The sequence below is a fragment of the Azorhizobium doebereinerae UFLA1-100 genome (genome assembly GCF_000473085.1).
GTDB lineage: Bacteria > Pseudomonadota > Alphaproteobacteria > Rhizobiales > Xanthobacteraceae > Azorhizobium > Azorhizobium doebereinerae.
In genome coordinates this window covers 55948-110922 of record NZ_AXBA01000013.1, presented here as the reverse complement: position 1 = coordinate 110922, position 54975 = coordinate 55948, and the positions used below count along the sequence as shown (strand labels likewise).

The following is a 54975-nucleotide window of genomic DNA, read 5'->3' as shown; positions in this document are numbered from 1 at the left end:
ATCCGTCCCTCGCGGCCGCCCGCGAGCCGGCGGGAGGGCTTGCGGGCCCTGGCGCGGCGGGGTTCCCGCGCGCGGGCTCGCGGGAAATTGAAAAACCGTCCCCGCCGCATTGCCGCACGCCTTGCGGCGCTACCGGCGCCCCCCTATATCGGCCTCGAACGCTGTAGCTATACGGCGTACCCCAATTACCATGGGGGTCGGCGGAAGGCGCGGGAAGGACTCCGCGCTTTTCCCTTGCGGGCGCTTCCCGGCCCGGCCGACCTGCCGACAAGGAGAAGTACATGTCCAAGATCATCGGCATCGACCTCGGCACCACCAATTCGTGCGTCGCGGTGATGGAGGGCGCCAGCCCGAAAGTCATCGAGAACGCCGAGGGCGCGCGCACCACGCCGTCCATCGTCGCCTTCACGGAAGACGGCGAGCGCCTCGTCGGCCAGCCGGCCAAGCGCCAGGGCGTCACCAATCCCGAGCGCACCTTCTTCGCGGTGAAGCGCCTGATCGGCCGCCGCTACGACGACCCGACCGTCGAGAAGGACAAGAAGCTCGTCCCCTATTCCATCGTGCGCGCCGACAATGGCGATGCCTGGCTTGAGGCGGACGGCAAGAAGTATTCGCCCTCGCAGGTCTCCGCCTTCATCCTGCAGAAGATGAAGGAGACCGCCGAGGCGTTCCTGGGCGAGAAGGTCGAGAAGGCGGTCATCACCGTCCCGGCCTATTTCAACGACGCCCAGCGCCAGGCCACCAAGGACGCCGGCAAGATCGCCGGCCTGGAAGTGCTGCGCATCATCAACGAGCCCACGGCGGCCGCCCTCGCCTATGGCCTCGACAAGAAGAATTCCGGCACCATCGCGGTCTATGACCTCGGCGGCGGCACCTTCGACGTGTCGGTGCTGGAGATCGGCGACGGCGTGTTCGAGGTGAAGTCCACCAACGGCGACACCTTCCTCGGCGGCGAGGACTTCGACATGCGCCTGGTGAACTACCTGGCGGATGAGTTCAAGAAGGAGCAGGGCATCGACCTGCGCAACGACAAGCTCGCCCTCCAGCGGCTGAAGGAATCCGCCGAGAAGGCCAAGATCGAGCTGTCGTCCGCGACCCAGACCGAGATCAACCTGCCCTTCATCACCGCCGATGCGTCGGGCCCCAAGCACCTGACCATGAAGCTGACCCGCGCCAAGTTCGAGGCGCTGGTGGAAGACCTCATCCAGCGCACCATGGAGCCTTGCCGGCTCGCGCTGAAGGATGCGGGCCTCTCCGCCGCGCAGATCGACGAAGTGGTGCTGGTGGGCGGCATGACCCGCATGCCCAAGGTCCAGGAGATGGTGAAGCAGTTCTTCGGCAAGGAGCCCCACAAGGGCGTCAACCCGGATGAAGTGGTGGCCATCGGCGCCGCGGTCCAGGCCGGCGTGCTCCAGGGCGACGTGAAGGACGTGCTGCTGCTCGACGTGACCCCGCTGTCGCTGGGCATCGAGACGCTGGGCGGGGTGTTCACCCGGCTCATCGACCGCAACACCACGATCCCGACCAAGAAGAGCCAGGTGTTCTCCACCGCCGAGGACGGCCAGACGGCGGTGACCATCCGGGTGTTCCAGGGTGAGCGCGAGATGGCGGCGGACAACAAGGTCCTCGGCCAGTTCGACCTCATGGGCATCCCGCCGGCGCCGCGCGGCGTGCCGCAGGTGGAAGTCACCTTCGACATCGACGCCAACGGCATCGTGCAGGTCTCGGCCAAGGACAAGGGCACCGGCAAGGAGCAGCAGATCCGCATCCAGGCCTCCGGTGGCCTCAACGACGCCGACATCGAGAAGATGGTGAAGGACGCCGAGAGCCACGCGGCGGAGGACAAGAAGCGCCGGGCGCTGGCGGAAGCCAAGAACCACGGCGAAGCGCTGGTCCACTCCACCGAGAAGGCCCTCGCCGAGCATGGCGACAAGGTCGGCGCGGCCGAGAAGGGCGCCATCGAGACCGGCCTGACCGAGCTGAAGGCCTCGCTGACCGGCGAGGACGTGGACGCGATCCAGGCCAAGACCCAGGCGCTGGCCCAGGCCTCGCTGAAGCTGGGCGAGGCCATGTACGCGGCCCAGCAGGGCGGCGAGCAGCCGGCCGGCGCGGCCAAGGACGACGTGGTGGACGCCGAGTTCACCGAGGTGGACGACGACAAGAAGAAGTCGGCCTGATCGGGGCTGGCGGCCGCGCGGCCGCCGCCCCCTCAATCCCGCTTCCGGCTTCGGCCGGGAGCGGTTCTGTTTCTGCAACGTGTGCCCGCGCCTCGGGTCCTGCGTCCGGCCGCTTCCGGCGCGGTGTCCGCGAGCCCGACGGCCCCGGCGCCGGCCGGATGGAACCGGATGCGGCGGGATGGATGTGGAATGCTTCCATCCGAACGCATCGCGCTCTATAGGACGGACCGTCCGGCGGCTCAGGCCGGCCGGGCAAAGCGCCCCGCGGGCGCCGCCTTGTGCGGCAGTGGCGTGTGGCGTTCGTGTGCGGGGCCGGGTTTGACGCGGCCCGCATCTTTGAAGGGCGGGGCCGGCTTCCGGCGGCGGTGGGCCGGCCGCGCGGGCTGATGGAGAGCCGCAGGCGCTGAAGCCCGGCTTCGGACGGCAGCCTGACCGGGCGACGGAAAAGCGAGACCATGGCGAAGCGTGATTATTACGAAGTGCTCGACTGTGATCGCGGCGCCGACGAGACGGTGCTGAAGGCTTCGTTCCGCAAGCTGGCGATGAAGTGGCACCCGGACAAGAATCCGGGCGACCCCGAGGCCGAGATCCGCTTCAAGGAGATTTCCGAGGCCTATGAGGTCCTCAAAGACCCGCAGAAGCGCGGCGCCTACGACCGCTTCGGCCATGCCGCCTTCGAGAATGGCGGCGGCGGGGGCGCCGGCTTCAATGCCGATTTCGCCTCCACCTTCGCCGACATCTTCGACGATCTGTTCGGCGGCACCATGGGCCGGGGCGGGCAGCAGCGCGGCGGCGGCGGCGGCGGTGGTGGCCGGGCGCGCGGCGCGGACCTGCGCTACAACATGGACATCACGCTGGAGGAGGCGTTCGCCGGCAAGACCGCGCAGATCAACATCCCCACCTCCATCGCCTGCGAGGTCTGCAACGGCTCCGGCGCCAAGGCCGGCACCCAGCCGAAGACCTGCCGCACCTGCAACGGCGCCGGCAAGATCCGCCACGCCCAGGGCTTCTTCACGCTGGAGCGCACCTGCCCCTCCTGCCAGGGGCGCGGCAGCGTGATCGAGGACCCGTGCCCCAATTGCGGCGGCGCCGGCCGGGTGACGCGCGAGCGCAACCTCCAGGTGCAGATCCCGGCGGGGGTGGAGGACGGCACCCGCATCCGCCTCGGCGGCGAGGGCGAGGCCGGCATGCGCGGCGGGCCGGCGGGCGACCTCTACATCTTCCTGTCCATCGAGCCGCACCCCTTCTTCCAGCGCGAGGGCGCCGACCTCTATTGCCGCGCGCCCATCTCCATGGTGACGGCGGCGCTGGGCGGCACCGTGGAAGTGCCGACCATCGGCGGCGAGAAGACCAAGGTGAAGATCCCGGACGGCACCCAGTCCGGCAAGCGCCTGCGCCTGCCCGGCGCCGGCATGCCGGTGCTACGCTCGCGCTCCATGGGCGACATGTATGTGCAGGTGGTGGTGGAGACGCCGCAGAACCTCACCAAGCGCCAGAAGGAGCTGCTGGCGGAGTTCGAGGGCCTGTCCTCCTCCGAGACCCATCCGGAATCCAACGGCTTCTTCGCCAAGATGAAGGACTTCTTCCAGGGCGCCGGCAGCGACGGCGAATAGCGCCGCGCGGCACGGCCCGAGGTCCTCTCCCGCTTGCGACGGGGGGAAAACCCTCTCCCGCTTGCGGGGGAGGGAGGAGCCGGGGCGGTCAGCCTGCCCGGCCCGCCCGCGGCGAGGCGGCGAGGCTGAAGAGGATCGGCAGGGCACGCGCCGCCGCTCCCGCATCGCACCCGTTCCAGTTGCGATGCACCAAAATTCGCCAGGCCTGCTTTTGCGGCAATTTCATTTCACAATCCTTCCAAACAACGAAATTGCCGGGGACCCCGCCCCGTGTCAGCCTGAGACCCATGCGACCTGCGGCGTAAGACCGCTCGGCCCGCCCTCCGCCCGGGGGCGCCAGACGTGTCGCCAATGGAGGCGCGGATGGCACTCAAATCGGTCTCCCTGAAGGACAAATACGACCTCGCCCAGGAGCAGGTCTTCGTGTCCGGCACCCAGGCCCTGGTGCGCCTCGCCCTGATGCAGAAGGCGCGCGACCGCGCCGCCGGGCTCAACACCGCCGGCTATGTGTCGGGCTATCGCGGCTCCCCGCTCGGCGGGCTCGACCAGCAGTTCGGCCAGGCCGGAAAGCTGCTCAAGGCCAACGACATCGTCTTCCAGCCCGGCCTCAACGAGGACCTCGCCGCCACCGCGCTGTGGGGCTCGCAGCAGGCCGAGCTGCGCGGCGAGGGCCGCTATGACGGCGTGTTCGGCCTCTGGTACGGCAAGGGGCCGGGGGTGGACCGCTCCGGCGACGTGTTCCGTCACGCCAACAATGCCGGCACCTCGAAGCATGGCGGCGTGCTCGCCTTGATGGGCGACGACCACACCTGCGAAAGCTCCACCACCGCCCACCAGAGCGAATTCCACTTCGTGGATGTGATGATCCCGGTGCTGAATCCGGCGGGCGTGCAGGAGATCCTCGACTACGGCCTTTACGGCTGGGCGCTGTCGCGCTTCGCCGGCACCTGGGTCGGCCTGAAGGCGGTGAAGGACACGATCGAATCCACCGGCGTCGTGGACGGGCGCCTCGACCGGGTGCGCATCGCCCCCGTCGCCGACTTCCGCATGCCCGACGGCGGGCTGAACATCCGCCTCATCGACACCCCGGTGGCGCAGGAGGAGCGGCTCCAGGAATACAAGCGCGACGCCGTGCTCGCCTTCCTGCGGGCCAACAAGCTCAACCGCTTCATCACCTCCGGCGGCGCCCGCCCGCGCATCGGCATCGCCACCGTGGGCAAGAGCTATCTGGACGTGCGCCTCGCGCTCGACGAACTGGGCATCGACGAGGTGCGCGCCAACGACCTCGGCCTGCGCATCTGGAAGCTGGCCTGCCCCTGGCCGATCGAGACCGAGGGCCTGCGCGAGTTCGCGCGCGGGCTCGACCTGATCATGGTGGTGGAGGAAAAGCGCTCGCTCATCGAGGTGCAGGTGCGCGAGGAATTGTACGGCTCGCTCAACCAGCCGGTGTGCATCGGCAAGAAGGACGAGGAGGGGCGCTGGCTGTTCCCGGTCAAGGGCGCGCTCGACCCCAACGACATCGCCATCCAGCTCGGCAAGCGCCTGCTCGCCTATGGCGACATGCCGGACATCGCCGCCCGCGTCGCCCAGCTGGAGGAGGCGCAGCGCGTGCTCGCCGCCACCGCGGATGTGGCCACCCGCATCCCCTATTTCTGCTCCGGCTGCCCGCACAACACCTCCACCAAGGTGCCGGAGGGCATGCGGGGCTCGGCCGGCATCGGCTGCCACTACATGGTGCAGTGGATGGACCGCGACACCGTCGGCTTCACCCAGATGGGCGGGGAGGGCGCCAACTGGATCGGCGAGGCGCAATTCTCCAAGCGCCCGCACGTGTTCCAGAATCTCGGCGACGGCACCTACAACCACTCCGGCTACCTGGCGCTGCGCGCCGCCTGCGCCGCCAAGGTGAACGTCACCTACAAGATCCTGTTCAACGACGCCGTGGCCATGACCGGCGGGCAGCACCACGAGGGCGACCTCACCGTGCCGGTGATCGCCCGGCAGGTGGCTGCCGAGGGCGTGGAGCGCCTCGTGCTGGTCACCGACGAGCCGGACAAATACGCCCCCGGCATCGCCTGGCCCGCCGGCATGACCATCCACCACCGCGACGAGCTGGACCACGTCCAGCGCGAGCTGGCCGCCATCCCCGGCGTCACCGTGCTGATCTACGACCAGACCTGCGCCTCCGAGAAGCGCCGCCGCAGGAAGCGCGGCCAGTTTCCCGATCCCGATAAGCGGGTGATCATCAACGAGCGGGTGTGCGAGGGCTGCGGCGACTGCGGGGTGAAGTCCAACTGCGTCTCGGTGCAGCCGCTGGAGACCGAGTGGGGCCGCAAGCGCGAGATCGACCAGTCCTCGTGCAACAAGGACTTCTCCTGCGTCAACGGCTTCTGCCCCTCCTTCGTCACCGTGCACGGGGCCAAGCCCCGCAAGGCGGCGGGCGCGGCCGCCGGCATGGGCGATCTCTCCCCCCTGCCGGAGCCGGCGCACCCGGAGATCCACGGCACCTACGGGGTGATCGTCACCGGCGTCGGCGGCACCGGCATCGTCACCATCGGCGCCATCCTCGGCATGGCGGCGCATCTGGAGGGCAAGGCCTGCGGCATGATCGACATGGCCGGCCTCGCCCAGAAGGGTGGCGCGGTCTACAGCCACATCCGCCTCGCCGAGAAGCCGGAGGACATCGCGGCGATCCGCGTGCCGGCGCGCGGCGCCGACCTCGTGCTGGGCGGCGACCTGGTGGTGGCGGGCACCAAGAAGGTGCTGGCGGCGGTGAAGCCCGGCGCATGCCTGGTGGTGGTGAACACCCACGAGGTGCTGCCGGGCGACTTCACCCGCAACGCCGATTATTCCCTGCCCACCGAGCGGCTGAAGCGCGTCATCGCCCAGACCGCCGGTGCTGAGCAGACGCATTTCATCGAGGCGACGCGCCTGGCCACCGCGCTGTTCGGCTCGTCCTTGCCGCAGAACATCTTCCTGGTGGGCTATGCCTATCAGTTCGGCGGCCTGCCGCTTTCCGCCGAGGCGATCCTGAAGGCCATCGAGCTGAACGGCGAGGCGGTGGAGATGAACAAGGCGGCGTTCGACTGGGGCCGCAGGGCCGCGCACGATCCCGCCGCCATGGCCGCGCTGCTCACCCGCCAAGCGGTGGCGAGCGATGCCCGCCGGCTGTCGCAGTCGCTCGACGAGATCATCGCCCGCCGCGTCGCCGCGCTCACCGCCTATCAGGATGCCGCCTATGCGGCGCGCTATGTGGCGCTGCTGGATCAGGTGAAGGCGGCGGAGGCGCAGCGCGCCCCCGGCCGCTCCGACCTCGCCGAGGCGGTCGCCCGGAACTTCCACAAGCTCCTGGCCTATAAGGACGAATATGAGGTGGCGCGGCTGTTCGCCGACGGCGCCTTCCAGGCCCAGGTGAACGCCGCCTTCGAGGGCGACCTCACTTATGAATTCCACCTCGCCCCGCCTCTGTTCGCCAGGGTGGACCCCAACACCGGCGAGCCGCGCAAGCTGCGCTTCGGCCCGCGCATGATGACCGGCTTCCGCCTGCTGGCGAAGCTGAAGGGCCTGCGCGGCACCGCCTTCGACCTGTTCGGCTACAGCGCCGAGCGGCGCACCGAGCGGGCGCTCATCAGCGATTATGAGGCGACGGTCGCCGGCCTCGTCGGCGCGCTGACGCGGGAGAACCACGCCACGGCGGTGGCCATCGCTTCCATCCCGGAGAAGATCCGCGGCTTCGGCCCGGTGAAGGTCCGCCATCTGGCGGCAGCCAAGGCCGAGGAAGCGGCGTTGCTGGCCCAGTTCCGCACCCCGCCGGTGGCCCCGGCGCAGGCAGCGGAATAGTCAAGCGCGCCGGGGGATGGCGCGAGCCCGCCCCGATATGCGACCGCACTCCCTCTCCCGCGCAGCGGGGGAGGGCGGGGGTGGGGGCGCCGCGCAGCGGCGGGAACGCGCAGTCCCGCCGTCGGACCATCTCCATCGCGACTGAGCGATGGCTCACTTCCCCTTCAGGAACCCCCGCACCAGCGCCACGGTGGCGGCCGGGTTTTCCTCCATGATCCAGTGGCCGCTGGCGGGCACCACGTCGCCGGTCACGTCGGTGGCGGCGAAGGCCATCATGCCGGCCATGCCCATGCCGAAGGACTTCTCGCCCCCCAGCGCCAGCACCGGCATGGTCAGCTTGCCGGCGGCGAGGAAGGCCTGGTTGTCCAGCGCGTCCTGGTCGAAGGCGGCGAACTGCGAGAAGCCCGCGTGCATGGCGCCGGGCAGCGCATAGAGCGCGGCGTAATGCTGGCGCGCGGCTTCCGTGAAGCGGGTGCGGTCGGCGGAGAATTCGTTCCAGAAGCGGTCGAGATAGATGCGCTCGCGGCCTTCCACCAGCCGCTCCATGTCCGGCCCGCCGAAGCGGAAATGCCAGAGCAGCGGGTTCTTCAGGATCTCCTCCCACGGGCCGATGCCGGGCAGCGGCGCGTCGATCAGGGTGAAGCTCCTCACCCGGTCGCGATATTGCGCGGCGAAGGCGTAGCCGACCATGTTGCCGATGTCGTGGGTGACGAGGTCCACGCTGTCCACGCCCAGCGCGTCCAGCAGGCCGGCCACGTCCTGCCCCTGGGTCTTCTTGTCGTAGCCGCCCTCGGGGCGGGCGGAGAGGCCCATGCCGCGCAGGTCGGGCACGATCACCCGATGGTCGGCGGCCAAGTCAGCCGCCAGCGGCACCCACATGTCGCCGGTCTCGCCATAGCCGTGCAGCAGCAGCACGGCGGGGCCGGCGCCGCCCGTGCGCACATGCAGCGTGGTGCCGTTGGTGGCGATGTCCTGGCGGGTGAAGGCCGCCGGGAAGGCGGGGAAAGCGGAAGCGTCGGGCTCTGCGGAAAACATCTTCGTCATCCTTCGAATGGCTGCCGCCGGGGCCAGTGTCCCGCGCCTTGCGCCGGAGCGGAAGGGGCGATGGCGCGGCCGGCGGCGATTGCGGCGGGTTTGCCGGCGGCCGGCGGGGCGGGGCGCCGGGACCGGGCCGTTGGGCTCGACAGGAGAATGGCTAATCTTCATTGTCTGGAGTAGCCGGCAGATGGCGAAACTCGTTTCCGGATAATCCGAACAATGCTGAAGCTCGACGGGGTGGCCGCCTTCGTGGCGGTGGCGGAGGCGGGGTCGATCACGGCGGCGGCGCGGCGCCTGGGCCTCGCCAAGTCGGTGGTCAGCGAGCGCCTCGCCGAGCTGGAGCGCATGGTGGGCGCGCGGCTGATGCAGCGCACCACCCGCCGGCAGGCGCTCACCGAGACCGGCGCCACCTTCCTGGTCCGTGCCCGCCGCCTGCTGGACGAGGCGGAGGCGGCGCTGGCGGAGATCGCCGAGCAGGGCCACGCCCTCGCCGGCCCGCTGCGGGTCTCCGCGCCGGTGAGCTTCGGCACGCTGCATCTCGGCCGGGCGCTCTATCCCTTCCTCGCCGCCCATCCCGGCATCGCGCTCCAACTGGAGCTGGACGACCGCTTCGTGGACGCGGCGGCGGAGGGCTATGACCTGGTGATCCGCCACGGCCGGCTGCAGGACGGGCGCCTCGGCGCGCGCCTGCTGGCGGAGAGCCGCCGCCTGCTGGTGGCCGCCCCCGCCTATCTCGATGCTCATGGCGCGCCGGACAGCCTCGCCGGGCTCGCCGCCCACCGCGCCATCCTCTACGCCAACCGCGAGACCGACTGGCGCTTCGCCGGGCCGGACGGGGCGGTGGCGGTGCGCCCGCGCGCCGGCCTCCGGGTCAACAACGGGGTGATGATGCGCGGCGCCGCCGTGGCCGGGCTCGGCCTCACCCTGCTGCCCACCTTCCTGGTGCATGAGGAACTGGCGGCCGGCACGCTGCGGGCGATCGACGTGGGGCTGGAGGCGGAAGGCGCGGCGCTCCACGCCACTTATCCCCGCGCGCGGGGCGCCTCGGCCAAGCTGCGCGCGCTCATCGCGCATCTGCGCGCGGCGTTCGGCACGCCGCCTTATTGGGAGCGCGGGCTCCCCCCGCCGCCGCGCGCCGGGTGAGCCGCCGCTATGCGCCCGCTCATCGCGGACGGGACAGCCCAGGGTTGGCACCCAAATAAGCCCCAATCGCCACGCCAACTCGCCGCTGGGGGCCTTGGGTCGCGCGGTTGTGGCGCGCCGGCTGAAGGGAAGAGACGATGGCACGACGCACGCTGGGCCGGGCCGTGGGGGTTTTCGGGGTGCCGCTCCTGATGGCGGGATGCGCCAATGCCCCGCTGGAGCAAAGCGGCTCGCTGAGCAGCTATTCCGATTTCGAGCCGGCCGACGGCCTGCTCGCCAAATCCAAGATCCGCATCGACAAGGACAAGGTGCTGACCGCCAAGACGGTGCGCATCGTCCCCACCGTGTTCGCCGCCGGCGCGATGAAGGACGGCATCACCGACGCGCAGAGGAAGCTGGTGGGCAATGCCATCGACCGCTCCCTGTGCCTCGGCCTCGGCGATCGGCTGGAGGTGGTGCCGGCCAGCCAGCCGGCGGATCTCACCGTGCATGCGGTGGTCACCCACATGGAGGCGACCGACGAGAATGCGGTGGCCGCCACCAAGGTGGCCTCGGTGGCGAAATCGGTGCTGCTGCCGGGCATCCCGGTGCCCACGCCGCGCCTGCCCATCGGCCTCGGCAGCCTGTCCATGGAGGCGGAGGCGCGCGGCCCCAACGGCGCCCAGGAGGCGGCCATGGTGTGGGGCCGGGGCGCCAATTTCCTCTCCGGCTCGGCGCGGGTGTCCAAGGCGGGCGATGCCTATGAGCTGGCCGGCGCGTTCGGGGATGATTTCAGCAAATTGCTGGTGACGGGGGAAAATCCCTTCAAGTCGCTGTCCGGGCCGCCGCCGGTGGAGCGCTTCCAGGCGCTGGCGGGCGGGGCGCCGAAATATGCCGCGTGCGACGCCTTCGGCCGTGCCCCCGGCGTCGCCGGCCTCGTCAGCGGCGCGGTGGGCACGCCGCCGGAATGGACCGACAAGGGCTCGGGCGAGGCCGTCCCGGTGGCGACGGCGGCGGCGCAATAGAGCACGCGCCGATCAGCTTGCAACGCAAGCTGATCGGATAACGCGTTCTCTATCATCACGTTAGAGGGCGATTCACCCCAGCTCCAGGCTGGTGATGCCGTAGATGCGGTCGAGCGGCAGCTTGGGGTCGGCGCCCTTATACATGCGGGCGGTGTCGAAGCAGGAGGCGAGGCCCGCCTCCTCCGCCAGCGCGCGCGCCGCCGCGTGCGGCTCCGGCACGTCCATATAGACCGGCCCCGCCTCCCCGCCCGCATGGGCGATCAGGCCGGCGAACAGCGCGCGCCCGGCGGCGGGGGTGTCGGCGAACAAGGGCCCGATGCGCCAGCCCTCCCGCGCCCGGCGGATGACGCCGTAGCCGGTGACGGCCTCGCCCTCTCCCGCCGCCAAAGCGAGGCCGCCGGGCGGGACCAGCCAGCGGGCAAGGAAGTCCGGCCGGGGGGCGGGGACGATGCCGGCGTCATAGGCGATGACGGCGGGCAGGAGGTCCGCCGTCACCGCGCGCACCGGGCCTTCCGCCGCCACGGGCCGGGGCACGCCGCCATAGCGGATGTTGCGGTGGGCGAGGACGAAGCCGGACTTTTTGTAGTTCTCCTGCTGCGCCACCACCCCGTCGAGGCCGACGGTGCGCGCCCCGAGGCGGGCCATGCCCGCCTGCCAGAGCTTCAGGCCCAGCCCCTGGCCGCGCAGGTCCGGCCGGCAGATGTAGAAGCCGAGGAAGCCGTAGCCGGGCCCGTACAGCACCACCGAGATGGTGGCGGCGAGCGCGCCGTCGCGGATGAGGCCGAGGAAGCCCTGCCCGTCCTGCGCCAGGAAGGCGGGCGCATCGGCGAGGCCGGGGTTCCAGCCCTCGCGGGCGGCCCAGTCCATCGCCAGATCCACCTCGGCGGGCGTCAGGGTGCGGATGATGTCGTCGGCCATGGCTCAGCTCTCCCCGGAGCCTTTGTGCCGGAGCCGCGCACCGCCCTCAAGGGAGAAAGTTCAGCCGGGCAGGAGGCGCTCGCTGGCCGCATAGCCGGTGAGCAAAGCGAGGCCGAAGGCGCAGACCAGCAGCGCGGCGGCGAGTTCCACGCCGAGCAGCAGCGCCGTGCCGCGCCCGGAGGCGGCCACCGCGAGGCGCACGGCGAGGCGCTTGCCATAGACCGCCAGCGCGGCGATGGCGGTGACGGTGAGCGCGGTGCCCAGCCCCATGGCGAAGGCGGAGGCCACCCCGCTCAGGAACACGCCCTGCGACAGGGCGAAGGTGAGCACCAATATGGCGCCCGAGCAGGGCCGCGCCCCGGCGGAGATGACCGCCACCGCCGCCCGCTTCCAGCCGCCCCGGCCGTCCAGCAGGTGCGGATCGGGCGCGTGCTTGTCGCCGCAGCCGCAGTCGGGGCCGTGCACATGGGCGGCGGGCTCCCCGCGCAGCACGGCGATCAGCGTGCGCGCCTTGCTGACCGCCAGCACCGCGCCGAACAGCGCGATGCCGCCATAGGCGGCGATCTCCACCCAGGTCATCGCCTGGGCCATGGAGACGGCGGTGGCGCCCAGCGCCAGCGCCAATATGCCGACGAACAGCACCGCTGCCACCGCCTGCACCATGCCGGAGGCGAGCGCCAGGATGGCGCCGCGCTTCAGCGTGCCGCCGTCGGCGAGCAGGTAGGAGGAGATCACCGCCTTGCCGTGGCCGGGGCCGGCGGCGTGGAACACCCCATAGGCGAAGGACAGGCCGGCGAGCAGATAGAGCGCGTTTCCGTCCGCCTTGGCGGCGCGCACCGCCTGCACCAAGGCGCGGTAGAATTCCGACTGCTTGGCGATGATGAAGCCGGTGATGCCGCCGGGCTGCGGCCCGCCAGCGCCGAGGCCGAACGGGCTGGCCTTGGGCGCGCCCTGGCCGAACACCTGCGCCGAGGCGGGGTCGGCGAGAATAAGGGCCACAAGGACAAGCGCCGCAACGGCAAGCACGGCGCCTGCCCCCGCCAGTGCCCATGGAAGCGTGCGGAGGGGACGGGCGGCGCGGGATGTCATCAGGGACACTTCACCAGGATCTTGTCGGCATATTGCGCGCCGTAATTGCTCGACGAGGTCAGGTTGGAGAAGAAGCTCTCGCCCAGCTGCATGGTCTGCGGCTGCTCCGGCGTCTCCACCTTGGAGGTGCAGCCGGCGGGGGCGCCCTTCAGCGTCACCGGGTCGGTGTCGGCGAATTCGAACGAGACGAAATAGGTCGGGTCGTAGACGTCGAAGTTCAGCGCGCCCTTCGCCGGCACGGGCTTGGCCACCGGCAGGGTGAAGTGCAGGGTCAGCGTGTCCTTGTCGAAGGTCAGCGAATAGTCCACCGGGTCCTTGAAGGCGATCTTCGCCTTGGCGGTCTTGCCGCGGACGAAATAGTCATATTCCTTCAGCGAGGTGACGTTCACCTCGGCGAGCGGGGCGAGGACTTCCTTGGCATAATTGCCGGAGGCATCCTTCTCGAAGCCCTGGAGGGCGAAGGCGGTGAACGCCTCGTCGAAGGTCCAGTCCTGCCGGAGGCCGACCATGTTGCCCTCGGCGTCGAACAGCACCTGGGTGCGCATGCTGACCCAGACATGGGGATGGGCGAGCGCCGGCAGCGCCCCGAGGACGCTCAGGGCCGCCGCCAAACCGAACACGAATCTCAGGCGCATCCATCCCCGCCGCATATAGGCCCGCCGCGTCCGTCGCCGCAGGCTGGCGCCACTGGTCGTCCCCGACTTCGGCGGAAGCATGGCGTTGGCGCAAGGCGGCATCATGACGGGACGCGCGCGCCCCTTCAGACCCCCAACTGCTCCAGGAAGCCGGCGAGATCCTCGGTCACGAAGTCGATATAGGCCGCCTCGCGGCCCTCGAACTCCCAGCTCTCGCGGGTGTCGATGCGCTCGGAGGGCGGCACCACCATCACCGTGGTCATGCCCAGGCGGTGCGGCACTTCCAGGTTGCGGGCCAGATCCTCGAACATGGCCGCCTTGGCCGGGTCCACGCCGTGGGCGCGCAGGAAGCGCAGATAGGCCTCCTCGGTCGGCTTGGGGTGGAATTCGGCGGCGACGATGTCGTGGATGGCGGTGAAGTGCGCGTCCAGCCCCAGCTTGCCGAGCACGTTCATGGCATGGCGCTCGGAGCCGTTGGTATAGACCAGCTTGGTGCCGGGCAGCCCCTCCAGCGCCGCGGCGAGGCGGGGCGAGGGCTCCAGGGTGGACAGGTCCACCGCGTGCACATGGTCGAGGAAGGCGTGGGCGTCGATGCCGTGCTCGATCATCAGCCCGCGCAGCGAGGTGCCGTAGCGCCGGTAATAGTCCTTCTGGCGGAGGAAGGCTTCTTCAGGCGTGATGTTGAGCAGGCCGGAGATGTAGTCGCGCATGCGCGCATCGATCTGGCCCCACAGATCGTGCTGGGCGGGATAGAGGGTGTTGTCGAGATCGAACACCCAGGTCTCCACCTGGTCGAAGCCGCGGGCCTCGGGGCCTGCGGGGCGGTGGAGCGGGCTGTCGGGAGCGGTCATCGGCGGGCGGGGCCTTGGGTGCGGGACCTGGGGTACGGGAAAAGGCGCGCCCGTGGGCGCGCCTCGCAAAGGGGGACTTCGGATCAGCGGGTGATGAGGGTGCCGATGCCGTGGTCGGTGAGCAGTTCCAGCAGCACCGAATGGGGCACCTTGCCGTCCATGATGACGACGCCCTCCACGCCCTTCTCCAAAGCGTAGATGCAGGTCTCCACCTTGGGGATCATGCCCCCCGACACGGTGCCGTCGGCGATCAGCGCCCGGCACTGGTCGATGGTGAGCGTCGGGATGAGCTGCTTGTTCTTGTCCAGCACGCCGGGCACGTCGGTGAGCAGCAGCAGGCGCTTGGCGCCGAGCGCGCCGGCGATGGCGCCGGCGAAGGTGTCGGCGTTGACATTGTAGGTGCCGCCGTCCACCGCCGAGGCGACCGGGGCCAGCACCGGGATCAGCTCGCGGCCGAGGATCTGGTCGAGCACCATGGTGTCGACCACGTCCGGCTCGCCGACGAAGCCGAGGTCCACCACCTGCTCCACCATGCTGGAGGGATCGACGATGGTGCGGGTCGCCTTGCGGGCGCGCACCATGTTGCCGTCCTTGCCGCACAGGCCGATGGCCTTGCCGCCGGCCTCGTTGATGAAGCCGACGATCTGCTTGTTGATGGAGCCGGCCAGCACCATCTCGACGATCTCGATGGTGGCCTTGTCGGTGATGCGCAGGCCGGCGGCGAACTCGGACTTGATGCCGAGCTTCTCCAGCATGGCGCCGATCTGCGGCCCGCCGCCGTGCACCACCACCGGGTTCACGCCGGACTGCTCCAGCAGCACGATGTCCTGGGCGAAGTGCCGGGCGACGTCCTCGCTGCCCATGGCGTGGCCGCCATATTTCACCACGACGATGGCGTCGTCGTAGCGCTGCATGTGCGGGAGGGCCTTGGTGAGCACCTCGGCCTGGAGTTGGGCTTCCGCCACCGGGGCGGGGATGGGCGCGCTCATGGCTTGGGCCTGAATTTGCGGCGGCCGGCGGCCCCGCGGCTCCCGGGGGGAAGCGCGGAACGCCTGCCCACCAGGTCAGTGGGGCGACGGCCCGTCGTGCCGCCGCGCGCCCTTCTACCGATTTCCCCGCCCAGGGGGAAGGCCGGGCGCGGCGGGCAGGGGGTTCAACGCGGGCGTTCGCGCAGCACCTTTTGCACGGATGCGTTCGATCTTGCCCAGTCACGGGTGTTCGGACAGATCCAGCCGAGCAGGCGCATGATCTGCGAGAAATCCGCGGAGAGATCGCGCCCGATGAGCGGCTCATGGTGGAAGATGCGGTTGCGCAGGTCTTGAACGGCGTTTGCGGAGGCGCTGACGGTTCGGATCGTCTCGCCGGGTTTGAGCCAAGGGAAAGCCGTGCTGGTTTGCCTGTGCCAGAGGGCGGAATTGTAGGGTCTTTTCAGCAGCGCCGCCCAGAAGCCCAGCATCAGCGAAGCGACGATCTGGTCGGTGTGGGGCGGACTGCCGTATTTTCGCTGTATCCGTTGCGCGGCCTTGTCGATGTCGATGCGCCGCTCGCTTTCCAGCATCTCCCGGCAGGCTGCGTTGTCCCACCAATTCGGGCCGTATTCCGCCGCCAGGGCCGAACTGATGACGTTTCTGAGCGCCACTTCGACGACCTGGAGTGGAAACTGGAAACTCTGGCCGAGGGCCGCGTTCCAGAGGTACAGCGAGAGGGCGAGGTTTTCCCGATAGCCAGCGGCCCTCAGATACGTGTGCCATCGGGGGGCGGACACGGTGCGTTCGAACGCCTGCTGGAGGTCGGCGGGAAGATCGACGGCTATGGCCCCTTGACGCAGTGGCATAGGAGCGTAACCTTCAAAGGTGCGCCGTCGCCGCTTCGCGGCAGCGGACCTGATAGAGCCCTCGGACAGCCCTCATAAGGGTCCTCCGGGGGTTTCGTCTTTTATGTCCTCGTATTCCGGTAGGGCGCAAGGCGGTGTTTTGGCGCCGCTCTCCCGTGGGCATCAAGGTCGGATCGAGCGGCGGTCATCGATCCACCACAAAGAAGGCCCTTTGCGAAGGCGACTTCGGCGGCTATGGCCTCCGCACGCTCCTCGCTTCAAGGACCCCGCGCCGGCCCATGTCGCCCAAAGCCCCGCTTCCGCCCCGCAGAGCGCTGGATTTCTCCCGCCGCACCATCGCGCTGCTGTTCCTCGCCTGCTTCGTGCTGGTGGCGATCCCCATCGTCACCCATCCGATCCCGCCGCTGTCGGACTATGTGAACCACCTGGCGCGGATGAAGGTGATCGCCACGCCGGCGGACCCGGACCTGTCGCGATTCTATTTCCTGGAATGGCGGGTGCTGCCGAACCTGATGATGGACATGGTGGTCCCGCTGCTGGACCGCTTCGCCGACATCTACGTCGCCGGCGAGATCTATACGCTGATGTGCTTCGCGCTCATCGGCTTCGGCACGCTCTATCTGCACCGGGCGCTGTTCGGCTCGTGGTCGGCCATTCCGCTGGTGGCCTTCCCGCTGCTCTACAACAACATCTTCCTCATCGGGGTGATGAACTACATCTTCGGCATCGGCCTGTGCCTCTGCGGCCTCGCCACCTGGGTGCTGCTGCGCGACAAGCCCTGGCCGTGGCGCTATGCGGTGTCGTGCCTGTTCGTGCTGGCGCTGTTCTTCTGCCACCTGTTCGCCACCGGCGTGTATGGCGTCGGCATTCTGTCCTACGAGCTGATGCGCCTTTCCGACCGCAGGGGCGGCCCGCTGCGCAACCGGCTCATCGCCTTCGTCACCGCCGGCCTGCCGTTCGCGCTCACCGTGCCGCTGCTGCTCATGAGCCCCACCTGGGGGCTGAAGGGCGAGAATTACTGGGAGCCGCGCGGCAAGATCGACGGGCTCGAATTCGTCATCAACGTCTATTACGACTATGTGGCCTTCTCGCTCACCGCCGTGGTGGTGCTGGCGGGGGCCTGGGCGGTGCGACACAAGCTGCTGCGCACCCATGCCATGCTGCTGTTCCTGCTGGTGGTCAGCGGCATGGTCTACATGGCCCTGCCGCGCACGGTGTTCGCCACCTACATGGCCGACCAGCGCCTGCCGGTGGCCATCGCCTTCATGGTCATCGCCTGCATCCAGGTGGACCTGCGCCACCGCCTCGCCCAGCGGGGCTTCGCCGCCGTGCTGCTGCTGCTGGTGGCGGTGCGCGTCGCCGAGGTGCAGATCGTCTGGAACGACCTGACCCAATGGACCGTGGCGTTCCACGATTCCATCGCCAAGATCAAGCGCGGCTCCAAGGTGCTGGTGGCCTATGCCGACCCCTGGGGCGGCAGCAAGTCCACCGACCTCGGCCTCGTCCATGCGGCGTGCCTCGCCATCATCGAGCGCTCCTCGCTGGTGACCACCGCCTTCACCGTGCCGGGCAAGCAGATCCTGCGCGTGCACCCGCCCTATACCGACTGGGTGGACACCGAGGACGGCACGCCGCCGAGCCGCGAGCAGCTTCTCGTCACCGAGGAGGAAGGCACCCCGGACGGCCCGCGCTACTGGGATCTGTGGCCGCAGCATTTCGACTATGTCTACATGCTGTTCACCGAGCCGGGCGACCCCAATCCCGATTCGGACCGGCTGGAGCTGGTCTATGCGGGCGACCGCTTCCAGCTCTACCGCGTCATCAAGCCGCCGCCGGCGAGCTGAGCCCGGCGTGCCGGCCCCGCCGGCCCGCAAGTGTCACTCACCCGCCCCCGCCTGTCACCCGCGCGTCATCCAATCGTGGCAGCACGCCTGTCCCGCCCCATCCGCCGAGGCCCGCTTATGGAAACCGTCTTCACCAATGCCCGTCTCGTGCTTGAGGACGTGGTGCGCGACGGCACGCTGGTGGTGCGCGACGGGGTGATCGCGGCGGTGGAGGAGGGGCGCTCGGCGCTGCCCGGCGCCATCGATTGCGAGGGCGACTATCTCTCCCCCGGCCTGATCGACCTGCACACCGACGCGCTGGAGAACCACTTCGTGCCCCGGCCGAAGGTGATCTGGCCCGATGCCCGCGCCGCCGCGCTCGCCCATGACGGCCAGACGGTCGCCGCCGGCATTACCACCGTGTACGACGCCATCTGCGCCGGCGGCTTCGACCAGACCAAGTCGGCCCGGCGCGAATTGTTCACCATCATGCTGGACGCGGTGGAGGCGGGCGCGCCCTATTTCCGCGCCGACCACCGCATCCACCTGCGCTGCGAACTGACCGACCCCGGCCTGCTGGAACTGGCCGAGCCGGAGCTGAACCGCGCCCGCCTCGGCCTCGCCTCGCTGATGGACCATACGCCCGGCGCCCGGCAGTGGCGCAACGTGGATCAGCTGCGCACCTACCTGCTCGGCATCGGCAAGACCGCGCAGGACGTGGAGAACGAACTGGCCGAGCGCACCGCGCGCGGGCAGGCGGCGGTGGCGGCCAATTTCGACCGGCTGGCGGCGCTGCTGCGCGCGGCCGGCGTGGCGCTGGCGAGCCATGACGACACCACGCCCGAGCATGTGGCCGACGCCAAGGCGGCGGGCTGCACCATCTCCGAATTCCCCACCACGGAAGACGCCGCCCGCGCCGCCCATGCCGCCGGCCTCACCACGGTGGGCGGGGCGCCCAATGTGGTGCGCGGCGGCTCGCATTCCGGCGGCGTCGCCATGAAGGACCTGGTGGCGGCCGGCCTGCTGGACGCGCTGGCCTCCGACTATGTGCCGGCCAGCATGCTCCAGGCGGCGGCGAGGCTGTCGCAGGACGGCGTGGGCCTGCCGCAGGCGCTGGCCCTCGTCACCGCCCGCCCGGCGGCGCTCGCCGGGCTCGACGACCGCGGCCGCCTGGCGCCGGGGCTGCGCGCCGACCTGCTGCGCTTCCGCCTGGTGGAGGGCACGCCGGTGGTGCGCGAGGTGCGGGTGGAAGGCGCGCGGGTGTTCTGAGCGCGCTCCGTGCAAAGGGATCAATCGGCGCGGCAAACCGCGCTCTGACGCCACGAAAGAGCATCCCCTGACGGCGCGCGGCGCGCGTCTGCCGCAAGCTGTCGTGGCCACGCAGTGCGGTGATGCTGTTTTTCGTACATACATTTATGCGTTGACGGGTCAATTTTCCGTACATACATCAATTGCTATGAACGTCACCTGCGACCCCGGCAAGCGCCTGACGACCCTGGCAGAGCGGGGCATCGACTTCATGGATGCCGCCGAGGTCTTCGCCGGCAAGACCCTGACGCTGGAAGACGACCGCTTCGACTATGGCGAGATCCGCTTCCAGACGTATGGGTTCCTCGCCGGCCGCATGGTGATGGTTGTTCGGACCCCGCGCAGCGATGCGCGCCACGTGATTTCGATGAGGCACTGCCATGACAAGGAAGCCCGCCAAGTCCGCCCCCACATGGGTTGACCCGGACGACGCTCCGGCGTGGACCGAAGACCAACTGGCACGCGCCCAGCTTGCCGAAGGCGGCAAGGTGCTGCGCGAGGCTCAGGGCACGCTGTCCAAGCCCCGTGGGCGGCCGAAGCTGGATCGCCCGAAGGAGAGCATCACCGTCCGCCTGGATCCCGACGTGGTGGACGCGCTGCGTGCCACCGGCGCCGGCTGGCAGGGGCGCATGAATACGGTGCTGCGCAAGGCGCTGGGGCTGTAGCGGCTGTAGCGCATGCCGCGTGGCCGTATCGCCTCCGCGGCGCGACAGGAGCGCGCCGAGAGCATGAGGCCCGTCGCCGCCGCCCCGGACGCGCTTCACGAAGCGGAGGTCCGAGACGTTGAAGCCGGTCGGCGACTTCCCTCCCGGCGCCCCGCCCGTTAGGGATGGGATCGGCCTTCAGTTCCGGGAGACGCGCGTGTCCGTCCGCTATGCCCTCTACCTTGCCCCGCCGTCCGATGCCGCGCTCTGGCGCTTCGGCTCGGCGGTGGTCGGCTATGACGCGGAGACCGGCGCGGACTGCATCGCCCCCGATCTGTCCGGCTTCGCCCCGGAGGACTGGCGCGCGCTCACCGAGGAGCCGCGCCGCTACGGCTTCCACGGCACGCTGAAGGCGCCGTTCCGCCTCGCCGAGGGGGTGGACGAGACCGATCTGCTCGGCGCGCTCGCCCGCTTCGCCGCCGGGCATCATCCGTTCGAGCTGCCGCCGCTGGAGGTGCGCCAGATCAGTGCCTTCGTCGCCCTCACCCCGCCCGCGCCGGTGCCGGCGCTGGAGGATCTGGCGGCCGAAGCGGTGGAGGCGCTGGACGCCCTGCGCGCGCCGCTGAGCGAGGCCGAGATCGCCCGCCGCCGGCCGGAGCGGCTCACCCCGCGCCAGGTCTCCTACCTGCACCGCTTCGGCTATCCCTATGTGCGCGAGGAGTTCCGCTTCCACATGACCCTCACCGGCCCGCTCAGTGAGCCGGCCATCGGCCATGCGGCCAATGCGCTGGCGGAGGCCTATCTGGCCAGCGGCGCGCATATGCCGGTGCAGGTGGAGGACGTGGTGCTGTTCGTGCAGGAAAGCGCCCGCGCGCGCTTCCGCATCCTGCACCGCGCGCCGCTCGGGGGATAAGCTCCCCGGCCAAGCCCGGCGACCGGGGCCGCCGGCATGGGCCCGCCTGTCGCATCATCGTCATGAAACCGGGAGAAGGGTGCGCCCCTTCCGGAGACAGCAGATGAAGACGCTCGGCCTTTCGCCCGCCATCGACCCCACCGCCACCGTCAAGGACAGCACCTTCGGCCGCTACACCGAGGTGGGCGCGCGGGTGAAGCTGCTGGAGGTGGATATGGGAGATTATTCCTATATCGAGCATGACAGCGACATGGCCTATGCCCGCGTCGGAAAATTCTGCTCCATCGCCGCGCTGACCCGCATCAATCCCGGCAACCATCCCATGTGGCGGGCCAGCCAGTCGCACTTCACCTACCGCGCCTCGGCCTATTTCCCCGACGCGCAGGACGAGCCGGACTTCTTCCAGTGGCGGCGCGACCAGAAGGTGACCATCGGCCATGACGTGTGGATCGGCCATGGCGCCGTCATCCTGGCGGGGCGCAGCATCGGCACCGGCGCGGTGGTGGCGGCGGGCGCGGTGGTGAGCAAGGACGTGCCGCCCTACGCCATCGTCGCCGGCGTGCCGGCGAAGGTGGTGAAGTGGCGCTTCCCGGAGGCCATCGCCGCCCGCCTCCAGGCGCTGGCGTGGTGGGACTGGGAGCACGCCGCGCTGCGCGCCGCCCTGGCGGATTTCCGCGCCTTGCCGGTGGAGGAGTTCCTCGACCGCCACGAGGGCCGCGCGGCGCCCGCCGCGCCATAGGGCGGGCGCAAGAGCGGCCGGCGCGCACCAGGCCTGCGGCCGGTGCGCCGCCGCGCCGCTCCCCTTCGCGGGCGAACAGTGCTATCTGCTGCCCATGACAGGTGCCCCTTCAAGCAAAGCCGCCGCTGCCGCGGCCAAGCCCCGCTCGGCCGCCATCGCGTCCGCCCTCTCGACGCTGGAAACCGAGGCCGCCGGCCTCGCCGCGCTCATCGCCGCCGTGGGCAACGGCCTGGGCGAGGCGTTCGAGGCGGCCGTCGGGCTGATCCTCGGCGCGCGCGGCCGCGTCATCGTCACCGGCATGGGCAAGAGCGGGCACGTGGCGCGCAAGATCGCCGCCACGCTCGCCTCCACCGGCACGCCGTCCCATTACGTCCACCCCGCCGAGGCCAGCCACGGCGACCTCGGCATGGTGGCGCCGGAGGACGTGATCGTCGCCCTCTCTTGGTCCGGCGAGACGGCGGAACTGCGCGACATCGTGGACTATTCCCAGCGCTTCGACGTGCCGCTGATCGCCATCACCTCCAATGTCGAGAGCGCGCTGGCCCGCGCCGCCCGTGTGGTGTTGGCCCTGCCGCTGGCCCCCGAGGCCTGCCCGCTCGGCCTCGCGCCCACCACCTCCACCCTGATGCAACTCGCCATGGGCGACGCGCTGGCGGTGACGCTGCTGGAGAGCCGGGGCTTCACCGCCAGGGATTTCCGCACCTTCCACCCCGGCGGCAAGCTGGGGGCGAACCTGAAGTTCGTGCGCGACGTGATGCGCGCCGGCGAGGCGGTGCCGTTGGCCCGCACCGGGGCGCTGATGGGCGAGGTGCTGGTGGAGATGAGCGCCAAGGGCCTCGGCTGCGTCGCCGTGGTGGGGGCGGACGGCCGGCTGGCCGGCATCGTCACCGACGGCGACCTGCGCCGCCACATGGCCAACGACCTGCCCACCCGCCCGGTGGACGCCATCATGAGCCGCGCGCCCAAGACCGTGCGCCCGGACCAGATGGCTTCCGAGGCGCTGCGCATCCTCAACACCGCCAAGATCACCGCCCTCATGGTGGTGGACGACGGCCGCCCGGTGGGCGCGCTGCACATCCACGACCTGCTGCACGTCGGGGTGGCATAAGGGGTCTGTGGCTTAGGCAGCGTCCGGCGGGGCCTGGCGCAGCGCCCGGCCGAGCACCTGGAGCGCCTTCGCGTTCATCTGCGCCACGTTGAAGCGCATGAGGTCGGGCGCCGCCTGGGCGAGGCTGAACACGTTGCCCGGCGCCAGCACCACCCGTTCGCGCAGCGCGGCCCTGGCCACCTCGGCGGCGTCCCGCCCGTCCGGCAGGCGGCACCACAAATAGAAGCCGCCGCGCGGCAGCGTCCAGGGGCGGATGCCCAGCCGGTCCAATTCGCCGATCATCTCCCGCCGCCGCTTGGCGAGGCGCGCCCTGAGGCCCGCCAGGTGCTTGCGGTAGCTGCCGTCGCTCAGCGTGCCGACCACCAGTTCCGCCGCCACCGGGCTCGGCCCGCCGAAATTGGTCGCCACCTGGAAGTCGACGAGGCCCTCGATCCAGTCCGGCCGGGCGACGATATAGCCGCAGCGCGCGGAGGCCGAGAGCGTCTTGGAGAAGCTGCCGATGCGGATGACGCGCGCCAGCCCGTCGAGCGCGGCGAGGCGCGGGGAGGGCTCCGGCTCGAAATCGGCGAAGATCTCGTCCTCCACGATGGTCAGGTCGTGGGCCGCCGCCGCCGTCAGCAGGCGATGGGCGGTCTGCGGCGAGATCGTCGCCCCGGTGGGATTGTGGAGCGCGGAATTGGTGACATAGAGGCGCGGCCGGTGGGCGGCGAGCGCCGCGGCGAAGGCCGCCACGTCCGGCCCGGTGGGCGTATAGGGCACGCTGACGATCCGCGCCCGGTGGGCGCGCAGCAGGGCCTGGAAGTTGAAATAGCAGGGATCGTCCACCAGCACTGTGTCGCCGGGGTTCAGCAGCAGGCGGCAGAGCAGGTCCAGCGCCCGCGAGCCGGAGGGCGTCAGCAGGATCTGGTCCGGCCCCGCCTCGATGCCCTCGGCGGCGAACTGGCGCACCAGCAATTGGCGCAGGGCGCGCGAGCCGCGCGTGCCGCCATAGTCGGTCAGCACCGCGTCATCCGCCCGCGCCAGCGCCCGCAGCGCCCGCCGGATCGCCGCCTGGGGCATCCAGTCGGCGGGCAGCCAGCCGCAGCCGGGCCGCAGCATCTCCGGTCCCGCGTCCAGCGACTGGCGCGACACCCAGAAGGGATCGATGGCCCGGTCGAGCCCTGGCTCCACGTCCACCGCCCGGGGCGCGGGGGCTCCGGCCAGGTAGAAGCCGGAGCCGGGGCGGGAGCGGATCAGCCCTTCCGCCGCCAGCCGGTCATAGGCCTCCACCACGGTGGAGGGGGACACCTGCATGTCGCGGGCGAAGCCGCGGATTGAGGGCAGCTTCTCGCCGCCGGCGAGGGCGCGGCTGGCCACGCGGCGGCGGATCTCCGCCATCACCGTCTCGGTGCGCGTCGCGGTCATGGGCGTTCGGCCTCGCGGGTCGCCAACTGTATGGCTCTCATTGTCCGTACTGTTCGGTCCAACCGTAGGGTTGTGTGGCTGTCGCCGCAATCGCCCCGGGACTAGGGAATGTCCCGTTTAAAGGACACGGGGGCATTCCCCGGCCCCTTGTTTGGCGCGCCGCCGTCACGCGAACCGGGATCGGCTTCGCTCAGGAGGGCGCCATGGCCGGGGAAGGGGCGAGGGAGGCCGACATGCCGCGCGCGACGGACGGATGGGGCAGCGGCCTGCTGGGCGTCATCATCTTCAGCGGCTCGCTGCCGGCGACGCGGGTGGCGGTGGGCGGATTTTCGCCGCTGTTCCTGACCTCCGCCCGCGCGGTCATCGCGGCGCTGCTCGGCGCGATGCTGCTGCTGGCGCTGCGCCAGAGGCGCCCGGCGGCGGGTGATCTCGCGCCGCTCGCGGTGGTGGCGCTCGGGGTGGTGATCGGCTTTCCGCTGCTGACCGCCTTGGCGCTCCAGCACATGACGGCCGCCCGCTCGGTGGTGTTCATCGGCCTGCTGCCGCTGGCGACCGCCATGTTCGGCGTGCTCCGGGGCGGCGAGCGGCCGAAGCCGGCCTTCTGGCTGTTCTCGGTGGCCGGCGCGGCCCTGGTGGCGGGCTTCGCCTGGGCGGGCAGCCGCTCGGCCACGCTTGCCGGCGACCTGCTGATGGTCGCGGCGATCCTGGTCTGCGGCCTCGGCTATGCGGAGGGCGCGCGCCTGTCGCGCCGGCTCGGCGGGTGGCAGGTGATCTCCTGGGCGCTGGTGCTGGCGCTGCCGGCCATGGCGGTGATCGCCGCCGCGACCCTGCCGCAGGCGTGGAGCGGCATCGGCGGTCCGGCCTGGCTGGGGCTGGCCTATGTCTCGGTGTTCAGCATGCTGGTGGGCTTCGTCTTCTGGTACCGGGGCCTGGCCTTGGGCGGCATCGCCGGGGTCAGCCAGCTCCAGTTGCTCCAGCCCTTCTTCGGGCTGGCGCTCGCCGGCCTGCTGCTGGGCGAGCCGGTAGCCTGGAGCATGGTCGCGGTGACGGTCCTGGTGGTTCTCTGCGTCGCCGGCGCGCGACGCTTCGCCTAGAGTGTTGGAGGGCGACGGATGGAGCCCGCCTGTCGCGCGGCACGGGCCGGGCCATTCGTCCTAGATCCTCAAGAGGCCCCCGGGGCCATGGCCGGAAGGCGGCGGCCATGGCCCCGCCAGCGGATCGCGGGGGCGATCCTGCTGGCTCCCGGAGCGGCCGGCGCGGCGGCGCCGGCGCCGGTCTCAGCTCTTCTTGTGACCCTCGTTGCGTGCCGGCTGCTGGACGATGACGCCGGCCCATTCCAGGCCCCGGTAGGTCTCGTAGCCGGGGGTGAGGTGGAAGGCCTGGGTGCGGCCGTCCGGCAGGTGGTCGAGGCCGTTGCGGCGGCCCTTGGCGTTCAGCGCCACCAGCTCGGTGAACTCGCCGCGCCGGTCGGAGGCGGAGAGGATGCGGCCGCGCGCGTCCACCAGCAGCACCCGCGAGCGTTCCGCCTCGTCGGGCGAGAGGCGCACGCCCTCGATGATGGCGCGGGCCTGCGGCTCCCAGTCGAAATGGATGCCGAGGACGCCGATGGGCTTGCCGCGCAGGGCGCCGCCCTCGCGCACCGCCGCCGCATAGGTGGCCACCGGCGCGCCGCGCAGCGCGGCGCAGGGCATCACGTCCGCCACCGCATAATCGTCGCCCGAGGCGGACTCCAGCGCCTCGCGGAACCAGCTCTCCTGCGACACGTCGAGCCCGCGCACGCCGGGGTAGCGGTCGCCGCGCCCATGGGCCACCACCCGCCCGTCCGGCGTGCAGAACCACAGGTCCAGATAGACCGTATAGGCCGACAGGATGACGCCGAGGCGCCGCTCCGCCTCGATGACGGTGTGGGGGGTGGGGTCGCCGCAGGCCACCACGGCGGCGTCGGTGGCCCACCAGCGCACGTCGCAGGTGCGCTCGTAGAGATTGCGGTCGATGATCTCGATGGCGTTGAGGCAGAGGTCCACCAGGCGCTGCCCGCGCACGTCGAGCGCCATGCGGCGGCCCACGGCGCGCAGATCGTCCAGCGCGCTGCGCAGCTCGGTCTCCATGTCCGAGGCGAGGCGGCCGATCTCGGCGCTCACCGCCTTGACCTCCTCGGCGACGACGGCGAAGCCCCGGCCGGCGTCCCCGGCCCGGGCGGCCTCGATGGTGGCGTTCAGCGCCAGCATCCGCGTCTGGCCGGTGATGGCCTGGATGGCGCGCGCCTTGCTGGCGGCGACGGCAGCCGAATGATCCGCCAGTTCGATGACGCGCTCGGGCGTGTCGGTGGAGATCTTCGGCTTCAGCGGCGTGTCAAATGTCCCATGCATCGTGGAAAATCCATGCGTTGGTGGACCTCGACACCTCCGGGGGCGGCATTGCGCCGGCCGAGCTCAAACGCCCTCGGCCGCGCGTTTCCGCCGGGTTCCTCTCCTCAAGCGGAAGGCTCCGCGCGCGTCCGTCTGGACGCGCGCAGGCCCCCTTATGTTGTTTCGGCTGAGCCGATCGCCGCGTGAAACCGTCTCTGTCACGCGCCACGCGGCGCGTTCGCCATGAACTGTCCGGCGCTACGCAATACTCGGCAACTCCCCGTCAGCTCGCGCTGATGGAGGTATAAAAATAGGTTATGGCCAAGAAATCCCCACCCCATATTCGGTGCAACTCGGACTGAACCCAGAAGCTGCACCGCAATATGGGACCAATATTCGACAGCCCGTGGGGAAAGGTCAACATCAGTGACACGCTGTTCGGATTTATTTTTGAAATCTCTGCGATGTCACTTCAACCCCCTATTTGTATAGCAAGAAAAGTATCTGGCGCCGGCCGTCCTCGCGTGGGGCGGCGCCGCGTCAGTCCGGCCCCCGGCAGGCGTCCTCGATCCAGCCGCGGAAGGCCGCCATGGCCGGGGTTTCCGGCCGGGAGTTGAGGCGGGTGAGCCAGTAGCGCCCGGCATCGATGGTCGCGGCGAACGGCTGCACCAGCCGCTCGGCCGCCAGCTCGGGCGCGAACATGGCCACCGGCAGCAGGGCGACGCCGTGGCCCGCCGCCGCCGCGCTGGCCATGAGGGGCGAGGAATCGAACACCGGCCCGCGCAGCGCCGGGGCCGGCGTGCCGGCGGCGGCGAACCAGCGCGCCCATTCTTCGCTGCGGTAGGAGCGCAGCAGCGGCAGGGTGGCGAGGTCCGCCGGGCGCTCCAGGTGGCGGGCGAGCGCCGGGGCGCAGAGCGGGGCCAGCGGCGCCGCGCGCAGCGGGGTCGCGGCGCTGCCGTGCCAGGCGCCGTCGCCGAAGCGGATGGCGCAGTCCAGCCCCTCGCCGGTGAGGTCCACCCGGTTGTTGTTGGTGAGCACGCGCAGGTCGATGCCGGGATGGGCGGCGGCGAAATCCGGCAGGCGCGGCAGCAGCCACAGCGCGAACGTGCCCACCACGCCGACGGTGAGCACCTCGCGCAGCCGCCCGTCCATGAACTGGTCCAGCGTCGCGCCGATGCGGTCGAAGGCGTCGCGCACCAGCGGCAGCAGCGCCGCGCCCTCGTCGGTGAGCGCGACGCCGCGCGGCAGGCGGCGGAACAAAGGCGCGCCGAGGCGCGCCTCCAGCGCCTTGATCTGGTGGCTCACCGCCGCCTGGCCGACGCACAGTTCCATAGCCGCGCGGGTGATGCTGAGATGCCGCGCGGCGGCCTCGAAGGCGCGCAGGGCGTTGAGCGGAAGCTGGGGTCGGTCCATTCAGGTGCCATTAGAATTTTTCATGCCGCTGTCGAGATATCATCGTTTGTCCCGCCGCGCGCGCTTTTGCATCTTGCCCCCGCCACGGGAGATACGGTCGATGATGTCACGACGCAGCGTGCTGGTTGCAATGGGTGGGGCGGCGCTGCTGCCGGTTCGCACCTATGCGGCCGAAAACAAGGGATGGGGCGGAGCGGCGCTGGCCGACGGCATCGCCGCGCTGGAGGCGGGGAGCGGCGGCCGGCTCGGCGTGTCGGTGCGCGACACCGGCACGGGCGCAGGCTTCGCCCATCGCGGCGCGGAGCGCTTCCCCATGTGCAGCACCTTCAAATTTCTATTGGCAGCCGCCGTTCTGTCCCGCGTCGATCAGGGCCGCATGGATCTGTCCCGGGTCATTCCGGTGACGCCGGCGGACCTCGTGGACTATGCCCCGGTGGTGGAGAAGAAGGTGGGGCAGGGCCTCTCCGTCGCCGCGCTGTGCGATGCCGCCGTGACGCTGTCGGACAATGGGGCCGCCAACCTGCTGCTGCGCGAGATCGGCGGGCCGCAGGCGGTGACGGAGTTCGCCCGCGCGCTGGGCGATCCGGTCACGCGCCTCGACCGCAATGAGCCTGCGCTCAACGTGGTGCCGCCCGGCGAGACGCTGGACACCACCACGCCGGACGCCATGCTGGCGGACCTCGACGCGCTGGTGCTGGGTCACGCGCTCTCCCCCGGCGCGCGCCAGATGCTGACCGGCTGGCTGGTGGGCTGCCGCACCGGCGACAAGCGCCTGCGCGCCGGCCTGCCGCAGGGCTGGAAGGTGGGCGACAAGACCGGCACCGGCCCCGCCCGCACCGGCTCGGCCAACGACGTCGCTGTGGCCTGGCCGCCGGGCCGTGCGCCGCTGCTGATCACCAGCTACCTCACCGCCAGCCGCCTCGACGGCCCCGGCAACGACGCCCTCCATGCCGCCGTCGCGCGGCTGGTGGCGCAGGCGGCGGGGTGAGCACAACGGGCTCGACGATCTACCATCTGTAAACTATAGTTTACAGATGGTCGAAATTCGCCAGACCGCGCGCTTCAAGTCCTGGTTCGCGGCTCTGCGCGACGTGCGGGCAAAGGCGCGGATCGACATGCGTATTGCCCGCCTCGCCGCAGGCAATGCCGGAGATGCCAAGTTCTTCGACGGTATCGGCGAACTGCGGATCGATTATGGGCCGGGCTATCGGGTCTATTTCCGGCAAAGGGGGCAGGTACTGGTGATCCTGCTCTGTGGAGGTGACAAAGGCAGCCAGGGGCGGGACATCGCGATGGCGCGAAGGCTCGCTGAGGATTTGGAGGATGAAGGCTGATGGCGGATCGGACAACCGCATGGGACATGGCGGAGCATATCGCGACGCCGGAGGCGGTCGCGGCCTATCTGGAGGCGGCGTTCGAGGATGGCGAGCCGGCCGTCGTCGCGGCGGCGCTCGGCGCCATCGCCCGCTCCAAGGGAATGAGCGCCGTGGCCCGTGAGGCCGGCGTGACGCGCGAGGCGCTCTACAAGGCGCTCAGCCCGGAGGGTGATCCCCGGCTCTCCACCCTGCTCGGGGTGATGAAGGCCCTCGGCCTGCACCTGACCGTCTCGGCGGACCGCCCGGCGGCGTAGGGTGAGCGGCTCAGAAGCATTCCTCTTCCAGCTTCTTGAGGTCGGCGAGGGCCTGCGCGTCGTCCTGGGCCTCGAACAGGTCCACCATGTAGTAGACGTGGGAGTGGAGCAGCAGCAGCTTGTCCTGGAAGGCGTTGCCGCCGCCCTCGGCGGCGCCGAGGCGGGCCTTGAAGCGGTCCCAGAAGGCGTTGCCGGTGGCCGGGTCGTCGATATAGCGCGTCAGGTGGCCGAGCACGCGGGCCATGTTGCCCTCGAAGTCGATGCCGTTGAACGTCACATAGCGGTCGCCGGCGGGCACGGCGGGCTGCGCGGGGATGAGCGGCTGGGAGGTCATGGCGGGCCTTCGGCTGGAAGCGGTTTCCAGCACAGGGCCACGGCCGCGCCCCGCGCCGCAACGGGCGCGGCCCCACGCGCCGGGCGCCTGCACGAGCGACATTCCGGCTGCGTGAACGGCAGCCCGCCGCGCGCTCACACCGCCAGCATGCGGCGCATCTGCGCCACCTTGGCCCGGCTGACGGGCAGGCGCGTGCCGGTGGCGTCCGCCATGCGCAGGTGCCAGCGCCCGTCGGCGCGCTCGGCGGCGCGCACATGGCGGATGTTCACCACATGGCGGCGGTGGACGCGCAGGAAATGGCCCGGGTCGAGCCGGCGCTCCAGCTCCGCCAGCGGGCGCGGGCAGAAGGCGGTGAACTGCCGGGTCGCCGCCCGGGCGTAATGGCCCTCCGCCATCAGGAACACCACCTCGTCCACGTCGATCAGGGTGGTGACGTCGCCGGTGCCGCGCATCACCGGCAGCTTCAGCAGCAGCGGGGCGGCGGCTTCCGGCGCGGCCGGCGGGTCGCCCATCACCCGGTCGCCGAGGGCGTGGAACATCATGCAGAAGCCGCCCGCTGCCGTACCGTCGTCGAGCCGCGTCACCTTGGCGACGAGGCTGCCCATGGCGGTGGTGACGACCAGCGAGGCGGCGCCGTCCGGCGCCTCGGCGGCGGAGGCGATCAGCCAGGCCACCTTGGCCCGCGCCGCCTCGGGATGGAGCGCCAGGATTTCCGTGCCGAACAGGTCCTCGCCATGGCGCGCCAGCATGCGCCGGGCCTCGGGATTGGCCGAGCGGATGCGCCGCGCGGCATCCAGGATCACCACCCCGACCGGGGTGCGCTGGAGGGTATATTCGAACGGCAGCGGCGCCTGTCCCGCGCCGGCCGGCGGCGGGGCGGGAGACAGCGCGGCAGGAGACAGCGCGGCAGGAGAGAGCGCGGCAGGAGAGAACTGGGCCGGAGACGGCGCGGGCTGCGGCGCCGGGGATGTGCGGGCAGGTCTGGCTCTGGGGGGCATGGCAGTCCCGGCCGCGCGTCCTGCGGCGGGGACGGAACGGCGGGCCGCTTCCCCTGATCTTACGGGCCCGCCCCGCGCCGGCAAGGCGCCCGGGACGTCCCAGATTGCCGCAGCGTGGGGCGCAGGCGTGACGCCGTCCCGCTCAGGCCGTGCCCACCACCAGCACGGCGCCGTCCACCCTGAGCACGATCACCTTGGCGCCGGCCGGCAGGTCGGGGCCGGTGACGCGCCAGACGCTGTCGTCGATATGCACCCGCCCCGCGCCGGCGACGATGGGCTCGTCCAGGGTGAAGACCCGGCCCACCTGCGCGTCGGCGCGGCGGTTGAGGAACGGCCGGTCGCTGCCGCCGCCTCGCGCGGCGAGGCGCCCTGCCACCACGGCCAGCACGGCGAGGCCGGCGAAGGCCAGCACCTGGCCCTGCCAGGCGAGGTCCGCCAGCCACACCAGCCCGCCGGTGGCGAACGCGGCGAGGCCCAGCCACAGCAGGAAGACGCCGGGCAGCAGGAGTTCCGCCACCAGCAGCACGCCGCCCAGCACGAACCAGCCCCAGGGCCCGATGTCGCCCGTGCCCATGCTCAGGCGCCCGGCGCGGGCGGATGCGCCGGGCCGGTGGGCCCGGCGCGGCGCGGCGCGGCGGCGGGATCGAAGGCGGCGCGGGCCAGCTCGGAGATGCCGCCCAGCGAGGACAGGAGGGCGGTGGCCTCATAGGGCAGCAGCACCACCTTCTGGTTCGGCGCGCCGGCCAGCGCCTGGAAGGCGGCGACGTATTTTTCGGCGATGTAATAGTTCAGCGCGGCGGGCGAGCCCTCCGCCACCGATTGCGACAGCATGGTGGTGGCCTTGGCCTCGGCCTCGGCGAGGCGCTCGCGGGCTTCCGCGTCGCGCAGCGCCGCCTCGCGGCGGCCTTCCGCCTCCAGGATGTGCGCCTGCTTCTGGCCTTCCGCGCGCAGGATGTCGGACTGGCGCTGGCCCTCCGCCTCCAGGATCGAGGCGCGCTTCTCGCGCTCGGCCTTCATCTGCCGGCCCATGGCGTTGACGAGGTCCGCCGGGGGCACGATGTCGCGGATCTCGATGCGGGTGATCTTCACGCCCCAGGGCGCGGCGGCGGCGTCCACCACATGCAGCAGCCGCTCGTTGATGGTGTCGCGGTGCGAGAGCAACTGGTCGAGGTCCATGGAGCCCATGACCGTGCGGATGTTGGTCATCGTCAGCGCCATGATGGCGGTGTCCAGCTGGGCCACCTCGTAGGAGGCGCGCGCGGCGTCGAACACCTGGAAGAAGGCGATGCCGTCCACCGAGACCGTGGCATTGTCCTTGGTGATGACTTCCTGGGTGGGAACGTTGAGCACCTGCTCCATCACGTTCATCTTGGCGCCGATGGTATCGATGAACGGGATGATGAGGTTGAGGCCGGGCGTCAGCGTGCGGGTGTAGCGCCGGAACCGCTCCACGGTGAACTGATAGCCCTGCGGCACCGTCTTCACCCCGGCGACGATGATGGCGATGGCGAGGACCAGCAGCACCAGCACGAAAATGCTGGCTCCAGACAACAGCATGGCGCGTCTCCCGTTTCCCCCGGCGGGCGCCGGCGCCCGATATGGCCACGGGCGCGGGCGGCGAGCAAGGGGCGGGAGAGGGGGCCGGGAGACGGGGGCGGGGAGAGGTGGCGCGGGGTCGCCCGCGCCACCGTCAGCGGACGGCGACGCGGGTGAGGAAGCCCTCCACCTCGTGCGACAGGGCGCGGGCGGTGCCGGAGACGTTGGAGACGGCGCCCGACACGCTGCCGATGCCGTCCTGCGTCTCCTTAGCCCCGCCGAGCGCCAGGACGCAGAAGCGGGCGATGTTGGCGGTGCCCTCGGCGGCTTCGGCCGCGTGGCGGGCGATCTCGTCGGTCACCGAGCTCTGCTCGCCCATGGCGCCGACCATGGAATCGGCATAGTCGCCCACGTCCGACATGATGGCGACGATCTCCTGGATGGAGGCGACGGCGGCGGCGGTGGACTGGCCGATGGCGGCGGCGCGGGAGGCGATCTGCTCGGTGGCCTGCCGGGTCTGGTCGGCCAGCCCCTTCACTTCCGAGGCGACCACCGCGAAGCCCTTGCCGGCGTCGCCGGCGCGGGCCGCCTCGATGGTGGCGTTGAGCGCCAGGAGGTTGGTCTGCGCGGCGATGGCGGTGATGAGGCCGACGATCTCCTGGATCTGCGTGGCGGCCTTCGAGAGTTCGGAAATATCCGCCATGGTGCGGTCCACATTGCCGCGCGCGCGGCCGATCACCGCCTGGGTGCGGTCGAGCTGGGCGCGCATCTCGCCCACCGAGCTGGACAGTTCCTCGGCGGCCACCGCCACCGAGCGCACGTTGCCCGAGGCCAGCTCGGAGGCGGCGGCCACGCCCTGGGCCTGCTCGGCGGCGCCGGTGGAGACGGCGATGATGCGCTCGGCCATGACGCTGGCGCTGCTCACGTCCGAGGTCATGGCGGTGAGCGAGGCGCCGACCGCGGCGCGGAACTGCTCCACGGCGGCGCGGATCTCGCGGGCGCGGGCGGCTTCCACGCGGGCGGTCTCCTCCTGCGCGGCGGCGAGGCGGTGGGCCTCGTCGCGGGCCCGGTCGGCCTCCAGCGTCGCGGCGTCGGAGGCGGCGAAGGCCCGGCCGAGCTGCTCCACCACCCAGGCCAGGATGGCGAACTGGGCGATGAGCACCACCGCGTGCAGCACCAGGCGCTCGAAGTCGGCGCCGCCGGGATAGACCGCCCACGGCAGGGTGAAGTTGAACAGGATGTGGTGCACCGCCGTGGTCAGCGTGCTGGCCGCCAGCGCGCGCCAGTCGCACCAGCCGGCGGTGATCGCCAGCATGGCGAAGAAGTACATGTGCAGGTCGATCTGGAGCTTGTTGCCGGCGAGGCCGAACACCAGGATCACGACGGTCAGCGTGGCGGCGACCGAGGTGGCGATGCGGGTGGCGACGCCGGTGTGGTCGCGCATCCAGGTGAAGGTCGCGGCACCGGCCACCAGCAGGCCGGCGCCGATCATCGCCATGGCGGACTGGTCGGACCAGACGGCGCGCAGGGCGATGAGCGCCACGTTGATCCAGATCACCGCGACGATGGCATAGGAGAAACGCTCTCGGAGGTGCTGAAGGCTGTTCACGGCTCGGAACTCCGCAGGGGCTCGCAGCCGCCCGCCAAGAGGGGATTGAAGACCAGGGCGGCGCCGGCGGCGCGCAGCCGGGCACGGAAATCGGGGGCGGCGGACTGGCCGACGGCCAGGTGCGCCGAGGGGGCGAGGGCGAGGACCGCGCCGCCGGCGCCGACCACGACATCGAACGCGCTGGTGTCGCCGAACGTCAGCACCGCGACCCGCCCGTCGCCGGCCGGCGAGACCGCCAGCAGGGCGAGGGCGGCAAGGGCCGCCAATCCGTTGAGGGCGAATGCAGACAAGGGATCTGCCACCGTTGCGAGGGCGCCATCCCGCCAGGGGGGGGGCGCGCAGGAAAATGAAGGTGCCGGATGCAGGCCCATTCCAGCCTGCTGCCTGACCACCGTACCTGCCGAATGCTGGTGCGAGCCTTGCGTGTGAAAGGCCCGGCTGAGCCAGAGCACGTTCCGTTCAAATGGCATCGCCATCTGAACGGCAAACGTTCTCTATCAAAGTGTGAGAGGGCGATTCACCGATCGGATCGATTCAATCTGATCGGATCGCGCTCTAGCGCCTTCCCGCCGCCACCCGCTCGCCGATCTGGCGGGCGGCCAGTTCGCCCGCGCTCAGCGCGCCTTCCTGCCAGCCGGGCAGGTGGCTGAAGGTGTCGCCGGCCATGTAGACCCGGCCCCAGGGCAGGCGTTTCACCAGCCGGTCGTAGGTGGCGAGCGTCGCCTCGTCCTCATAGCTCCAGCCGCCGGCGAAATAGGGCATCTGCGCCCAGGCGACCGAGATGGCGGAGGCGAGGCGCATGTTGGCGCGGTAGCGGTTGGGATGCAGCTTCTCGCCGCCGCGCAGCGCCGCCTCGAAGCGCCCGCCCAGCGGCAGCGCCGCCAGCCGCTCGGCCGGGGCGCCGCGGGCATAGGCGGCGGTGAGCACGCCGCTCGGGCTGCCGAAGCCGGCGGAGGGATACCACACCTGGCTGATGTCCTCCTTCAGGAAGGAGATGCCGCCATAGATGCCGTCGTCCGCTTCCCAGAAGCGGCTGCGGGTCTCGAAGCCGACCTTGGTGGCGGCGACGAAGCGGATGGCGTCGAGATCGGCCTTCAGTTCCGCCGGCAGGCCGTGCGCAAGGGGCGTGAACAGGGTGGGCGCCATGGTGGAGACGAGGAAATCGACGCGCATGCGGCGGCCGTCGGCGAGGCGCAGGGCGGCGGTGTCCGCATCCTGCCCGATCTCGGCCACCGGGCAGTTGAGCTGCACGATGTCGCGCAACTGCCGGCCGCCGGGAATGTCCTGGCGCAGGAAGGCGGCGGCGATCATGTCCATGCCGCCCACCGGCTCCAGCAGGGAATTCTGCCAGGACAGCAGCATGGAGCTGAACAGGCCGAGGTCGGCGGCGTCGCTGCCGACGATCTGCTCCAGCGGGATGGGTGGGCGCAGCGTGCCGGCGGCGTCCCCGGCGCCGGGCGGGTCCGAATAGCCGAGGCGGCGTGAGCCCTCGAACACGAACGCCTCGCCGCGCCGGGTCAGGTCGCCGTAGCGGGCGATGAGGCCGCGCAGCGCGTCGCGCTCGCCGGGCGGCAGCGGCAGGTCGAGGGCCTGGCGGCGGATCGCCTTGTCCAGCAACTCCGCCAGCGCGCCATAGAGGCTGTAGCGCAGCTGGCCGAGCGGCACCGCCTGCCCGCCGTTGAAGGCGTCGTTCTGGAACAGGTTGGATTCGCACATGAAGATGTAGGGTTCGAGCGCCACGCCGAGCCGCCGGCACCAGTCCAGCACCACGCCGTGGTTGCGCGGGATGCGCCCCGCCCCGGCGTTGAAATAGGCGCCCTCGCCGACGAAATCGACCCTTTGGCGCGGCCCGCCCTCTTCGGCGAAGCTGTGGCCGTTGCGCATGGAATAGCTGCGCCCGCCGGCGCGCCCGGTGGCCTCCAGGATGGCGACGTCGAAGCCGCCGCGCGCCAGCAGCAGGCCTGCGCACAGGCCGGACAGGCCGGCGCCGATCACCACCACGGAGCGGCCGCGGCCGAGGTCCGGCGGCAGGCGGGGCGGCTCGGCGCGGGCCGGGGGGCTGGCGAGGAGGCCGAGGGCGGTCAGCGCCTCGAAGGCAAGGCCCGCGCCGCCCCATTGGCCGAGGCGCTGGAGCACGGTGCGCCGCGTCGGTGTCCGAAGGTCTGCCATGCCGCGTTCCCCGCCTGTCGGTCGACGCTAGCGTGGGCCCGGCGGTGGAACAAGCGGCCGGTTGCGGTGCGGCAACGGCGCGCGCGGATCAGCCGGCGATCCAGCCGGACAGTTCACGCAGCACCACCGCCTCGATCACCCGCATGCCCTCGTCGCTATCGTTGAGGCAGGGGATGGCGGCGAATTTCTCGCCGCCGTGATGATGGAAGATCTCGGCATTCTCCACCCCGATCTCCTCCAGCGTCTCCAGGCAGTCGGCGGTGAAGCCGGGGTTGAACACGGCGAGCCGCTTCACGCCGCCGCGCGCCAGCGCCTCCACCGTCTTGTCCGTATAAGGCTGGAGCCATTCCTCATTGCCGAAGCGCGACTGGAAGGTGAGGCGCAGCTTGTCCTGCGACATGCCGAGGCGATCGCGCAGCAGGCGGGCGGTCTTGGCGCACTGGCAGTGATAGGGATCGCCCTTGAGCAGGTAGGATTTCGGCACGCCGTGGAAGGAGGCGAGGATCACCTCCGGCTCGAAGTCCAGCGCCTTGAGGTGGCCCTCCAGCGAGGTGGCCACCGCGTCGATATAGACCGGGTCGTCGTGCCAGCTCGGCGCCACGCGCAGGAAGGGCTGCCAGCGCATGGCCTTGAGCGCGTCGAACGCCTTGTCGCAGACGGTGGCCGAGGTGGCGGCGGCATATTGCGGATAGAGCGGCACCAGCAGGATGCGCTCGCAGCCCTGCTTTTGCAGCGCCTCCAGCCGTTCGGCGATGGGCGGGTTGCCGTAGCGCATGGCCCAGTCCACCACCACGCGCGGATCGCGCTCCGCGACCATGGCGGCCATCTTCTCCGCCTGCGCGCGGGTGATGGTCTTGAGCGGGCCTTCGTTGCGCTCGGTGTTCCAGATGCTGGCGTAGTCCTTGCCCTTCGGGCCGGGGCGCACGGTGAGGATGATGCCGTTGAGGATCACCCACCACAGCGCCCGGTTGGTCTCGATCACCCGGCGGTCGGAGAGGAATTCCTTGAGGTAGCGGCGCATGGACCAGTAGTCCGTCGCCTCCGGCGTGCCGAGATTGACCAGCAGCACGCCGATGCGCCCGAACGCCACCTTGGGATGATCGGCGGGAAAGTGGCTGGTGTCGCCGGACGCGGCGGGGGCGGGGATCATGCTCATCGGTCACCTCTGGGCGCCACATGGGCCGCCGCGCGGGCGCCGTCAATGGGCGCCGCCGACGCGGGGCCGCGGCATCGGGGAAGGCCGGCGCACGCACCGCCGGCTCGGCATGTGTACGCGCCGGGGCGCCGGACGGATCGCGCGCCGGCGGACAAGAGCGCCAGCAGAATCGGGTCGGCGCGAAGGGGCCGCGCGATGTTCCGGCGTGAGGAAGATGTTCTGAAGTGAGGAAGACGGGGGGCTGCGGATGGTGGGCGCGACAGGGATTGAACCTGTGACCCCCTCGATGTCAACGAGGTGCTCTCCCGCTGAGCTACGCGCCCATCCGCCAGGAGGAGGCCTCTATATCGGCTCGCTTGGTGGGACGCAAGACGCCGAAACGGGCATGTTGTTGACGGCTGGGGATGCCGGGCGTCCGTCCCTCGCTGCCCCTCGCCGTCGCCGGGCCTCGCTCAGGCCGCGGCGGCCAGGATCTTGTGCACCTCGCTGACGAGGTCGCGCAGGTGGAAGGGCTTGGACAGCACCTTGGCCTCGCACGGCGCCTCCACGTCGGCATTCAGCGCCACGGCGGCAAATCCGGTGATGAACATCACCTTGAGGTCGGGATCGAGTTCGGTGGCGCGGCGCGCCAGTTCGATGCCGTCCATCTCCGGCATGACGATGTCGGTGAGCAGCAGTTCGAACGGCTCCTCGCGCATGCGTTCATAGGCCGAGCGGCCATTGTCGAAGGAGGCCACCTGGTAGCCAGCGTTTTGCAGCGCCTTGACCAGGAAGCGCCGCATGTCGTTGTCATCCTCGGCGAGCAGAATTTTCGACACGCCCTATCCCCTTAGCATCCTGTTGGTGCGCGCCTGCGTGCAATCGCGAGCGCAGCGCCCTCAAGCCTGTGTCGCCCAATCGGGTAAATTCGAAGTGAACCTCGCGTGCGCCATACTTCCGACTCGCGCACGGTGCGTGAAGGACAAAGGCCGTTAGACCGCACGTGAAGTCCCTTCACAAGGGGGGGCGGACTTGCGCATGATGGCGGTTGCGCCGCACATGCGGTCCCGTTCGGGCCGGTTTCGGCCGTCATAGACTGTGGAACGCCTTTTCCTCAATGACCGCCTGTCTCGCCGATACCATCGATCCCCCGTTCGAGATCCTCACGCCGGAGGAGCCCGCGGGTCCGTTCGTGTTCAATTCCCCGCACAGCGGGCGGATCTATCCGCGCGCCTTCGTCGAGCAGACGCGGCTCGATTTCGAGACCCTGCGCCGCTCCGAGGACAGCTTCGTCGATGAATTGTTCGCCGACGTGGTGGACGCGGGCATGCCGCTGATGCGGGCGCTGTTCCCGCGCGCCTTCCTCGATCTCAACCGCGAGCCCTATGAGCTCGACCCGCGCATGTTCGACGGGCGGCTGCCGGCGTTCGCCAACACCCGCTCGATCCGCGTCTCCGGCGGGCTCGGCACCATCGCCCGCGTGGTGGGCGACGCGCAGGAGATCTACCAGAAGCGCCTCAGCGTGGCCGAGGCGATGGAGCGCATCGAGACTTATTACAAGCCGTATCACCAGGCGCTCCGCCGGCTGATCTCGCGCACCCATCGCGCGTTCGGGGCGGCGGTGCTGGTGGACTGCCACTCCATGCCGTCCGGCCCGGTGCGCGAGGACCTGCCGCGCGCCGACTTCGTGCTGGGTGACCGCTATGGCACCAGCTGCGCGGGAATGGTGGCGGACCTGCTGGAGCAGGAGCTCGGCGCGCGCGGCTATGCGGTGGTGCGCAACAAGCCCTATGCGGGCGGCTATATCACCGAGCATTACGGCAATCCGGCCGCCGGCCTGCACGCGGTGCAGGTGGAGATCAACCGCGGCCTCTACATGGACGAGGCGAGCTACGCGCGCGGGCCAGATTTCCAGCGGGTGCGGGCGGATCTGGCGGCGGTGGCCGCGCGGCTGTTCGAACTGGCGGACGAACTGGTTCCGCCAAGGGCTGCGGCTGCGGCGGAATAACCCAGCGGCAGGCGTCGCAATTCTGTCTTGCGTTTTTCGAATGGCAGATATACGAATTCGCAGGTGAGCCGAGATGCGGAAAACGCGCCGGTTCCCCGTCTGTTTCGGACCCCCAAAAAAGAAAGGGGCCGTCCGCAAGCGAACGGCCCAAGTCTAGGGAGGAAACGCCCAAGGAGGGCGGCGACACAGCGACGCCAATCGCCATGTCGCAATGCAGCAATAGCCGATTGCGCTGCCAGAAATCAAGCCCTGTTTTGTCGCAGCCTGGTATATTAGTGCAAGTGCCTGAAATCATTGTATAAAAATTGGAGCCATTTCGGCTTGTCGCGGCCATCCCTTGGCCGCTGTGCCGGAATCGGTTGAGCGGTGTTCCGTTCCAGGCACCGCAGCGCACCCTGAAAGTCCCGTCTGTTCCCGGTTTCAGCGCCGTTCGACGTCGATCCGGCATCCGCGCGATCAGCGAGGCGTGCGGTGCCTGTGTCTTCGAGGGCTCTGGAGGGTGCCGGCCACGGCCCGTCGATCGCGGCAGGCTACGGCGGGCGCGCCACGCCGAGGCAGCGGCGTCGGCGGATCGGCCGCCGGGCCACGCGGGTGCGGATCGCGGTGCCGGCAGGGCGCGGGCAGGCTGTGCGGGGATGTCGAGGGGATAGGTGGGGCGCGGGCGAACCGAAACGGCGCACCGCGGCAAGGTCCAGAAAATAGGCCCGAACCAGGCCCCCAAAAAGAAAGGGGCCGCTCACGAAGAGCGGCCCAAGTCTAGGGAGGAAACGCCCAAGGAGGGCAGCGGCATTGCAGCGAGCAATGCCGCGCCGCATCAATATGAGCCTGGACCCGGTTTGCATCAAGCCTGATGCCTGGCGATAGTTTGAGCATGCTCTAAAAATGGCTTCTCATTTGTTTTCAATGGTTTGAAAGCATTTAGCTCATCGGATGGGCCATTGGGTCCTCCGCGCTGCCCCAAAAAGCGACGGTCGCCTTCGCAGGCGCAAGAGGTGCGGCGCCCGTCGGGCCGGGGCTGCCCCGCGCTGCGGCACGCCGGTGTGGCGCGCGGGAGCCGGACATCTTCTGCGGCCGTATCGCGCCCGCGGCCGGGAGGCCCTCCGGCGCCTCGGGTGCGAAAGCCATTTCCTTGCCCGGCATTTGGCTTTAGAGCCGGTGCGGCGCGGCGGGGCCGCCGTCCGCGCGCCGTCTCTCTCTCGGGGGCGCCTTCCCGCCGATGCGCCGGACGCACGGCTCGCGCCCCAGGCCGACCAGGACAGACCCCCATGACCGCCGTCGCGCTCGACGCCTTCGTCCATGACCTCGCCACCAAGTCCGGCGAGGCCATCCTGCCGTTCTTCCGCACCGCGCTCGGCGTGGAGGACAAGGGCGGCCCGCGCGGGCGCGGGTTCGATCCGGTGACCGAGGCCGACCGCGCCGCCGAGCAGGTGATGCGCCGGATGATCAGCACCGCCTTTCCCGAGCACGGCATCATCGGCGAGGAATTCGGCCTGGAGCGTCCGGATGCCGCCTATGTCTGGGCGCTGGATCCCATCGACGGCACCAAGTCCTTCATCTCCGGCATGCCCGCCTGGGGCACGCTGATCGGCCTGCTGAAGGACGGCAAGCCGGTCTACGGCATGATGCACCAGCCCTTCATCAAGGAGCGCTTCTTCGGCGACGGCGGCACCGCGCATTACCTCGGCCCGGCCGGCAAGCGCCGCCTCATGGTGCGCGATTGCGGCCGGCTGGAGGACGCCATCCTGTTCACCACCAGCCCGCTGCTGATGGAGGAGCCCGACCGCGCCGCCTTCCGCGCGGTGGAGGACGTGGTGCGCCTGTCGCGCTACGGCGGCGATTGCTACGCCTACTGCATGGTGGCGGCGGGGCTGGTGGATCTGGTCATCGAGACCGGCCTCAAGGACCATGACATCATCGCCCTGGTGCCGGTCATCGAGGGCGCCGGCGGCATCGTCACCAATTGGGAGGGCGGCTCGCCGGTGAAGGGCGGCCGTGTGGTCGCCGCCGGCAGCCCTGCCGTCCACGAAGCCGCGCTGGAGCGCCTGAAGGGCTGAGTGCGCGCCCCGCCGCACGGGCCGGGACGACGTGGCCGGGCATCACTTCATCCGGCGGATGATGAGCCCGGCGGAGGTTGAGACATAGTTCTCGATCCGCAGCTTCAAGTGTGGGAACTGGCTGAAGGGCGGGGTGTCGACATAATTGTCGATGACGAGGTTGTCGGGCGCGATGACGAAGTCGTCCACCTCGTGCCCCATGGCGCGGATCTCGGCGACCAGCGCTTCCAGGTCACGCCGCCGGTAGATGACCGTGGACCCTGATTCCAGCGTGTCGGTATTGGAACTGACGTTGAATTCGGTCGTGTGGATGGCGACGCCGCCGACCTTCAGGGTGTTGAGCACGCTGTTGATGATGAAGTCAGCGCCAGCCTTCAGCGTGCCGAGGTGCTCAAGGCAGCAGGACGACCAGCAGAAGTCATAGCCCTGTAGGCTCGGGTCGATGTTGTTCATGTCGCACTCGCGCCACTCCACCTGGCGCTCGAAGGCGGCCCGGTCCATGGGCCCGTTGGGCAAGGTGGCGAGTGCGGTGGCGAACTGGTTGCTCTTGGACCATCCGGTGTCGAGCGCGATCTGAAATGGCGCGTCGGTCGCCGTGATGAAGCAGCCCATCTGCGCGAACACGGCCGGCAGCGCCTCCTGCCCGACGCCGAAAACCAGCCCGCGCGTGCCCTCGCCCACGCTGCCGGTGCGGATGGCATGGTGGATGATGAACACCCACTCCCAGTATTTGCGATGGAAATTGAGCGGCACGTCGATCAGCGCGCTGATGCGCTGGAATTCGGGATGGAAGAAATCCCGCGACGAGCATGTCGAATAGCGCATGAAGGCCGAGGAGGGGTCCACGCGATATGTCTCGGTGGAGGGAAGCGTCATGTTCTGCTTCCACGGCTTGTGTGCCGAAAGCCAGGCATCAAACTTGGGCAGAAGGCGCGTGAAGAGAACGTCCAGCTCTTGTTCGGTCATAAACCACCACCGTCCCCTTGAGATGGACCGATCCTACATGGCACCCAAGGCGGGTGGAAACCGCGGGCGCCGCCGCTCCCTGGAAAGAACCTAGCCGGCGGCGGGCTTGAGTGCGCCTGGCCGGTTTAAAATGGCGAACTGCCGGGGATGAAGGCATCGAAGGCGGCCCAGAACTGGGCGCGGAAGATGTCCTGCTCCATCAGCATCTCGTGCCGGGCGGCCGGCACCGTCACATAGGCCCCGGCGATCAGCCGCGAGGCCACGTGCTCGATGGCCACGTTGCACACCACCCGCTCGTCGCCCGCCGCGATCATCAGCAGTGGCTGGCGGATCTGGCGCACCACTTCCGGGCTCTTGAGCGCGTCCATGGCCACATAAGCCTGGTTCACCCAGCCGATGGTGGGCGCGCCGAGCCCGAGCTCGGGGAAGGCGGCGGTGATCTCGGCGGCGCGGGCGTGGCGCACCGGGTCGGAGGTCACCGGATTGCCCTCGAACGGCAGGCTGTTGACGATGGTCGAGCCGCCGCCGGGCACGAAGGCGCGGGCGAAGCCGAGCGCGCACGCGGTGGCGGCGAGGCCGCGCGCCACGGCGGGAAGGGGCACCATGCTGATCTCCAGCATCGGCCCGCTCAGCACCACCCGGTCGAACCACCGCCGCCCGGCCAGCACCGCATGCAGCAGGACGGTGCCGCCCATGGAATGGGCGAGCGCGTAATGCGGCGCCGGGCAATCGGGCAGCAGCACCTGCCGGCCGAAGGCGTCGAGATCGAGTTGATAGTCGGAGAAGCGGCGCACGTGGCCCTTGCGCGGGTTGCGCAGCAGCCGCTCCGAGCCGCCCTGGCCGCGCCAGTCCAGGATGGCGACGGCGAAGCCGCGCGCCAGCAGGTCGCGCACCACCTCGAAATACTTCTCGATGAATTCCGCCCGCCCCGGCAGCAGTGCCACCGTGCCGCGCCCGCCCGTGGCCGGCCGCCAGCGGGCGAAGCGGATCTGCCGGCCGTCCGCCGTGGTGGCGAAGCCGCTGACCGCGCCCTCCGGCACGGGATTGGATGGAATGGGGAACAGACTCATGCGGGGCAGGCAACCACAGGATGGAGGGTCCCTGCCGGTCTTGCGGCGGCGTGGAAACCTCGTCGCGCTGGCGCGGCCGCCGGATCGATCCGGCCCACCGCTCCGCTTGAGCGATACACCGGGATGCCCGCCGCGACAACGCCGGCGGGGTGGGGCGGGCTCAGTTGCCCCGGCTGTCGTAACCCAGCACGGTCAGGCCGATGATGACGCCGGAATCCGCGTCCACCAGCAGGCGGACCCGCTCGCGGCGGGGGCCGGTGGCCTCGCAGATGTAGGTGCGGCCGCGCAGGATGGGGCGGCTGAGGTCGGTGAAGCCGCGCGCCTCCAGGCTGCCGCGCAGCGCCGTGGCGTCGAGGTCGCCCTCGCCCAGCGGCGGCGAGGCGAGATAAGGCGCATAGACCCCGTGGCCGCGCGGGCGGCCGGCCCCGGGGGCCTCCACGCCGTCGTCCGGCGTGGTGGAGAAGACGTCGGGGGAGACCAGCGAGCCGGTGGTGTCCGGCGCAGCCGCCTTCGTGGCCTTGTCCGCCTCGGTGGCGATCAGGCGCGGCGCGGTCACGACCGCGCCCAGCGGCTCCGCGCCGAGGGCGGCGAAGGTCAGGCTCAAGCTGCAGAGGGTCAATGCCATGGCAGGCACGTATCTTGGCATCCGTTCCTCCTGGTGCGGAAAGGATTGCGCGCGGGAGCCCCCTCCAGGCCCAGTTCGGCAGCACTCTACGCCAGGGCGCTGAACGCCATCCGACACGGCCATTCACCGGGGGTTCATTCAGTCCGGGCGGATGCGGGCCTCATGCCGGCCCTGGTTTCTGCGTCGCCGCCCTTGACGGCGTCCGGGCGCCTTCCCAAATCCCGTCTGTGCCGGTCCATGCGGACGGCGCGATGCGGGCCCGGCCAACCGGCGGGTCCATCTGCATGTCGCTTCGAAGGAGGATGTGCCTATGCGTACGTTTGATCTGTCTCCCCTCTACCGCAACACGGTCGGGTTCGACCGCCTGTTCTCCATGCTGGATTCCGCCGGCAACGTGGAAGCCGCGCCCACCTATCCGCCCTACAATATCGAGCGCACCGGCGAGAACGCCTATCGCGTCACGGTGGCGGTGGCGGGCTTCACCCCCGAGGAACTGTCCATCGAGGTGAAGGAGAACACCCTGTCGCTGCGTGGCGAGAAAGCCGCGCCCCAGGCCGCCGAGACCGGCCAGCTGCTCTATCGCGGCATCGCCGCCCGCGCCTTCGAGCGCCGATTCCAGCTGGCGGACCATGTGGAGGTCAAGGGCGCCACCCTTGAGAACGGCCTGCTGCACGTGGACCTCGTGCGCAGCATTCCCGAGGCCAAGAAGCCTCGCCTGATCCCCATCGCCACCGCCTCCCAGGCGCAGACGATCGAGGCCAAGGCCGAGGCGCCCCAGGCGGCCTGACGCTTCCGGACGGAGCGGGCGGGGCCTGTCCGCGCCCGTGCCATTGCGACGCCCCGGTTTCCGCCGGGGCGTTTTTGCGTTCCGGGCCGGAGGGTCAGGGCTGGGCGGCGGGAACGGCCGGCGGAGCTGCGGTGGCAGGCGCGGCCGGGGCGGGCGCCGGGGCCGATTCGGCCGGCTTCGGCGCGGGCGCGGAGGGCGGCCAGGAGAAATCGTCGGTGCGGCCCCGCTGCGGGGCGAGGGGCGCGCCGTCCACCAGGACGCGCAGGGCGTCGGTGCCGCCGGCGGAGGCCGGCGTCGGCGCGGGCGTGGCACGGCCGGCGGGGCCGGGCACGCCGCCCAGCAGGGCATTCGCGCCGCGCGGGCCGTCGGTCAGCGAGATGGGCTGGGAGCCGTCGGCGGCGGGCGCGTCCGCCGGGCTCGGCTCGGCCAGCATGCGGGACAGTTCCTTCTGCACGAAGAAGGCGAGCTTGCGCGTGCCGGCGCGGGTGAAGCGCGTGCCGTCGGCGACGCGCAGGCGCCGGCGCTGGCCGTCCACCGCCGGGCCGGAGGCCATGTACTTGCCCTCCTCGTCCACGAAGCCGTCCCAGACGTTCACGAACACCGCGCCGCCGCGGGCGGCATGGGCGCGCAGCACCTCGTTGAGGCGCTCGTAATCGGCCGACTGGGCGGTGGACTGCACCGGGGCGAGGCCGACGAGAATCACCCGGCGGTTCTGGCCGCGCGCGGCGGCGAGGATGTCGTCCACCCGCTTGCCGTAGAGCTCGTCCCAGCGCTCGGACAGCGGCGGCACCTCGGTGTCGCCGTCGCGGATGGGTTCGAGATCGTCCGAACCGAGCGCGAGCACGGTCACGGCCGGCTTGCCGGCCTCGATGGCGGCGGGCAGGCGGGTCAGCCAATCCACAGGTTTCGGCATGAAGCCGCTGGGATCGTCGGTCGCCGCCACCACGGCGGGGCTGGCGCGCTCGCCCACATAGGTGTCGGCGAGCCCTTCCGCGATCTGCCGGCCGTAGCGGTCGCCGATCACCAGCACGAAGCGCGTCGGCGGCTGCTTCTTGCCCTGCACGGCGTCTGCGGCGCTGGCATAGACCACGCCTTCCGGGTCCGGCGGCGGCGAGGGCGCGCGCTTGGGCTGCTGCTCCACCTGCGGCGGCGGATGCGGATTGCCGAGCGGCAGGCCGAAGAAGGTGTCCGGCGGACGCCAGGCCGGGGCGCTGCGCGAGGGCGCGGGCACCGAGGCCGGCGGGCGGACCACGAAGGGATTGTCGAAGAATTGCGCGGCCGCGGGCTGGGCGATCACGACGCCGGCGCCGGCCAGGAGAAGCGCGCCGAGCAGGCCGCCCAGGCGCCCGGCGTCAGCGCCGCTCCAGGCCCGGCGCCAGATGCGCGAAAGCCCGCCGGGCGGGCGGGCGTCCGTTGCGGTGTCGGAAATCTGCGGGCGGCACGGCATGGGGTAAGCATTGAACCAAGCGCGGGGCCCTTTCAAGGCCGCCGCCGGAGCGGGAGGGCGAAGCCGCCCGCTCAGTTCAGCTTGCCGCGCACGTCCTCGATGGCCTTGCCGACGATCTGCTCGCCGGTGGCGGTGCCGGTCACGGTCGCGGCCAGGATGCGCTCGGCGGCGCGCACGGCGGCGTCGGCGGCGAACGCCTTCACGTCGGCCAGCGCCTGCTGCTCGGCCTGGGTGATCTTGTCTTCCGCCATGCGGGTGCGGCGAGCGACGAAATCTTCCAGCTTCGCCTTGGTCTCGGCGGCGAGGCGCTCAGCCTCGGCCTTGGCGGCGGTGACGATGGATTCGGCCTCGGCCTCGGCCTCGCGCTGCTTGCGCTTGTATTCGGCCACCAGCTTCTGGGCTTCTTCCTTGAGGCGGCGGGCCTCGTCCAGCTCGGCGGCGATCTTGGCGCCGCGGGCGTCGAGCGCCTTGGCGATGCTCTTGTGCACGCCGGCATAGAGAAGGATGCCGACGAACACGAAGAAGGCGACGGCGACCCAAAGTTCGGCCAGTTGCATATCGCTCATGGGTGGGTCCTCGATCGCCTGTGTCTGTCTTGGGGGAACGACTGTCTGTACGGAACGTCGATCTGAAACGCTGCAGCCCCGCGCATGGCGCGGGGCGGGCGGCCATGCGGGGCGCCGGGGCGCCCCGAAGCCTCAAGGGGTCAGTTGGACTTGGCGGCCAGCGCCGCGTCGACGGCGGCCTCCACGTCCTGCTGCGGCGCGCCGGCGCCGACCAGCGTGGTCACGATCGCATTGGTGGTGTCCACCGCGATGCCGCGCACGTGGGAGAGCGCGGAGGTCTTGGTGGCCGCGATCCGGCTCTCGGCATCCGCCAGCTTCGTGTTGAGGCTGGCTTCCAGCGCCTTGCGGTTGGCGTCGGTCTCGGCGGTGAGGCGGTTGCGCGCCTCGCCGGCGATGGCGTTGGCCTTGCCGCGCGCCTCGGTGAGGGCCTTCTCGTAGGCGACGTGAGCGGCTTCGCTCTCCGCCTGACGCAGCCGGGCTTCTTCCAGGTCCTTGGCGATGCGGTCATGCCGCTCCTCAAGGATCCGGCCGATGCGCGGCAGGGTCACCCGGCTCATCAGGAAGTAGAGCGCGCCGAAGCTGACGATCAACCAGATGAGCTGGGAGGCATAGTTGGCCGGCTTGAAGGGCGGGAAGCCGCCATGGCTCTCGCCCCCTTCGGGCCCGTGTCCGGCTTCCGGCGCGCCGGGAGCGTGCGCGGCCGGGGCCGCGGCACCCGCCTGGGCGACCACCATCGGCGCCGGCCGTGCGGAAACCGATGAAGGATCGAGGCTGCCCGCCGTCGCCGGGACGGCCAGGACGGCCGTTCCCCAGAGCGCGGCTGCCGCAGCCAGCTTCCATGTCTTGTTCATGGCTCGCCCGCCTGCCTTGTCTTCGCTGCTGTCGTGGTCAGGATTGCGATGCCGGCCTGGAGAGACTCCGAGGCCGGCGTCGCGGATCGCTTGATCAGGCGACGAAGAGCAGAACCAGGGCGACGACCAGCGAGAAGATGCCGAGACCTTCGGCCAGCGCGGCGCCGATGAACGCGCGGGCGAACTGACCGTCGGCCGCCGACGGGTTACGCAGCGCGCCGGACAGGAAGTTGCCGAAAATGTTACCGACGCCGATGCCAGCGAGGCCCATGCCGAGGCAGGCGAGACCGGCGCCGATGAACTTTGCAGCTTCCGCTTCCATGGTTCTGCTCCTTGAGAAAACTAACGTTGGTTGGCCGTGCGGGTGGGACGCTCAGTGTCCCGGGTGAACCGCATCGTTGAGGTAGATCGAGGTGAGCACCGCGAACACGTAGGCCTGCAGCACCGCGACCAGCAGTTCCAGCGCGGTGAGCGCCACGATCATGAAGAAGGGCAGGGTGGCGCCGAGCCAGCCCAGCGCGCCGACCGAGCCGAGGCCGACGACGAAGAAGGCGAACACCTTCAGCGCGATATGGCCGGCCAGCATGTTGGCGAAGAGACGCAGCGACAGGCTGATGGGGCGCGAGAGGAACGACACCACCTCGATCAGCACCACGAAGGGCAGCAGGAAGGCCGGCACGCCCGACGGCACGAACAGGTGCAGGAAGTGGGTGCCGTGCTTGTAGAAGCCGTAGACGATGACCGTGCCGATCACCAGCAGCGCCAGCGCGGCGGTGACGACGATGTGGGCGGTGATGGTGAAGGTGTAGGGCACGAGGCCGACCACGTTCGCCACGAAGACGAACAGGAACAGCGAGAACACCAGCGGGAAGAACACCATGCCCTCGGTGCCGGCGGAATCGCGCACCATCTTGGCGATGAATTCGTAGCTCATCTCCGCCACCGACTGCATGCGGCCCGGCACCAGCGTGCGGCCACGGGTGGCGTAGGTGAGGAAGAAGAAGATCACGGCCACGATGCCGACCATGAAGGCGGCCGAGTTCGTGAACGACACGGAGACACCGCTGAGCTTCAGCAGCTCCACATAGCGCTGGATCTCAAACTGGTGGATCGGATCAATGGTCATCCGACGGCCCCTGTCTCCGGCGGCCGCTGCGGGCCGCGTCATCCACGCGGCCGAAGCCGCTCCAAAATCCGGGGCGAAGCCCAGGACGCATCATTTCAGTCCGGGACGCTGGCTGGCGGCGGTGCCGTCAGGCCTTCGGCCCTTTGCGCGACGAGGTTTCCCCAGCCGCGCGCATCATGTTCAGAACGCCCGCCCCGAACCCGACCAGCGTGAGGACGATGATCCCCCACGGTGCGATGCCGAGCACCTTGTCCAGGCCCCAGCCCACGAGGGCTCCGACCAGGACACCGGATACGAATTCCGCCCCGAGCCGGAAGGCCAAGGCCATGCCGGAGGCGGTGGACGTATCGCGCCGTGAATCCGCCGGTTGCGATTGGTCTCTAGGCCGCGCCTTGTCAAGCGCGGCATTGAGCCGCTGAAGCCGTTCGGAGAGCACGGGGTCCGGCGAACTGGAGCCCTGCACCACTGGCGGGCCATCGGCTTTCCGTTCAGGGGAATCCGATGGCTCGGTCATGTTGCACCGCTCCGGTTCCAGACTGGGGGCCAAGACAACGCTGAGCGATCCGGGCCCACCGAAACCGCGCGGCACCATAGTTGCGGCAAAAATGAGTGTCAAGAACGGCGGTTGCTAGAATAACTTATTGAAAACAAAATAAAAATCACAAATGACGCCCTGAGGTGCACCGCATCAACTCACCTCGCGTAACCGCTCGGCGCCCTGGAGGTCCACCGACACCAGCCGCGAGACCCCGCGTTCGGCCATGGTCACGCCGAACAGGCGGTCCATGTGCGCCATGCTGATGGGGTTGTGGGTAATCACCAGGAATCGGGTGTCGGTGAGGCGCGTCATTTCGTCCATGAGCGCGCAGAAACGCTCCACATTTGAATCGTCCAGCGGCGCATCCACCTCGTCCAGCACGCAGATCGGCGCCGGGTTGGTGAGGAACACCGCGAAGATCAGCGCCATGGCGGTCAGCGCCTGCTCGCCGCCGGAGAGCAGGGAGAGCGTCTGCGGCTTCTTGCCGGGCGGCTTGGCGATGATGTCGAGCCCGGCCTCCAGCGGGTCCTCCGCGTCGGTCAGCACCAGTTGCGCCTCGCCGCCGCCGAACAGCGTGTCGAACAGCTTGCGGAAATGGCCGTCCACCACGGTGAAGGAGGCCTGAAGGCGCTCGCGCGCCTCGCGGTTGAGGCTCTGGATGCCGCTGCGCAGGCGGCGGATGGCTTCGTTCAGGTCGTCGCGCTCGCGCACCAGATCGTCGTGCTGGGTTTCGGTCTCGGTCAATTCGATCTCGGCGCGCAGGTTCACGGCGCCGAGCCGCTCGCGCTCGCGCTTGGCCCGGTCCAGCGCCGCCTCGATGGCGCCGATGTCCGGCGCCCGGTCGCCCTCGGGTAGCTCAGCCTGCTCGCGGGCGCTCTCCGGCGGGCCCTCCAGCGCGTCGGTGATCTCGCGCATGACGTCGTCGCGGCGCTGCCGGGCGGCCTCCAGCCGGGCCTCGGCGCGGGCGGTTTCCTCGCGGGCGGCGGACATGGCCTCCAGCGCCGCGCGGGCGGCGCGGTCGGCGGCGGCGAGCGCCGATTCGCCTTCCACCAGCTGGTCGCCGGCGGCGCGGCGGGCGGCGTCCGCGGCCTCGATCTGGCTGAGCAGCGAACGGCGCTGGTGCAGCAACTGGGCCGGCATGTCCTCGCTGTGGGCGAGTTCGGTTTCCGCCTCGTCGCGGCGGGCGGCGATGGCGGCGAGGCGCTCGCCCGCGCCCCCAGCGCGCCCGGTCCAGGAGCGGCGCTCGTTGGCGATGGCCTCCAGGCGACGCCGGCGCTGGGCATGCTCGCGCTGCAGGCCGTCGAGCCGGGCGCGGGCCTCGGATTGTCCCGCCCGCGCCTGCGCCACCACGCCGCGCGCCGCGGCGAGCGTCGCGTCGATGAGAACGGGCGCCTCCAGTTCGGCGATGGCGGCTTCCGCCTCCATCATCCGCTCCTCCAGCTCCTCCTTGGCGGCGGCGAGGCGCTCGCGGGCCTCCGCCAGGGCCGAGAGGCGGGCGATATGGGCGCTGGCCTTGCGCTCGGCGGCGGCTTCCAGCTCGCGGGCGGTCTCCGCCGCCCGCTGCGCGGTGCGGCGGGCCTCCCGCGTCTGGGCTTCCGCGCCGGCCGCGAGGCGCAGATCCGCGTCGCGCAGCGCGAGGATGTCGCGGGCTTCCTCCACAGCTTCCCGCGTCAATTCCGCCTCGGCTTCGAGATCGGCGAGGCGGTTGCGCTCGGCGAGGCGCCGCGCGGCGGCGGTGGGGGCGTCGGCGGCGGCGAGCACGCCGTCCCAGCGCCACAGGTCGCCGGCGCGCGAGACGAGGCGCTGGCCGGGCTTCAGCTCCCGCTGGAGGCGCGGGCCGTCCTCGGCCGCCACGATGCCCACCTGCCGCAGGCGGCGGGCAAGCGCGGGGGCGCCGGACACATGGGCGGCGAGCGGCGTCGCGCCGGCGGGCAGGGCGGGATCGCCGGGGGCGGGCTCCGAGCCGGCCCAGCGGGCCGGGGCCTCGGCCGCCACGGGCAGGTCGAGATCGTCCCCCAGCGCCGCGCCGAGGGCCATTTCATAGCCCTTGGCCACGCTGAGAAGGTCGGCCACCGGCGGAAAGCGGCTGTCGGAGGATTGCAGCAGCTTGGTGAGGGTCCTCACCTCGGTGTCGAGCTTGCTGAAGCTGCGCTCGGCCTCGGTGAGGGCGGGGCGCACCTCCTCCATCGCGCGGCGGGCGGCCTGGTGGGCGGCCTCGGCGGCGCCGGCGGCCTCCTCCGCATGGGCGAGGCGCTCGCGGGCGGCCTCGGCTTCGGCGCGGCGGGCCTCGAGGTCGGCAGTGCCGGCGTCGAGCTTCAGCCGGCGTTCCTCCGCTTCCACCGAGACGCGCTCGGCGCCGTTGCGCACCAGGCGCTGGCGCAGCTCGCGCACGGTCTCCTCCAGCGTGGTGCGGCGGGCGCCGAGGTCGGCGAAGGTGCGGGTCTTCTCGTCGAGGTCGTCCTCGGCGGCGGCCAGCGCCTCCTGCGCGCTCTCCAGCGCGGCGGCGGCCTCGTCCTCGGCGGCGGCGGCCTCCTCCTGGTCGGCGACGAGGATGGCTTCCTCTTCCTCCAGGCGCGCGAGCACGCCCTCGGCGTCGGCGGAGAGCGCGGTCTCGCGCTCCAGATCCTGGGTCAGCTGGGCGAGGCGGCGCTCCAGGTCCTGGCGGCGGGTGGCGAGGCGGGCCTCCTCCTTGTCCAGCTCGCCGCGGGCGATGGTGAGGCGCTGCAAGGTGGCGGCGGTCTCCGCCTCGGCCTGGCGCAGCGGCGGCAGGGCGTGGGCGGCCAGCGCCTGCAGACGGGCGGCCTCGGCCTGGGCGCGGGTGCATTCCGCCGCCTCGCGTACCGTCACCTCCACCGTGTGCTCGGCCTCCGCGAGGGTCCGCGTCACCTCGCTCCAGCGCAGCCAGAGCAGGGTCGCCTCGTACTTGCGGATCTCGGCGGCCAGCGTGCGGTAGCGCACCGCCTGGCGCGACTGGCGCCGCAGCCCTTCCACCTGGGCGGCCAATTGGGTGATGACGTCTTCCAGACGCAGCAGATTGGTCTCGGCGCCCTTGAGCCGCATCTCCGCCTCGTGGCGGCGGGCGTGCAGGCCGGCGACGCCGGCGGCCTCCTCCAGGATGCGGCGGCGGGCGGCGGGCTTGGCGCCGACGATCTCGCCGATCTGCCCCTGCCGCACCAAAGCCGGGGAGCGCGCGCCGGTGGAGGCATCGGCGAACAGCATGTTGACGTCGCGGGCGCGCACGTCGCGGCCGTTGATGCGGTAATGCGAGCCCTGGCCCCGGTCGATGCGGCGGACCACCTCCAGCACGTCGTGCTCGTTGAAGCCGGCGGGGGCGGTGCGCTCCGCATTGTCGAGCTGGAGCGCCACTTCGGCGGTGTTGCGCGCCGGCCGGCCCGTGGTGCCGGAGAAGATGACGTCGTCCATGTCGTTGGCGCGGAACGCCTTGTGCGAGCTTTCGCCCATCACCCAGCGCAGCGCTTCCACGAGGTTCGACTTGCCGCAGCCGTTCGGTCCCACGACGCCGGTGAGGCCGGGCTCGATGAGCAAGTCGGTGGGCTCGACGAAGGTCTTGAAGCCCACAAGCCGCAGGCGGTTGAATTTCATCGCTTTGCGGTGTGCCAGCCCCAGAGGTTAACGTCAAATGAGCCTGCCCGCCGCGCCGCGGGGCCGCAAGCGGCAAGGCGCATCGTCCACAGCCGCGCCTCCCGGTTGCAGGGGCGATGGTTGACGCTGGGGATTGAAGCCCCGGCGGGCGCCGGGGCGGCAAATCCGGTTTCCCCTTTTCCGCACGATGCTCTAGAAGCCGCCTGTGCGCGGCGATTGCGCTGCGCCCGACAACGCCCATCTAAGGGCGGGAGCCGCCGACACCGGCGGGCGGCATGGAATTTCGAGGGCGGTCAGAATGCTCTTCAATCAGGCGGGCGGCGCGCAGAGCCCCGCGCAGGCGGGGGACGACTTCGTCATCGACACCACCACGCAGACCTTCATGGCGGACGTGATCGAGGAATCGCGCCAGCGGCCGGTCCTGGTGGACTTCTGGGCCCCGTGGTGCGGCCCCTGCAAGACGCTGGGCCCGACCATCGAGAAGGCCGTGCGCGGCAAGAAGGGCAAGGTCAAGCTTGCCAAGATGAATATCGACGAGCATCCGGCCATCGCCGGGCGCCTCGGCATCCAGTCCATCCCGGCGGTGTTCGCCTTCGTGAACGGCCAGCCGGTGGACGGCTTCGTCGGCGCGCTGCCGGAGGGCCAGGTGGTGGAGTTCATCGACCGCCTCACCGGCGGCGAGGATGCCGATCTGACCCAGGTGCTGGACGCCGCCGAGGCGGCGCTGGCCGAGGGCGACATCGCCCCGGCGGCGGAAGTGTTCGCCCAGGTGCTCGCCGCCGAGCCGGAGAACCTGCGGGCCCTGGCCGGCCTTGCCCGCGCGCATGTGCTGATGGGCGATCTCGACCAGGCGGAAGCCATGCTGGCCCAGGTGCCCGCCGGCAAGGCCAACGATCCCGCCGTCGCGGCGGTGCGCGCGGCCATCGACCTCGCCCGCCAGACCGCCGATCTCGGCGAGACCGCCGGGCTTGAGGCCGACGTGGCCGCCGACCCGTCCAACCACCAGGCGCGGTTCGACCTCGCTTTGTCGCTCGCCGCCTCCGGCAAGCGGGAGGAGGCGCTCGCGCACCTGATGGAAATCGTCAAGCGCGACCGCACGTGGAACGAGGACGGCGCGCGCAAGCAGCTCGTGCAATTGTTCGACGCCTGGGGCCCGACCGACCCGCTCACCGTCTCCGGGCGGCGCAAGCTGTCGGCGATCCTGTTCGCCTGAGGATAGTCCGTGGCCAAGCATCGTCCCTTGATCGTTCCGGCGGATGCGCCGACGGTGGTGCCCGTGTTCCCCCTCGCGGAGGCGCTGCTGCTGCCGCGCGCGGAACTGCCGCTGAACATCTTCGAGCCGCGCTACCTCGCCATGATCGACGACGCGCTGGCCGGCGACCGGCTGATCGGCATGATCCAGCCGGACGAGAGCCAGCCGGAGGGCGAGCGTGGCCCGGCGCTGTTCAAGGTGGGCTGCCTCGGCCGCATCAGCCAGTTCGGCGAGAGCGGGGACGGGCGCTATCTCGTCACCCTCACCGGCATCTGCCGCTTCACCGTGGTGGAAGAACTGAGCGTGGACACGCCCTACCGGCAGTGCCGCATCGACGTGACGCCGTTCGCGCAGGATTTCGACGCCAGCGCCGGCGAGGACGCGGTGGACCGCACCTCGCTGCTGAAGGCGCTGGCCGCCTTCCTGGAGGCCAACAAGCTGGAGGCCGACTGGGACGGGATCGAGCAGGCCGGCACCGAGACGCTGGTGAACGCGCTCTCCGTCATGTCGCCCTATGGCGCGCTGGAGAAGCAGGCGCTGCTGGAGGCCAAGGACCTGAAGTCCCGCGCCGAGATGCTGGTGGCGATCACCCAGATGATGCTGGCCCGCATGCCCGGCGACGGGGAAAGCTCGCTGCAATAGGCCCGTCAGGGGGCGATGGCGAAGGTCAGCCGGCCCGTGGGCGCGAGGGTGGACAGGTCGTAGGTGCGGATCTCGGTCGCGCCGCCCACGTCCAGCGTCACCACCAGCAGGCGGTCGGCGACGGCGGTGGCGACGATGCGGGCGCCCTTCGGCAGCGTCGCGGTGACGTCGCCCGCCTTTCCGGGCT

The 54975-nt window shown here is 70.6% G+C and carries 51 protein-coding genes, 1 tRNA gene and 1 pseudogene (1 of these 53 only partly in view); 21 read left to right on the top strand and 32 right to left on the bottom strand.

The genetic code is table 11. From position 1 onward, the window contains the following. Positions 1-263: 263 nt before the first annotated feature. Both dnaK and dnaJ read left to right on the top strand, forming a co-directional pair. Positions 264-2177: pseudogene (dnaK, locus tag YU1_RS0111350) on the top strand (molecular chaperone DnaK); the annotation flags it as partial. A gap of 455 nt (positions 2178-2632) precedes the next feature. After that, on the top strand, positions 2633-3790 hold the full coding sequence (dnaJ, locus tag YU1_RS0111345; RefSeq protein WP_029004165.1) for a molecular chaperone DnaJ: 1158 nt from the start codon (positions 2633-2635) through the stop codon (positions 3788-3790). Between the two features lie 88 nt (positions 3791-3878). Here dnaJ and YU1_RS34230 read toward each other — a convergent pair whose 3' ends face one another. Then, complete coding sequence (locus YU1_RS34230; protein ID WP_210163762.1) at positions 3879-4016, bottom strand: hypothetical protein; 138 nt, start codon at positions 4014-4016, stop codon at positions 3879-3881. Positions 4017-4141: 125 nt separating this feature from the next. Between YU1_RS34230 and YU1_RS0111340 the strand changes: the two genes are divergently transcribed. Beyond that, positions 4142-7630, top strand: coding sequence for an indolepyruvate ferredoxin oxidoreductase family protein (locus YU1_RS0111340; RefSeq protein WP_280790713.1), 3489 nt, complete (start codon positions 4142-4144; stop codon positions 7628-7630). Positions 7631-7783: 153 nt separating this feature from the next. Here the strand turns inward: YU1_RS0111340 and YU1_RS0111335 are convergent, their stop codons facing one another. Further along, complete coding sequence (locus YU1_RS0111335) at positions 7784-8665, bottom strand: alpha/beta fold hydrolase (RefSeq protein WP_245263296.1); 882 nt, start codon at positions 8663-8665, stop codon at positions 7784-7786. 222 nt (positions 8666-8887) lie between these two features. On the opposite strand from YU1_RS0111335, the gene YU1_RS0111330 reads away from it, so the two are divergent. Then, complete coding sequence (locus YU1_RS0111330) at positions 8888-9811, top strand: LysR family transcriptional regulator (RefSeq protein ID WP_029004162.1); 924 nt, start codon at positions 8888-8890, stop codon at positions 9809-9811. Between the two features lie 137 nt (positions 9812-9948). Continuing rightward, complete coding sequence (locus YU1_RS29080; RefSeq protein WP_035714995.1) at positions 9949-10815, top strand: DUF3313 domain-containing protein; 867 nt, start codon at positions 9949-9951, stop codon at positions 10813-10815. Between the two features lie 72 nt (positions 10816-10887). On the opposite strand, the gene YU1_RS0111320 is transcribed toward YU1_RS29080, so the two are convergent. The 6 genes from YU1_RS0111320 to YU1_RS0111295 form a co-directional block, all read right to left on the bottom strand. Further along, positions 10888-11733: a GNAT family N-acetyltransferase gene (locus tag YU1_RS0111320; protein ID WP_029004161.1), complete on the bottom strand. Its 846-nt coding sequence runs from the start codon at positions 11731-11733 to the stop codon at positions 10888-10890. A 60-nt stretch (positions 11734-11793) separates the two neighbouring features. Beyond that, positions 11794-12732 carry a nickel/cobalt transporter gene (locus tag YU1_RS0111315; protein WP_245263295.1) on the bottom strand — a complete coding sequence of 313 codons (939 nt, stop codon included), beginning with the start codon at positions 12730-12732 and terminating at the stop codon, positions 11794-11796. Between the two features lie 89 nt (positions 12733-12821). Continuing rightward, on the bottom strand, positions 12822-13457 hold the full coding sequence (locus YU1_RS0111310; protein ID WP_029004159.1) for a DUF1007 family protein: 636 nt from the start codon (positions 13455-13457) through the stop codon (positions 12822-12824). Between the two features lie 125 nt (positions 13458-13582). Next, entirely contained in the window at positions 13583-14308 is a 726-nt protein-coding gene (locus YU1_RS0111305; protein WP_051356761.1) for a pyrimidine 5'-nucleotidase, read from the bottom strand. Between the two features lie 83 nt (positions 14309-14391). Further along, positions 14392-15297 carry an acetylglutamate kinase gene (argB, locus tag YU1_RS0111300; RefSeq protein ID WP_035714991.1) on the bottom strand — a complete coding sequence of 302 codons (906 nt, stop codon included), beginning with the start codon at positions 15295-15297 and terminating at the stop codon, positions 14392-14394. Positions 15298-15461: 164 nt separating this feature from the next. Further along, positions 15462-16142: an Abi family protein gene (locus tag YU1_RS0111295; RefSeq protein WP_029004156.1), complete on the bottom strand. Its 681-nt coding sequence runs from the start codon at positions 16140-16142 to the stop codon at positions 15462-15464. Between the two features lie 278 nt (positions 16143-16420). Here YU1_RS0111295 and YU1_RS0111290 point away from each other — a divergent pair, with 278 nt between their 5' ends. The 7 genes from YU1_RS0111290 (at position 16421) to YU1_RS0111260 (ending at position 22677) form a co-directional block, all read left to right on the top strand. Further along, the gene (locus tag YU1_RS0111290; protein WP_029004155.1) at positions 16421-17986 is read left to right on the top strand and encodes a hypothetical protein; all 1566 of its coding nucleotides are present in this window, start codon (positions 16421-16423) and stop codon (positions 17984-17986) included. 117 nt (positions 17987-18103) lie between these two features. Next, a complete protein-coding gene (locus tag YU1_RS0111285; RefSeq protein ID WP_029004154.1) occupies positions 18104-19234 on the top strand; it encodes an alpha-D-ribose 1-methylphosphonate 5-triphosphate diphosphatase in 1131 nt (376 codons plus the stop codon). 187 nt (positions 19235-19421) lie between these two features. Next, positions 19422-19694: a BrnT family toxin gene (locus tag YU1_RS0111280; RefSeq protein WP_029004153.1), complete on the top strand. Its 273-nt coding sequence runs from the start codon at positions 19422-19424 to the stop codon at positions 19692-19694. After that, positions 19654-19938 (top strand): BrnA antitoxin family protein, encoded by a 285-nt coding sequence (locus YU1_RS0111275; protein WP_029004152.1) that lies wholly within the window; start codon positions 19654-19656, stop codon positions 19936-19938. Before YU1_RS0111280 ends, YU1_RS0111275 begins: the two co-directional genes overlap by 41 nt. Before the next feature lie 196 nt (positions 19939-20134). Further along, on the top strand, positions 20135-20830 hold the full coding sequence (locus YU1_RS0111270) for a DUF1045 domain-containing protein (RefSeq protein ID WP_029004151.1): 696 nt from the start codon (positions 20135-20137) through the stop codon (positions 20828-20830). Between the two features lie 103 nt (positions 20831-20933). Next, positions 20934-21569, top strand: a complete 636-nt coding sequence (locus tag YU1_RS0111265; RefSeq protein WP_029004150.1) for an LbetaH domain-containing protein — start codon at positions 20934-20936, stop codon at positions 21567-21569. A 94-nt stretch (positions 21570-21663) separates the two neighbouring features. Then, positions 21664-22677, top strand: coding sequence for a KpsF/GutQ family sugar-phosphate isomerase (locus YU1_RS0111260; protein WP_029004149.1), 1014 nt, complete (start codon positions 21664-21666; stop codon positions 22675-22677). Between the two features lie 12 nt (positions 22678-22689). On the opposite strand, the gene YU1_RS0111255 is transcribed toward YU1_RS0111260, so the two are convergent. Beyond that, the gene (locus YU1_RS0111255; RefSeq protein ID WP_029004148.1) at positions 22690-24081 is read right to left on the bottom strand and encodes an aminotransferase-like domain-containing protein; all 1392 of its coding nucleotides are present in this window, start codon (positions 24079-24081) and stop codon (positions 22690-22692) included. 233 nt (positions 24082-24314) lie between these two features. Between YU1_RS0111255 and YU1_RS0111250 the strand changes: the two genes are divergently transcribed. After that, the gene (locus YU1_RS0111250) at positions 24315-25175 is read left to right on the top strand and encodes a DMT family transporter (protein ID WP_029004147.1); all 861 of its coding nucleotides are present in this window, start codon (positions 24315-24317) and stop codon (positions 25173-25175) included. A 183-nt stretch (positions 25176-25358) separates the two neighbouring features. Here YU1_RS0111250 and YU1_RS34720 read toward each other — a convergent pair whose 3' ends face one another. Both YU1_RS34720 and YU1_RS0111240 read right to left on the bottom strand, forming a co-directional pair. Beyond that, complete coding sequence (locus tag YU1_RS34720) at positions 25359-26450, bottom strand: methyl-accepting chemotaxis protein (RefSeq protein WP_051356760.1); 1092 nt, start codon at positions 26448-26450, stop codon at positions 25359-25361. Positions 26451-26969: 519 nt separating this feature from the next. Continuing rightward, a complete protein-coding gene (locus YU1_RS0111240; protein WP_029004145.1) occupies positions 26970-27842 on the bottom strand; it encodes a LysR family transcriptional regulator in 873 nt (290 codons plus the stop codon). Between the two features lie 100 nt (positions 27843-27942). Between YU1_RS0111240 and bla the strand changes: the two genes are divergently transcribed. From bla to YU1_RS0111225, 3 genes are read left to right on the top strand one after another with little or no spacing between them, the layout of a single operon-like run. Further along, positions 27943-28830 (top strand): class A beta-lactamase, encoded by an 888-nt coding sequence (gene bla, locus YU1_RS0111235; RefSeq protein ID WP_029004144.1) that lies wholly within the window; start codon positions 27943-27945, stop codon positions 28828-28830. 46 nt (positions 28831-28876) lie between these two features. Further along, complete coding sequence (locus YU1_RS0111230; RefSeq protein WP_029004143.1) at positions 28877-29176, top strand: type II toxin-antitoxin system RelE/ParE family toxin; 300 nt, start codon at positions 28877-28879, stop codon at positions 29174-29176. Continuing rightward, positions 29176-29472 (top strand): addiction module antidote protein, encoded by a 297-nt coding sequence (locus YU1_RS0111225; protein WP_029004142.1) that lies wholly within the window; start codon positions 29176-29178, stop codon positions 29470-29472. Before YU1_RS0111230 ends, YU1_RS0111225 begins: the two co-directional genes overlap by 1 nt. Positions 29473-29482: 10 nt before the next feature. On the opposite strand, the gene cowN is transcribed toward YU1_RS0111225, so the two are convergent. The 10 genes from cowN to cpdR all read right to left on the bottom strand — a co-directional run bounded on the left by cowN (position 29483) and on the right by cpdR (position 38092). Beyond that, positions 29483-29806 carry a N(2)-fixation sustaining protein CowN gene (cowN, locus tag YU1_RS0111220; RefSeq protein WP_051356759.1) on the bottom strand — a complete coding sequence of 108 codons (324 nt, stop codon included), beginning with the start codon at positions 29804-29806 and terminating at the stop codon, positions 29483-29485. 134 nt (positions 29807-29940) lie between these two features. Next, a complete protein-coding gene (locus YU1_RS0111215; RefSeq protein WP_084539807.1) occupies positions 29941-30804 on the bottom strand; it encodes a LytTR family transcriptional regulator in 864 nt (287 codons plus the stop codon). Positions 30805-30946: 142 nt separating this feature from the next. Continuing rightward, a complete protein-coding gene (locus tag YU1_RS0111210; protein WP_035714988.1) occupies positions 30947-31378 on the bottom strand; it encodes an NfeD family protein in 432 nt (143 codons plus the stop codon). Positions 31379-31380: 2 nt separating this feature from the next. After that, positions 31381-32355, bottom strand: coding sequence for an SPFH domain-containing protein (locus tag YU1_RS0111205; RefSeq protein ID WP_029004138.1), 975 nt, complete (start codon positions 32353-32355; stop codon positions 31381-31383). A gap of 139 nt (positions 32356-32494) precedes the next feature. Beyond that, on the bottom strand, positions 32495-33949 hold the full coding sequence (locus YU1_RS29075; RefSeq protein ID WP_051356758.1) for a methyl-accepting chemotaxis protein: 1455 nt from the start codon (positions 33947-33949) through the stop codon (positions 32495-32497). After that, positions 33946-34239 carry a hypothetical protein gene (locus YU1_RS0111195; RefSeq protein WP_156922063.1) on the bottom strand — a complete coding sequence of 98 codons (294 nt, stop codon included), beginning with the start codon at positions 34237-34239 and terminating at the stop codon, positions 33946-33948. The genes YU1_RS29075 and YU1_RS0111195 overlap by 4 nt, the downstream gene beginning before the upstream one ends. 265 nt (positions 34240-34504) lie before the next feature. After that, complete coding sequence (locus YU1_RS0111190) at positions 34505-36118, bottom strand: flavin monoamine oxidase family protein (protein ID WP_029004136.1); 1614 nt, start codon at positions 36116-36118, stop codon at positions 34505-34507. Between the two features lie 88 nt (positions 36119-36206). Continuing rightward, positions 36207-37274 carry a ferrochelatase gene (gene hemH / locus YU1_RS0111185; RefSeq protein ID WP_035714985.1) on the bottom strand — a complete coding sequence of 356 codons (1068 nt, stop codon included), beginning with the start codon at positions 37272-37274 and terminating at the stop codon, positions 36207-36209. A gap of 248 nt (positions 37275-37522) precedes the next feature. After that, positions 37523-37597, bottom strand: a tRNA-Val gene (locus YU1_RS0111180). A 129-nt stretch (positions 37598-37726) separates the two neighbouring features. Further along, entirely contained in the window at positions 37727-38092 is a 366-nt protein-coding gene (gene cpdR / locus YU1_RS0111175; RefSeq protein WP_029004134.1) for a cell cycle two-component system response regulator CpdR, read from the bottom strand. A gap of 278 nt (positions 38093-38370) precedes the next feature. On the opposite strand from cpdR, the gene YU1_RS0111170 reads away from it, so the two are divergent. Next, a complete protein-coding gene (locus YU1_RS0111170; RefSeq protein WP_029004133.1) occupies positions 38371-39261 on the top strand; it encodes an N-formylglutamate amidohydrolase in 891 nt (296 codons plus the stop codon). Between the two features lie 1265 nt (positions 39262-40526). Further along, positions 40527-41315: a histidinol-phosphatase gene (hisN, locus tag YU1_RS0111165; protein WP_029004132.1), complete on the top strand. Its 789-nt coding sequence runs from the start codon at positions 40527-40529 to the stop codon at positions 41313-41315. Positions 41316-41357: 42 nt separating this feature from the next. Here the strand turns inward: hisN and YU1_RS0111160 are convergent, their stop codons facing one another. The 3 genes from YU1_RS0111160 to YU1_RS31960 all read right to left on the bottom strand — a co-directional run bounded on the left by YU1_RS0111160 (position 41358) and on the right by YU1_RS31960 (position 43976). Next, positions 41358-42191 (bottom strand): class I SAM-dependent methyltransferase, encoded by an 834-nt coding sequence (locus tag YU1_RS0111160; RefSeq protein WP_245263294.1) that lies wholly within the window; start codon positions 42189-42191, stop codon positions 41358-41360. A 215-nt stretch (positions 42192-42406) separates the two neighbouring features. Then, positions 42407-43351, bottom strand: coding sequence for an alpha/beta fold hydrolase (locus tag YU1_RS0111155; RefSeq protein ID WP_029004130.1), 945 nt, complete (start codon positions 43349-43351; stop codon positions 42407-42409). A 160-nt stretch (positions 43352-43511) separates the two neighbouring features. Then, positions 43512-43976, bottom strand: coding sequence for a hypothetical protein (locus YU1_RS31960; RefSeq protein WP_051356757.1), 465 nt, complete (start codon positions 43974-43976; stop codon positions 43512-43514). A gap of 310 nt (positions 43977-44286) precedes the next feature. Between YU1_RS31960 and YU1_RS0111145 the strand changes: the two genes are divergently transcribed. After that, positions 44287-44763, top strand: coding sequence for an Hsp20 family protein (locus YU1_RS0111145; RefSeq protein ID WP_029004129.1), 477 nt, complete (start codon positions 44287-44289; stop codon positions 44761-44763). A 94-nt stretch (positions 44764-44857) separates the two neighbouring features. Here the strand turns inward: YU1_RS0111145 and YU1_RS0111140 are convergent, their stop codons facing one another. The 7 genes from YU1_RS0111140 to YU1_RS0111110 form a co-directional block, all read right to left on the bottom strand. Next, a complete protein-coding gene (locus tag YU1_RS0111140; protein ID WP_029004128.1) occupies positions 44858-46210 on the bottom strand; it encodes an SGNH/GDSL hydrolase family protein in 1353 nt (450 codons plus the stop codon). Between the two features lie 71 nt (positions 46211-46281). Continuing rightward, a complete protein-coding gene (locus YU1_RS0111135; protein WP_029004127.1) occupies positions 46282-46776 on the bottom strand; it encodes a F0F1 ATP synthase subunit B family protein in 495 nt (164 codons plus the stop codon). Positions 46777-46916: 140 nt separating this feature from the next. Beyond that, entirely contained in the window at positions 46917-47627 is a 711-nt protein-coding gene (locus tag YU1_RS0111130; RefSeq protein WP_245263293.1) for a F0F1 ATP synthase subunit B, read from the bottom strand. A 94-nt stretch (positions 47628-47721) separates the two neighbouring features. Beyond that, positions 47722-47949, bottom strand: a complete 228-nt coding sequence (locus YU1_RS0111125) for a F0F1 ATP synthase subunit C (protein ID WP_029004125.1) — start codon at positions 47947-47949, stop codon at positions 47722-47724. Between the two features lie 51 nt (positions 47950-48000). Continuing rightward, positions 48001-48753 (bottom strand): F0F1 ATP synthase subunit A, encoded by a 753-nt coding sequence (locus YU1_RS0111120; protein WP_029004124.1) that lies wholly within the window; start codon positions 48751-48753, stop codon positions 48001-48003. Between the two features lie 127 nt (positions 48754-48880). Continuing rightward, positions 48881-49267 carry an AtpZ/AtpI family protein gene (locus YU1_RS0111115; RefSeq protein WP_051356756.1) on the bottom strand — a complete coding sequence of 129 codons (387 nt, stop codon included), beginning with the start codon at positions 49265-49267 and terminating at the stop codon, positions 48881-48883. 174 nt (positions 49268-49441) lie between these two features. Next, positions 49442-52894, bottom strand: coding sequence for a chromosome segregation SMC family protein (locus YU1_RS0111110; RefSeq protein ID WP_029004122.1), 3453 nt, complete (start codon positions 52892-52894; stop codon positions 49442-49444). Between the two features lie 298 nt (positions 52895-53192). On the opposite strand from YU1_RS0111110, the gene trxA reads away from it, so the two are divergent. Both trxA and YU1_RS0111100 read left to right on the top strand, forming a co-directional pair. Next, positions 53193-54107, top strand: a complete 915-nt coding sequence (gene trxA, locus YU1_RS0111105; RefSeq protein WP_029004121.1) for a thioredoxin — start codon at positions 53193-53195, stop codon at positions 54105-54107. A gap of 9 nt (positions 54108-54116) precedes the next feature. Then, on the top strand, positions 54117-54788 hold the full coding sequence (locus tag YU1_RS0111100; protein WP_029004120.1) for an LON peptidase substrate-binding domain-containing protein: 672 nt from the start codon (positions 54117-54119) through the stop codon (positions 54786-54788). Between the two features lie 5 nt (positions 54789-54793). Here the strand turns inward: YU1_RS0111100 and YU1_RS0111095 are convergent, their stop codons facing one another. Beyond that, positions 54794-54975: the 3' portion of a hypothetical protein gene (locus YU1_RS0111095; RefSeq protein ID WP_051356755.1), read on the bottom strand. It continues 172 nt past the right edge of the window; the window shows 182 of its 354 coding nt (coding positions 173-354); its start codon lies off the right edge, out of view; its stop codon occupies positions 54794-54796.

What these genes read in the sequence shown, in the direction of transcription:
- YU1_RS0111135 (WP_029004127.1), bottom strand. Translation starts at nt 46,776, where the DNA reads ATGAGCGATATGCAACTGGCCGAACTTTGGGTCGCCGTCGCCTTCTTC.
- YU1_RS0111160 (WP_245263294.1), bottom strand. Translation starts at nt 42,191, where the DNA reads ATGACGCTTCCCTCCACCGAGACATATCGCGTGGACCCCTCCTCGGCC.
- dnaJ (WP_029004165.1), top strand. Translation starts at nt 2,633, where the DNA reads ATGGCGAAGCGTGATTATTACGAAGTGCTCGACTGTGATCGCGGCGCC.
- YU1_RS0111340 (WP_280790713.1), top strand. Translation starts at nt 4,142, where the DNA reads ATGGAGGCGCGGATGGCACTCAAATCGGTCTCCCTGAAGGACAAATAC.
- YU1_RS0111320 (WP_029004161.1), bottom strand. Translation starts at nt 11,733, where the DNA reads ATGGCCGACGACATCATCCGCACCCTGACGCCCGCCGAGGTGGATCTG.
- YU1_RS0111125 (WP_029004125.1), bottom strand. Translation starts at nt 47,949, where the DNA reads ATGGAAGCGGAAGCTGCAAAGTTCATCGGCGCCGGTCTCGCCTGCCTC.
- YU1_RS34230 (WP_210163762.1), bottom strand. Translation starts at nt 4,016, where the DNA reads ATGAAATTGCCGCAAAAGCAGGCCTGGCGAATTTTGGTGCATCGCAAC.
- argB (WP_035714991.1), bottom strand. Translation starts at nt 15,297, where the DNA reads ATGAGCGCGCCCATCCCCGCCCCGGTGGCGGAAGCCCAACTCCAGGCC.
- hemH (WP_035714985.1), bottom strand. Translation starts at nt 37,274, where the DNA reads ATGAGCATGATCCCCGCCCCCGCCGCGTCCGGCGACACCAGCCACTTT.
- YU1_RS0111230 (WP_029004143.1), top strand. Translation starts at nt 28,877, where the DNA reads ATGGTCGAAATTCGCCAGACCGCGCGCTTCAAGTCCTGGTTCGCGGCT.
- YU1_RS0111170 (WP_029004133.1), top strand. Translation starts at nt 38,371, where the DNA reads ATGACCGCCTGTCTCGCCGATACCATCGATCCCCCGTTCGAGATCCTC.
- YU1_RS29080 (WP_035714995.1), top strand. Translation starts at nt 9,949, where the DNA reads ATGGCACGACGCACGCTGGGCCGGGCCGTGGGGGTTTTCGGGGTGCCG.
- YU1_RS0111330 (WP_029004162.1), top strand. Translation starts at nt 8,888, where the DNA reads ATGCTGAAGCTCGACGGGGTGGCCGCCTTCGTGGCGGTGGCGGAGGCG.
- YU1_RS31960 (WP_051356757.1), bottom strand. Translation starts at nt 43,976, where the DNA reads ATGGCATTGACCCTCTGCAGCTTGAGCCTGACCTTCGCCGCCCTCGGC.
- YU1_RS34720 (WP_051356760.1), bottom strand. Translation starts at nt 26,450, where the DNA reads ATGCATGGGACATTTGACACGCCGCTGAAGCCGAAGATCTCCACCGAC.
- YU1_RS0111110 (WP_029004122.1), bottom strand. Translation starts at nt 52,894, where the DNA reads ATGAAATTCAACCGCCTGCGGCTTGTGGGCTTCAAGACCTTCGTCGAG.
- YU1_RS0111275 (WP_029004152.1), top strand. Translation starts at nt 19,654, where the DNA reads ATGACAAGGAAGCCCGCCAAGTCCGCCCCCACATGGGTTGACCCGGAC.
- YU1_RS0111285 (WP_029004154.1), top strand. Translation starts at nt 18,104, where the DNA reads ATGGAAACCGTCTTCACCAATGCCCGTCTCGTGCTTGAGGACGTGGTG.
- YU1_RS0111115 (WP_051356756.1), bottom strand. Translation starts at nt 49,267, where the DNA reads ATGACCGAGCCATCGGATTCCCCTGAACGGAAAGCCGATGGCCCGCCA.
- hisN (WP_029004132.1), top strand. Translation starts at nt 40,527, where the DNA reads ATGACCGCCGTCGCGCTCGACGCCTTCGTCCATGACCTCGCCACCAAG.
- YU1_RS0111290 (WP_029004155.1), top strand. Translation starts at nt 16,421, where the DNA reads ATGTCGCCCAAAGCCCCGCTTCCGCCCCGCAGAGCGCTGGATTTCTCC.
- YU1_RS0111280 (WP_029004153.1), top strand. Translation starts at nt 19,422, where the DNA reads ATGAACGTCACCTGCGACCCCGGCAAGCGCCTGACGACCCTGGCAGAG.
- YU1_RS0111335 (WP_245263296.1), bottom strand. Translation starts at nt 8,665, where the DNA reads ATGTTTTCCGCAGAGCCCGACGCTTCCGCTTTCCCCGCCTTCCCGGCG.
- YU1_RS0111120 (WP_029004124.1), bottom strand. Translation starts at nt 48,753, where the DNA reads ATGACCATTGATCCGATCCACCAGTTTGAGATCCAGCGCTATGTGGAG.
- YU1_RS0111155 (WP_029004130.1), bottom strand. Translation starts at nt 43,351, where the DNA reads ATGAGTCTGTTCCCCATTCCATCCAATCCCGTGCCGGAGGGCGCGGTC.
- YU1_RS0111140 (WP_029004128.1), bottom strand. Translation starts at nt 46,210, where the DNA reads ATGCCGTGCCGCCCGCAGATTTCCGACACCGCAACGGACGCCCGCCCG.
- YU1_RS0111240 (WP_029004145.1), bottom strand. Translation starts at nt 27,842, where the DNA reads ATGGACCGACCCCAGCTTCCGCTCAACGCCCTGCGCGCCTTCGAGGCC.
- bla (WP_029004144.1), top strand. Translation starts at nt 27,943, where the DNA reads ATGATGTCACGACGCAGCGTGCTGGTTGCAATGGGTGGGGCGGCGCTG.
- YU1_RS0111265 (WP_029004150.1), top strand. Translation starts at nt 20,934, where the DNA reads ATGAAGACGCTCGGCCTTTCGCCCGCCATCGACCCCACCGCCACCGTC.
- YU1_RS0111210 (WP_035714988.1), bottom strand. Translation starts at nt 31,378, where the DNA reads ATGGGCACGGGCGACATCGGGCCCTGGGGCTGGTTCGTGCTGGGCGGC.
- YU1_RS0111305 (WP_051356761.1), bottom strand. Translation starts at nt 14,308, where the DNA reads ATGACCGCTCCCGACAGCCCGCTCCACCGCCCCGCAGGCCCCGAGGCC.
- trxA (WP_029004121.1), top strand. Translation starts at nt 53,193, where the DNA reads ATGCTCTTCAATCAGGCGGGCGGCGCGCAGAGCCCCGCGCAGGCGGGG.
- YU1_RS0111225 (WP_029004142.1), top strand. Translation starts at nt 29,176, where the DNA reads ATGGCGGATCGGACAACCGCATGGGACATGGCGGAGCATATCGCGACG.
- YU1_RS0111260 (WP_029004149.1), top strand. Translation starts at nt 21,664, where the DNA reads ATGACAGGTGCCCCTTCAAGCAAAGCCGCCGCTGCCGCGGCCAAGCCC.
- YU1_RS0111130 (WP_245263293.1), bottom strand. Translation starts at nt 47,627, where the DNA reads ATGAACAAGACATGGAAGCTGGCTGCGGCAGCCGCGCTCTGGGGAACG.
- YU1_RS0111310 (WP_029004159.1), bottom strand. Translation starts at nt 13,457, where the DNA reads ATGCGCCTGAGATTCGTGTTCGGTTTGGCGGCGGCCCTGAGCGTCCTC.
- YU1_RS0111215 (WP_084539807.1), bottom strand. Translation starts at nt 30,804, where the DNA reads ATGCCCCCCAGAGCCAGACCTGCCCGCACATCCCCGGCGCCGCAGCCC.
- YU1_RS0111255 (WP_029004148.1), bottom strand. Translation starts at nt 24,081, where the DNA reads ATGACCGCGACGCGCACCGAGACGGTGATGGCGGAGATCCGCCGCCGC.
- YU1_RS0111190 (WP_029004136.1), bottom strand. Translation starts at nt 36,118, where the DNA reads ATGGCAGACCTTCGGACACCGACGCGGCGCACCGTGCTCCAGCGCCTC.
- YU1_RS0111295 (WP_029004156.1), bottom strand. Translation starts at nt 16,142, where the DNA reads ATGCCACTGCGTCAAGGGGCCATAGCCGTCGATCTTCCCGCCGACCTC.
- YU1_RS0111145 (WP_029004129.1), top strand. Translation starts at nt 44,287, where the DNA reads ATGCGTACGTTTGATCTGTCTCCCCTCTACCGCAACACGGTCGGGTTC.
- YU1_RS0111250 (WP_029004147.1), top strand. Translation starts at nt 24,315, where the DNA reads ATGCCGCGCGCGACGGACGGATGGGGCAGCGGCCTGCTGGGCGTCATC.
- cowN (WP_051356759.1), bottom strand. Translation starts at nt 29,806, where the DNA reads ATGACCTCCCAGCCGCTCATCCCCGCGCAGCCCGCCGTGCCCGCCGGC.